The sequence below is a fragment of the Rhodopirellula sp. SH410 genome, assembly GCF_055811895.1.
Map to the genome: position 1 here is coordinate 4,609,464 of NZ_CM147949.1, position 56,651 is coordinate 4,666,114.

Annotated in this window: 57 protein-coding genes and 4 pseudogenes (2 of these 61 cut by a window edge); 26 read left to right on the forward strand and 35 right to left on the reverse strand. The window is 54.5% G+C overall.

Translation table 11 applies throughout. The features are described 5' to 3' along the window. From SH410x_RS16765 to SH410x_RS16800, 8 genes are all read right to left on the reverse strand, one after another. A protein-coding gene (locus tag SH410x_RS16765; RefSeq protein WP_473669082.1) for a DUF1573 domain-containing protein crosses the window boundary here: on the reverse strand, window positions 1–581 show its 5' portion. The gene continues 574 nt to the left of window position 1, outside the view; only the first 581 of its 1,155 coding nucleotides appear in the window; its start codon is at window positions 579–581; its stop codon lies off the left edge, out of view. 230 nt (window positions 582–811) lie between these two features. Beyond that, on the reverse strand, window positions 812–1,954 hold the full coding sequence (locus tag SH410x_RS16770; protein ID WP_473669084.1) for a hypothetical protein: 1,143 nt from the start codon (window positions 1,952–1,954) through the stop codon (window positions 812–814). Between the two features lie 901 nt (window positions 1,955–2,855). After that, entirely contained in the window at window positions 2,856–3,308 is a 453-nt protein-coding gene (locus SH410x_RS16775; protein ID WP_473669086.1) for a transposase, read from the reverse strand. 462 nt (window positions 3,309–3,770) lie between these two features. Continuing rightward, window positions 3,771–4,625: a hypothetical protein gene (locus SH410x_RS16780; RefSeq protein WP_473669088.1), complete on the reverse strand. Its 855-nt coding sequence runs from the start codon at window positions 4,623–4,625 to the stop codon at window positions 3,771–3,773. A 482-nt stretch (window positions 4,626–5,107) separates the two neighbouring features. Beyond that, a complete protein-coding gene (locus SH410x_RS16785) occupies window positions 5,108–6,610 on the reverse strand; it encodes an outer membrane protein assembly factor BamB family protein (RefSeq protein ID WP_473669090.1) in 1,503 nt (500 codons plus the stop codon). Between the two features lie 86 nt (window positions 6,611–6,696). Next, window positions 6,697–8,562 carry a YHYH protein gene (locus SH410x_RS16790; RefSeq protein WP_473669092.1) on the reverse strand — a complete coding sequence of 622 codons (1,866 nt, stop codon included), beginning with the start codon at window positions 8,560–8,562 and terminating at the stop codon, window positions 6,697–6,699. Beyond that, the gene (locus SH410x_RS16795) at window positions 8,559–9,293 is read right to left on the reverse strand and encodes a hypothetical protein (protein ID WP_473669094.1); all 735 of its coding nucleotides are present in this window, start codon (window positions 9,291–9,293) and stop codon (window positions 8,559–8,561) included. Before SH410x_RS16795 ends, SH410x_RS16790 begins: the two co-directional genes overlap by 4 nt. Before the next feature lie 6 nt (window positions 9,294–9,299). Next, window positions 9,300–10,292, reverse strand: coding sequence for an anti-sigma factor family protein (locus SH410x_RS16800; RefSeq protein WP_473669096.1), 993 nt, complete (start codon window positions 10,290–10,292; stop codon window positions 9,300–9,302). An 864-nt stretch (window positions 10,293–11,156) separates the two neighbouring features. On the opposite strand from SH410x_RS16800, the gene SH410x_RS16805 reads away from it, so the two are divergent. Then, entirely contained in the window at window positions 11,157–11,897 is a 741-nt protein-coding gene (locus SH410x_RS16805) for an SDR family oxidoreductase (RefSeq protein ID WP_473669098.1), read from the forward strand. Window positions 11,898–12,086: 189 nt separating this feature from the next. Here SH410x_RS16805 and SH410x_RS16810 read toward each other — a convergent pair whose 3' ends face one another. After that, window positions 12,087–12,257 carry a hypothetical protein gene (locus tag SH410x_RS16810; RefSeq protein WP_473669100.1) on the reverse strand — a complete coding sequence of 57 codons (171 nt, stop codon included), beginning with the start codon at window positions 12,255–12,257 and terminating at the stop codon, window positions 12,087–12,089. 59 nt (window positions 12,258–12,316) lie between these two features. On the opposite strand from SH410x_RS16810, the gene SH410x_RS16815 reads away from it, so the two are divergent. Further along, window positions 12,317–12,616, forward strand: a complete 300-nt coding sequence (locus SH410x_RS16815; RefSeq protein WP_473669102.1) for an MTH1187 family thiamine-binding protein — start codon at window positions 12,317–12,319, stop codon at window positions 12,614–12,616. 393 nt (window positions 12,617–13,009) lie between these two features. Here the strand turns inward: SH410x_RS16815 and SH410x_RS16820 are convergent, their stop codons facing one another. From SH410x_RS16820 to SH410x_RS16845, 6 genes are all read right to left on the reverse strand, one after another. Next, entirely contained in the window at window positions 13,010–14,434 is a 1,425-nt protein-coding gene (locus tag SH410x_RS16820; RefSeq protein ID WP_473669104.1) for a sulfatase, read from the reverse strand. A gap of 141 nt (window positions 14,435–14,575) precedes the next feature. Continuing rightward, window positions 14,576–14,791, reverse strand: coding sequence for a hypothetical protein (locus SH410x_RS16825; RefSeq protein ID WP_473669106.1), 216 nt, complete (start codon window positions 14,789–14,791; stop codon window positions 14,576–14,578). A 367-nt stretch (window positions 14,792–15,158) separates the two neighbouring features. Further along, window positions 15,159–15,965, reverse strand: a complete 807-nt coding sequence (locus SH410x_RS16830; protein ID WP_473669108.1) for a TIGR02452 family protein — start codon at window positions 15,963–15,965, stop codon at window positions 15,159–15,161. A gap of 49 nt (window positions 15,966–16,014) precedes the next feature. Continuing rightward, window positions 16,015–16,398 carry a hypothetical protein gene (locus SH410x_RS16835; RefSeq protein WP_473669110.1) on the reverse strand — a complete coding sequence of 128 codons (384 nt, stop codon included), beginning with the start codon at window positions 16,396–16,398 and terminating at the stop codon, window positions 16,015–16,017. Then, on the reverse strand, window positions 16,398–17,372 hold the full coding sequence (locus SH410x_RS16840) for a metal-dependent hydrolase (RefSeq protein WP_473669112.1): 975 nt from the start codon (window positions 17,370–17,372) through the stop codon (window positions 16,398–16,400). The genes SH410x_RS16835 and SH410x_RS16840 overlap by 1 nt, the downstream gene beginning before the upstream one ends. Before the next feature lie 339 nt (window positions 17,373–17,711). Then, on the reverse strand, window positions 17,712–18,269 hold the full coding sequence (locus SH410x_RS16845) for a transposase (protein ID WP_473669114.1): 558 nt from the start codon (window positions 18,267–18,269) through the stop codon (window positions 17,712–17,714). Between the two features lie 86 nt (window positions 18,270–18,355). Here SH410x_RS16845 and SH410x_RS16850 point away from each other — a divergent pair. Together SH410x_RS16850 and SH410x_RS16855 are read left to right on the forward strand one after the other, a co-directional pair. Beyond that, window positions 18,356–18,499: pseudogene (locus tag SH410x_RS16850) on the forward strand (DNA polymerase beta superfamily protein); the annotation flags it as partial. A 287-nt stretch (window positions 18,500–18,786) separates the two neighbouring features. Further along, window positions 18,787–18,948 carry a 4Fe-4S dicluster domain-containing protein gene (locus SH410x_RS16855; RefSeq protein ID WP_473669116.1) on the forward strand — a complete coding sequence of 54 codons (162 nt, stop codon included), beginning with the start codon at window positions 18,787–18,789 and terminating at the stop codon, window positions 18,946–18,948. 31 nt (window positions 18,949–18,979) lie between these two features. Here the strand turns inward: SH410x_RS16855 and SH410x_RS16860 are convergent, their stop codons facing one another. The 9 genes and pseudogenes from SH410x_RS16860 to SH410x_RS16900 form a co-directional block, all read right to left on the reverse strand. Beyond that, complete coding sequence (locus SH410x_RS16860; protein WP_473669118.1) at window positions 18,980–19,891, reverse strand: STM4011 family radical SAM protein; 912 nt, start codon at window positions 19,889–19,891, stop codon at window positions 18,980–18,982. Beyond that, window positions 19,888–21,225 (reverse strand): STM4012 family radical SAM protein, encoded by a 1,338-nt coding sequence (locus tag SH410x_RS16865; protein WP_473669120.1) that lies wholly within the window; start codon window positions 21,223–21,225, stop codon window positions 19,888–19,890. Before SH410x_RS16865 ends, SH410x_RS16860 begins: the two co-directional genes overlap by 4 nt. Beyond that, window positions 21,206–22,000, reverse strand: a complete 795-nt coding sequence (locus SH410x_RS16870; RefSeq protein ID WP_473669122.1) for an STM4013/SEN3800 family hydrolase — start codon at window positions 21,998–22,000, stop codon at window positions 21,206–21,208. Before SH410x_RS16870 ends, SH410x_RS16865 begins: the two co-directional genes overlap by 20 nt. Continuing rightward, window positions 21,994–22,605: an HAD family hydrolase gene (locus tag SH410x_RS16875; protein ID WP_473669124.1), complete on the reverse strand. Its 612-nt coding sequence runs from the start codon at window positions 22,603–22,605 to the stop codon at window positions 21,994–21,996. The genes SH410x_RS16870 and SH410x_RS16875 overlap by 7 nt, the downstream gene beginning before the upstream one ends. After that, window positions 22,602–23,714: an STM4014 family protein gene (locus SH410x_RS16880; RefSeq protein ID WP_473669126.1), complete on the reverse strand. Its 1,113-nt coding sequence runs from the start codon at window positions 23,712–23,714 to the stop codon at window positions 22,602–22,604. Before SH410x_RS16880 ends, SH410x_RS16875 begins: the two co-directional genes overlap by 4 nt. A 4-nt stretch (window positions 23,715–23,718) precedes the next feature. Continuing rightward, a complete protein-coding gene (locus tag SH410x_RS16885; RefSeq protein ID WP_473669128.1) occupies window positions 23,719–24,921 on the reverse strand; it encodes an STM4015 family protein in 1,203 nt (400 codons plus the stop codon). Between the two features lie 201 nt (window positions 24,922–25,122). Further along, window positions 25,123–26,070, reverse strand: coding sequence for a DUF6745 domain-containing protein (locus SH410x_RS16890; RefSeq protein ID WP_473669130.1), 948 nt, complete (start codon window positions 26,068–26,070; stop codon window positions 25,123–25,125). A 4-nt stretch (window positions 26,071–26,074) separates the two neighbouring features. Next, window positions 26,075–26,377: a hypothetical protein gene (locus tag SH410x_RS16895; RefSeq protein WP_473669132.1), complete on the reverse strand. Its 303-nt coding sequence runs from the start codon at window positions 26,375–26,377 to the stop codon at window positions 26,075–26,077. Window positions 26,378–26,468: 91 nt separating this feature from the next. Continuing rightward, window positions 26,469–26,695, reverse strand: a pseudogene (locus SH410x_RS16900) (peptidase M28); the annotation flags it as partial. A gap of 120 nt (window positions 26,696–26,815) precedes the next feature. Here SH410x_RS16900 and SH410x_RS16905 point away from each other — a divergent pair. From SH410x_RS16905 to SH410x_RS16920, 4 genes are all read left to right on the forward strand, one after another. Next, window positions 26,816–27,211, forward strand: coding sequence for a TspO/MBR family protein (locus SH410x_RS16905; protein ID WP_473669134.1), 396 nt, complete (start codon window positions 26,816–26,818; stop codon window positions 27,209–27,211). A 145-nt stretch (window positions 27,212–27,356) separates the two neighbouring features. Continuing rightward, on the forward strand, window positions 27,357–28,292 hold the full coding sequence (locus tag SH410x_RS16910) for a 2-hydroxyacid dehydrogenase (RefSeq protein WP_473669136.1): 936 nt from the start codon (window positions 27,357–27,359) through the stop codon (window positions 28,290–28,292). Window positions 28,293–28,505: 213 nt separating this feature from the next. Further along, window positions 28,506–29,513, forward strand: a complete 1,008-nt coding sequence (locus SH410x_RS16915; RefSeq protein WP_473669138.1) for a zinc-binding alcohol dehydrogenase family protein — start codon at window positions 28,506–28,508, stop codon at window positions 29,511–29,513. Between the two features lie 211 nt (window positions 29,514–29,724). Further along, window positions 29,725–30,015, forward strand: a complete 291-nt coding sequence (locus SH410x_RS16920) for a putative quinol monooxygenase (protein ID WP_473669140.1) — start codon at window positions 29,725–29,727, stop codon at window positions 30,013–30,015. Window positions 30,016–30,253: 238 nt separating this feature from the next. Here the strand turns inward: SH410x_RS16920 and SH410x_RS16925 are convergent, their stop codons facing one another. Next, on the reverse strand, window positions 30,254–30,445 hold the full coding sequence (locus tag SH410x_RS16925; protein WP_473669142.1) for a hypothetical protein: 192 nt from the start codon (window positions 30,443–30,445) through the stop codon (window positions 30,254–30,256). A gap of 249 nt (window positions 30,446–30,694) precedes the next feature. Between SH410x_RS16925 and SH410x_RS16930 the strand changes: the two genes are divergently transcribed. Next, window positions 30,695–31,240 carry a thioredoxin family protein gene (locus SH410x_RS16930; RefSeq protein ID WP_473669144.1) on the forward strand — a complete coding sequence of 182 codons (546 nt, stop codon included), beginning with the start codon at window positions 30,695–30,697 and terminating at the stop codon, window positions 31,238–31,240. A 105-nt stretch (window positions 31,241–31,345) separates the two neighbouring features. Here SH410x_RS16930 and SH410x_RS16935 read toward each other — a convergent pair whose 3' ends face one another. Further along, window positions 31,346–32,086, reverse strand: a complete 741-nt coding sequence (locus SH410x_RS16935; protein ID WP_473669146.1) for a DUF3179 domain-containing protein — start codon at window positions 32,084–32,086, stop codon at window positions 31,346–31,348. 210 nt (window positions 32,087–32,296) lie between these two features. On the opposite strand from SH410x_RS16935, the gene SH410x_RS16940 reads away from it, so the two are divergent. From SH410x_RS16940 to SH410x_RS16995, 12 genes and pseudogenes are all read left to right on the forward strand, one after another. Continuing rightward, the gene (locus tag SH410x_RS16940) at window positions 32,297–33,751 is read left to right on the forward strand and encodes an IS701 family transposase (protein WP_473669018.1); all 1,455 of its coding nucleotides are present in this window, start codon (window positions 32,297–32,299) and stop codon (window positions 33,749–33,751) included. Between the two features lie 718 nt (window positions 33,752–34,469). After that, window positions 34,470–34,724: a hypothetical protein gene (locus SH410x_RS16945; RefSeq protein ID WP_473669148.1), complete on the forward strand. Its 255-nt coding sequence runs from the start codon at window positions 34,470–34,472 to the stop codon at window positions 34,722–34,724. A 104-nt stretch (window positions 34,725–34,828) separates the two neighbouring features. Beyond that, window positions 34,829–35,290 (forward strand): hypothetical protein, encoded by a 462-nt coding sequence (locus SH410x_RS16950; protein ID WP_473669150.1) that lies wholly within the window; start codon window positions 34,829–34,831, stop codon window positions 35,288–35,290. Beyond that, window positions 35,280–35,726, forward strand: coding sequence for a MarR family winged helix-turn-helix transcriptional regulator (locus SH410x_RS16955; protein WP_473669152.1), 447 nt, complete (start codon window positions 35,280–35,282; stop codon window positions 35,724–35,726). Before SH410x_RS16950 ends, SH410x_RS16955 begins: the two co-directional genes overlap by 11 nt. Before the next feature lie 10 nt (window positions 35,727–35,736). Then, the gene (locus SH410x_RS16960) at window positions 35,737–37,137 is read left to right on the forward strand and encodes an alkyl sulfatase dimerization domain-containing protein (protein WP_473669154.1); all 1,401 of its coding nucleotides are present in this window, start codon (window positions 35,737–35,739) and stop codon (window positions 37,135–37,137) included. Between the two features lie 156 nt (window positions 37,138–37,293). Next, window positions 37,294–38,166, forward strand: coding sequence for an SDR family oxidoreductase (locus SH410x_RS16965; protein WP_473669156.1), 873 nt, complete (start codon window positions 37,294–37,296; stop codon window positions 38,164–38,166). 136 nt (window positions 38,167–38,302) lie between these two features. Next, window positions 38,303–39,196, forward strand: coding sequence for an L-histidine N(alpha)-methyltransferase (gene egtD / locus SH410x_RS16970; RefSeq protein WP_473677331.1), 894 nt, complete (start codon window positions 38,303–38,305; stop codon window positions 39,194–39,196). Continuing rightward, complete coding sequence (egtB, locus tag SH410x_RS16975; RefSeq protein ID WP_473669158.1) at window positions 39,180–40,439, forward strand: ergothioneine biosynthesis protein EgtB; 1,260 nt, start codon at window positions 39,180–39,182, stop codon at window positions 40,437–40,439. Before egtD ends, egtB begins: the two co-directional genes overlap by 17 nt. A gap of 234 nt (window positions 40,440–40,673) precedes the next feature. Beyond that, the gene (locus SH410x_RS16980) at window positions 40,674–40,913 is read left to right on the forward strand and encodes a hypothetical protein (RefSeq protein ID WP_473669160.1); all 240 of its coding nucleotides are present in this window, start codon (window positions 40,674–40,676) and stop codon (window positions 40,911–40,913) included. After that, window positions 40,897–41,142, forward strand: a pseudogene (locus tag SH410x_RS16985) (hypothetical protein); the annotation flags it as partial. The gene SH410x_RS16980 and the pseudogene SH410x_RS16985, both read left to right, overlap by 17 nt. 40 nt (window positions 41,143–41,182) lie before the next feature. Further along, on the forward strand, window positions 41,183–41,593 hold the full coding sequence (locus SH410x_RS16990) for an ACT domain-containing protein (protein WP_473669162.1): 411 nt from the start codon (window positions 41,183–41,185) through the stop codon (window positions 41,591–41,593). A gap of 342 nt (window positions 41,594–41,935) precedes the next feature. Beyond that, window positions 41,936–42,733 carry a type 1 glutamine amidotransferase domain-containing protein gene (locus SH410x_RS16995; RefSeq protein ID WP_473669164.1) on the forward strand — a complete coding sequence of 266 codons (798 nt, stop codon included), beginning with the start codon at window positions 41,936–41,938 and terminating at the stop codon, window positions 42,731–42,733. Window positions 42,734–42,748: 15 nt separating this feature from the next. Here SH410x_RS16995 and SH410x_RS17000 read toward each other — a convergent pair. From SH410x_RS17000 to SH410x_RS17020, 5 genes and pseudogenes are all read right to left on the reverse strand, one after another. After that, window positions 42,749–43,321 (reverse strand): annotated as a pseudogene (locus SH410x_RS17000) (DUF1569 domain-containing protein). A 4-nt stretch (window positions 43,322–43,325) separates the two neighbouring features. Next, window positions 43,326–43,748 (reverse strand): YqjF family protein, encoded by a 423-nt coding sequence (locus tag SH410x_RS17005; protein WP_473669166.1) that lies wholly within the window; start codon window positions 43,746–43,748, stop codon window positions 43,326–43,328. Then, complete coding sequence (locus SH410x_RS17010) at window positions 43,735–43,818, reverse strand: DUF1731 domain-containing protein (protein ID WP_473677332.1); 84 nt, start codon at window positions 43,816–43,818, stop codon at window positions 43,735–43,737. The genes SH410x_RS17005 and SH410x_RS17010 overlap by 14 nt, the downstream gene beginning before the upstream one ends. A gap of 69 nt (window positions 43,819–43,887) precedes the next feature. Further along, the gene (locus SH410x_RS17015; RefSeq protein WP_473669168.1) at window positions 43,888–44,379 is read right to left on the reverse strand and encodes a rhodanese-like domain-containing protein; all 492 of its coding nucleotides are present in this window, start codon (window positions 44,377–44,379) and stop codon (window positions 43,888–43,890) included. Window positions 44,380–44,599: 220 nt separating this feature from the next. Then, window positions 44,600–45,619 (reverse strand): nuclease-related domain-containing protein, encoded by a 1,020-nt coding sequence (locus SH410x_RS17020; RefSeq protein WP_473669170.1) that lies wholly within the window; start codon window positions 45,617–45,619, stop codon window positions 44,600–44,602. Between the two features lie 477 nt (window positions 45,620–46,096). On the opposite strand from SH410x_RS17020, the gene SH410x_RS17025 reads away from it, so the two are divergent. From SH410x_RS17025 to SH410x_RS17035, 3 genes are all read left to right on the forward strand, one after another. After that, complete coding sequence (locus SH410x_RS17025) at window positions 46,097–46,282, forward strand: hypothetical protein (protein ID WP_473669172.1); 186 nt, start codon at window positions 46,097–46,099, stop codon at window positions 46,280–46,282. 207 nt (window positions 46,283–46,489) lie between these two features. After that, a complete protein-coding gene (locus tag SH410x_RS17030; RefSeq protein WP_473669174.1) occupies window positions 46,490–47,002 on the forward strand; it encodes an AraC family ligand binding domain-containing protein in 513 nt (170 codons plus the stop codon). A 44-nt stretch (window positions 47,003–47,046) separates the two neighbouring features. Then, window positions 47,047–47,835 (forward strand): SDR family NAD(P)-dependent oxidoreductase, encoded by a 789-nt coding sequence (locus SH410x_RS17035; RefSeq protein ID WP_473669177.1) that lies wholly within the window; start codon window positions 47,047–47,049, stop codon window positions 47,833–47,835. Here SH410x_RS17035 and SH410x_RS17040 read toward each other — a convergent pair. Then, on the reverse strand, window positions 47,816–47,986 hold the full coding sequence (locus SH410x_RS17040) for a hypothetical protein (RefSeq protein ID WP_473669179.1): 171 nt from the start codon (window positions 47,984–47,986) through the stop codon (window positions 47,816–47,818). The two genes, SH410x_RS17035 and SH410x_RS17040, sit on opposite strands and share 20 nt — an antisense overlap. A 186-nt stretch (window positions 47,987–48,172) precedes the next feature. On the opposite strand from SH410x_RS17040, the gene SH410x_RS17045 reads away from it, so the two are divergent. Then, window positions 48,173–49,225 carry a DUF6807 domain-containing protein gene (locus SH410x_RS17045; protein WP_473669181.1) on the forward strand — a complete coding sequence of 351 codons (1,053 nt, stop codon included), beginning with the start codon at window positions 48,173–48,175 and terminating at the stop codon, window positions 49,223–49,225. A gap of 302 nt (window positions 49,226–49,527) precedes the next feature. On the opposite strand, the gene SH410x_RS17050 is transcribed toward SH410x_RS17045, so the two are convergent. Continuing rightward, window positions 49,528–51,144, reverse strand: a complete 1,617-nt coding sequence (locus SH410x_RS17050; protein ID WP_473669183.1) for a transposase — start codon at window positions 51,142–51,144, stop codon at window positions 49,528–49,530. Between the two features lie 268 nt (window positions 51,145–51,412). On the opposite strand from SH410x_RS17050, the gene SH410x_RS17055 reads away from it, so the two are divergent. Beyond that, the gene (locus SH410x_RS17055) at window positions 51,413–52,534 is read left to right on the forward strand and encodes a transposase (RefSeq protein WP_473669185.1); all 1,122 of its coding nucleotides are present in this window, start codon (window positions 51,413–51,415) and stop codon (window positions 52,532–52,534) included. A gap of 261 nt (window positions 52,535–52,795) precedes the next feature. On the opposite strand, the gene brxL is transcribed toward SH410x_RS17055, so the two are convergent. Both brxL and SH410x_RS17065 read right to left on the reverse strand, forming a co-directional pair. Further along, a complete protein-coding gene (gene brxL / locus SH410x_RS17060) occupies window positions 52,796–54,820 on the reverse strand; it encodes a protease Lon-related BREX system protein BrxL (protein ID WP_246146905.1) in 2,025 nt (674 codons plus the stop codon). Window positions 54,821–54,836: 16 nt separating this feature from the next. Then, window positions 54,837–56,651, reverse strand: the 3' portion of a protein-coding gene (locus SH410x_RS17065; RefSeq protein WP_473669187.1) for a PglZ domain-containing protein. 723 nt of this gene lie beyond the right edge of the window; the window shows 1,815 of its 2,538 coding nt (coding positions 724–2,538); the start codon falls outside the window, past its right edge; it ends in the stop codon at window positions 54,837–54,839.

The window sequence follows — 56,651 nt, forward strand, 5'->3', positions numbered from 1 at the left end:
TCATCGCCCTGAAAAACGATCGGTTGACCCGGAGAAGCGACAACGTGCGATTTTGAAAAGTTTTTGCGCTGAGTCAATGCGTAGCCCGCCACACATACGCCTCCGAGCAACACGACTATTAGTCCGCGTCGAGCAAAACTCAACGCGGAGAAAAGATGCAATTCACGACGGTTATTGATCAGTTTCGATTCACTTTGTCTGAATGATAAGGCTATTAAGACACATGCCAGCAGAATAAACGGTGATGTCACGCCGTTTTGAACACTGGATGCCAGGATCTCACCATACCCAAGATGTTGAACTTCGATCGGCGAACTACTGACCAGCAACAAATACGCAGCTTGATTGTCTGCCAACTCGCGACGATGCACCTGTCCGTCTTGTCCGTCAAAGCAGACGAGTTGATCTTCGGAAATCCCTGTCAGCGTCATAAAATGCCCTATTGACTCTCCAGTTTGAATCCAGGTTGCTGCGTTACCGCGATCCCAGATCACAGCAGCCACATTCGCTGGTTTCCGATTTAAAATCGACCGCAACTCTGGCAAATCGTCGCGTTTCGCTGGATAGGGCAGAGCATGCAAATCAAGGGACTCGATTGCTGCCTGGATCTCATTGAAACGGCAGATCGGCATGTCCTCGAGCGCACGTACCTCAGCCGTCTGCCGCCAGCGGAGTCCCAGATGCCCGACGCAAGCCTTGGCGGCAATGGATCCACAAAACGCGTCCTCAGGCACGGTGTCTTCCGTCGCACACATGGCCTCACATGAGAAAAAGAGGGAGACACAGCATGCCACTGCTAAACGCATTATCATCATTCAGCCCGAATGCTCTTATAGACCTTGAAACCGATCAAACTCACCAAAATGATTAGTAGCAGGGAGTTCACCCACGTCCAGAGCGACCAGCCTATCGCTGGCAACCCCAATTTCTGGGTGGTCAAGATGTAATCTTGAATCACATTCATCTCGTCAGAACTGAACGGGATGCGAAGGATCTTGTCCCGGGTTTTGTCTGTGACCGACGTGCCACGCGGCCAGTCAGGGAACCAATCTGCTGCGCGGGCGGGTGTATCGAAATCTTCGACCGAAATCAGTTCATACTCCCAGGTGCACCCGCGATCCTGCCGACTGCCCTTCGCCGGAAATCGGTGCTGGTTGAATGTCGCAATTTCGGTGATCGGCCGATAAACTTGGCTATCACTCGAAGCGAAAATCGTCAAGTATTCAGGAGCATCTAAGGTAATATTGGTCAGGGTGCCATCGCTCTCGTCCAACGCCTTCGCCCGCGACTCAACGCAAGCTCCATAGGGAGGGTAGTCGATTTCTCGCGAATCAATCTCATCAAACGAGTACGGGAGGTTAGGAGCTAAAGCTCCTGAGCATCGATGTCGACTCAAGCCGGTCAAGAATCCAAAAAAAGGGTCGAACGTAAGTAAGCGGGCTGAGTTTTGGGCACTGACAACACCGTCATGGTGCAAGCCCTGACTGTGCTCGTCGAATAAGTTGTTCTCCCAACTCCGGCTTTCCTTTCCGTTGAAGGCGTACCACTTCCAAATGACTTGATCGTCTTCATAGATTGGGATTCCTGGATTCTCAATCTTGTGGGCAATGTACAGGGGAAAGATGTTACTGCCGGAATACGGCTTGCCAATGATCAGTTCGCGTTCCGTGTCCGCCAGCAAGTCTGCTCGTGTCCCTTGCAGGTGAATTGGCGGCGATCCGCCCGAATCAAAGATGCAACGGACTCGGTAACGGTATCGCTTGCCGGCAAACCAGTCCTGATGGGTCATCGCATCGTATCGGGCTGCTTTCTCTTCGGTCGTCAACGGACGTCCATTGTCGAAGTCCGTTGCGTTAACCGTTGAGAAAGCAAACACGCATCCGAAGATTGCCAAGGCAAACACGGCACAGAGCCGTCCCCAACGCAAGATGTCCCGTAGTGTGCCGTTGGCCATAATGTCACCCTTAGATAATAAATTTCTTAAGAACCGCAGCGGGTCACTTGGCCGCATCCCGGTGATCCAGCTCCGGAGGGTGCCCATTTCAGATGGTAGTTATAAGGATCTTGAGTGCAAACTACGTCAACTGATGGGCAGATTGAGTAGCCGGCCATAACACAATTAGCAAGAAACTGCACTGTGCATGAACGGGGCTCTGGATTGTCCTTAGGATGCCATGAACAATAAGTGACGGGTTTACTGTAGTGGATCTTGTTAAAGATCCTGTTCTGGATGGATCTTTAACAAGATCCACTACGCCAGCTATTGATCCCGCGTTCCTTACAATGCACCGCTGTTTGTCCAATTGTGTTGCATTTCTGTCCTTGCTCGTAGCTGTCATTATTAATGGGGATATTGCACGTTTCCCCCAACGACTTTTCACAACTATGTCCATTCTAGCCTCCACGCAGATTGGACATGGGCGAAATGCGTTCGGTGAAATGAGAGGCAGCGATGCCAGCGACAAGCAGAGCCACAACAGAAATAGTGGTTTTCATCTGTTTCAGTCATCCTCGTAAATGTGATTCGAGAGTTGAACATCCAATACGACGGGCGCATTCTACCCCCCCCCAAGAATGCGATATCAACAAAAGTCTTTCAGAATTTCCCAGAAAAAAAAGAGGGCCACCAAAAAGAGGGCAAAAAGAACAAAAAGAGGGCCACCCAATTTTCAGTCCGGGCTGCGGCTTGTCTTTCGGCCGATTTAACTACGATCCGGTCCTCGCTGAATGCCGCCACCGAGCATCGGGCTGATTCTGATCCGATTCTCCGATATCGGCGCAGCAGCGACCCCGGATGGAATCAAAGTGGAAGGTTTTCCGAAGACGGTCAGGCCGAAGACAACCCGAGCGGATTGTCACCGGCGCAAAGCCAACCTTGACCGCGACGGCTGGCTTCCTCGGCGAGGTGTTCTGGGCTGCCCGCTGCTCGCTTGAACACCCGCCCAAATCGGCTCACGACGTCGCACCAGGCATGGGTATCCAAGCCGATGCGTGTGCGGATCGGCTGCAAGTGCGAGGGGATCGCGGCTTCTTAAAACGAGGTGCAGGTGATTGCTCATGATCGAAAACGTCAGGCAATCGATCGCGAACACGGAGGCGAGGAACTCCATTCGGTCGCGGATCCAGCCCCTGCGGTGCTCGAAACAATCTCCTGTAACGGGATCGGTCCCACAGAGCCACGCCTTGCGGACACACCTCTCGATACAGTGGAGGATCTGAACCTCATTCGGATCGATCACTTCCCCACGAGCTTGCCTGGGCATCTTCATCACCTCCGTCAGCGTCACGGTTTTGAGCAGCGAAACCATCGGAAATGGTACGCAAGCCGCGATCGAAGGCAACTATTCATTGCCTGTCCCTATCCTATTAATCCGCTTCTAATGCGTCTGGTCCATCACTGGTGTCAGACTCGGGTTTCGGGATTGATTCCAGGTCGCGCGCGTTGGCCGTAACTCGTGTGACTAATACTCGATGAGCGACACGTTAGCTCCGGCCACGTTATAGCAGATCTGGCGCCGCTGTAAGGTGAAAGCTGACAAGGCGTCGTCATTGTCCAACGCTGACGCGCATTGTCCTCAGTGCGCACCGGTGGCCGACGCCGGAGCGTCAGTTTCGATCTTCCAATCGCTGCATCTGAAGCACGCAAGCATCATCACATCGTTTGATCGCATGATTGATGCGGAGGATGAATCCACCGCCCCGACTGCGCGCAAATCAGTGGCAGGTCCTGAGCGCTAACGGATACCATTCCCCTGCCCTTCTAAACAAACTTAATAACTCAGTGCTTCGAGTTTCCGCACCAATTGCTCCAGGCGAAACTTCGCATCAGACAAACTACTTTGCAAGTCGATGCGATTCAATTTGAGAGTGAGCAATTGAGACTCAACGTCGGCGCGTTTCATTCCCAATTCGCTCCGGTGCTGGGAATCCTCCGTCATGCTCATCGCATCATTGATCCCGTTGATTTTCTCTTGCTTGGCAGCGATCTTTTCATTCAGTCGGTTGAGACGAGTTCTCTTTTCACTGACGGATTGCTTTTGACTGCTGATCTCGCTTCTCAATTTCTCAATTTTTCGCCTCTTCTCAGCTGCGACTTTATCCTTCCGTTCCTGCTCTCTTCGCTCTCGCTCTTCCTCGAGCCGCATTTTGGATTCTCTTGCGGCCTTCTCCGCGTCCTTGCCTGATTCGATTGAACGCGATGCAGACTTCCCCCCACTTAAACTTTTCCTGCTGCCATAGTTGCCAAAGCCTGATCCCCTGACCTTCGGCCTAGGTTCTTCTGGAGAACCCCAGCCAAGAAACCCTCGCCCCGCCGATCGACTTGACGTGCCGCGGTCAGGATTGACGTTCTCGATTGGTGTTGCAACCTTTCGATTTCTTCCCAATATTTCGTCGACAATTTCATCCATTTCCTCATCATCCAATGGATTCTTCTCATCATCGGGGCTATTCCCCAAGATTTCATTGACAAGCCGCTGCGCCTCTTCGTCGATGACAGGGGCCTGATCATCTTTCGGATCGATCGAGACGAATGCATCCGAAGACTCCTTCATCTTCTCGAGTCGACTTCTCCGAAGAGGCTGGGCTTCACTTTCGTTGTCGCCGGGTTCCGTTGAAGAACTCATTGCATGTTCCTTTTTGTTCCACGAGCAGAAACGAGTGCCCTCTTCGTACTCGTGAAGCTGATGGGAATGAAAACCAACTGGGCATCAAAGAAATCCCAATATACCGTCGTGGACTGACCGAGTGGTCAAACTCGAAACTCCGGCAACGGCAAGACCATCGACTGGCCTGAGTTGACGCTGGATGCTTTTGGGGTTTAAAGGGATAGAAAACAAACAGATTCGAACTCGATTTCCACACTGTCCCTTTTGTGACCCGATCGGATTGCATCCACTCGTTGCTCAGCAGGTTCGCAGTCTTAACTGGACTTCTGGCTGATGAGGAGCGAGCGGAGAATTGCTGTCTGAAATTGTGGTCGAACGCTCCGACCGCGTAGCGTTCGGCCACATCGCCTTCCCAATGCGAACCGGACCGCCGGCAAAGCTCGAAGACTCGCCGTACTCTTCGCCAGTGCTGTCTCCGCCCCGAAAACGGAGCACGTCACTCACTTGATTGCGGATCCGATGCAGTACAGGTGAGTGTTGGAACGTAGGAATAGTTTGCCGTCACTGATCGCGGGCGTTCCACCAAACCCACTTGAATCGAAGGTCATATCGTTGGACGCTATCAACTTGAACTCCGGCTTCGCCTCAATGACGTGAACGAATCCCGCGTTTGTCACGATGTAAATTTTCCCCGCCGCGACCACGGGCGATGCAATATCATCACCTCCGCCACCGCGACCGCGACCGCCGCGTCCGCCACCACGCGGTGGGCCGCCACGTTCTCGACCCTCACGTTCTCGACCCTCACGTTCTCGACCCTCACGCTCACGACCCTCACGCTCACGACCCTCACGTTCTCGGCCGTCACGTTCTCGATCAGGGCCGCCGCCCAACTCGCCTCGGTCCGGCGGCTGGGGCGCCGATTCGTTGGTCGTGTTCGAATGACTTGCGGTGATCCGTTCCTGAAATACTTGTTCGCCTGTCTTGGCATCGAGGCACTCAAGCACCGAACCGCTGATGGAGAACAGATGGTCGTCCACCAGGACGGGCGTCGCGAAGCGTGGTCTCGATCGACCTTCCCAGAGAGTATTCGTTTTCGTGACATCACCGGTGCCGCCGACTCGGATGGCGACCGCTTCTTCTCCGATTGCATAGACAATTCCATTTTCACCAGAGAGCACACTGACTTGTGCGTTTCGCGCACTGACGCCGTCTGCGTACCACGACAGATTCGCAGTTTCACGGTCCAGCCCCCAGACTTCGCCGATCACGGAAATCACCACGTCCTCCTGATCACCATTTTTCATCAGAACCGGTGTGGTCCAACATTCGCCGAGTCCATCGGATCGGTACCGATGCTTCTCCTCGCCAGTCGACTTGTCCAGCCACACGATTGAGAGCGACTCGTCGGCGGCATTGACGATGACATAGTCCCCGGCAACGATTGGACTCGCGGCCGACCCAAATCCCTTCTCACTGGGTTCTGCACCAACGGATTGATTCCAGATTTCATTTCCCTCCAGATCGTACGCATAGACACCCGACTTGCCAAAGAACGCGTAGACGAGCGTGCCATCACTCGCGGGCGTATGGCTGGCGTAACCGTGTGTGGTCACACCGGGCGACCGATACGGGTCTTCAGGCATCTTCACGTTCACCGTCCGAACCCAAAGTTGCCGGCCCGAGTTCTGGTCAACACAGACAAGATGCCGCTTCAGGTCCTCCAGTTCTCCTTCGCCGTCCCCCATCCCATAACCGGAATAACAGGTTACCAAGACGCGGTCACCGACGACGATTGGACTGGAGACACCGCGGCCGGGAAGCTCCCGTTTCCAACTCAGGTTTTTGTCCTCACCGAATTCGACGGGAGCGTCGGAGGTAGTGATCCCGGTCCCATTGGGTCCACGAAACCGGTCCCAGTCCGCAAAAGCGTTGGTGCCGCAAGCGGCCAAGGAAACTGCAAAGATACCCATGCAAATCTGCATGCGTGAATTGGGCGTCATGAAAAGTCTTTCAGAAAAGTGATGAATCGTCGTGAGAACGCAGTCCCCCCGACTTCGAATCGGGGGCGCGTGGGGCAAAGTACTCTCTACCGTTCGTACAGAACATCCAAAGTCGATTCGCCAAGCAGGCTGTTCTTCATTGCCTTGCGCAGGTTGGCTCTTGTTGCCTCGCGGGGAGGTACGTCGATTCTTGATGACAGTGCAAAGACTGTGATGTGATATTTCTTCAACCCGGGGCCTTTGGAGCACATCGGATCGTAGTTGGTGTCTCCTCGATCGTTCGCTCCAACGCTGCCGACGCCTCGGGAGTTTTGCTTCAGCGATGAAACGCTCGCGGGAATGTTGTACACAACCCAGTAGGATTTCTCCTGGTCGGGAGCCGTGTGCCAAATGCTCACCGCGAAGAACTTCGTTCCCTCGGGAGCCTCATTCCAAGCGACCGCTGGCGATTCTGCAGCACCGTCGCAGGTGCAGTCGACGGACAAAAAGTGTTTCTTATCGACCGAAGTGCTACTGACCACGAAGCCGGGGACACTCGTTCGCGACATGGAGGAGAGATCGACCGGCGGATCGACTCTGCCGGGGCCACCGGGCGGTGGGGGCGCGTCTCTGCCGCCACGCGGCGGCGGGGCCATGCCGTCACGCGGTGGAGGTGGTTGCCGTGGGTCACCGCCTCGCGGGCGATCGTCGCGTGGCGGTGGCGGACCGTCGCGTCGGGGATCACGTGGCGAGTACTTCTCCGATGTTTGGCGGCCGTTGGGATCGACGAACGTGAACTCTGCGGAACCGTCTTTTGCCAGCGTGTAAGAAACGGATCCCTGCTTACCACGAACGTCGTAGACGAGGCGATAACTTCCCGGCTTCGGTTGAGTGAACTCGGTGATCTTCGCATCTCGCAACGGAGTCAAGTCCGGTCGAACCGGTTCAGCTCGAGGTTGCGGATCGACCTGACCATCACGCTTCGTCACTTCACCATAAAATCCGCCGTTGATGTAAGGGTAAGTCTTGGTGGCGTGATAGTGATACTTGCCGCCCGCGTCTTTGTGGCCACCCAATGAATCGAGCGGCGCAAAATCGCTGGCCGTTTCGTCTTGGTATCCGAAAATCGGATAGCCGTCCAAGGCGTAAGCAATCGGCTGGTCTTTCCCGACCGTCTTCTCGAGATGCATCGGGGCGATGTGGTAGTGATAATCGTCTGCACGCCCACAGTGACCACCGTACTCGTCCAATTCGCCAAACAAGAGAGCGTCGTCGCCACGGTTGTTCAGTGGATTGAAGATCGGAATACCGTTCACGGCAAGCGCGATCGCTCCACGCAGAAAGTCGTCCTTCGTCGTCATGGGTTGCTTCGCGGGAACCGGGTGCAACGGAATTCGCCAAGCGTAATCACCAAAGTACTTTTGAGGAATCGGAACCTGTTGTTGCCAGGAACGAATTCCAATCATCATCGGGTGGTCTGGCATCCCATTGGAACCCACATAGAAGTAGTCGTCGTCCCAACGCAGTTTCAACGTGCTCGAAAACGGTTGAAAGTGTTCGCGGATCAATGGCATGGGATTGGCCTTCTCCTTTGTTTGAATGCCATCACGGTTTGTCGGATTCTGCATAACAAACCGTAGCTGACGCTGCCGATTGAGGGTGTCAATGGTTTCGAGCCGCTTCGCGATCCACTCACGGTCCGATGCGACCAGGCGTTCGATCTTCAGGCTGACCAGCCGGTTGTCGTCACAACGGATTTGAACGTCGTCACCGGACGCGGCTACGAAGGTGCCATGCAAGTGGGCGCCTTCATCACCGAGGGTCCATGTTCTTGATGCCTTGACCGCTTCTGAATCGCCATGATGGGGGCCATCGTGGGCCAAGACAGCGTTGGAGACCGTCAGCATCATCGCAATCGCAAGCACTGAACGGAGAGATCCGTGGGTGATCCCATGAATGCTTCTTAAATTCATCGTTTTGGCTTTCTCGGTGGGGAGTCGGGAACAATGTTGTTCAGGTTAGAAAAGTCCGGTCGAGACACTCCATCGGGCGAATCGGCGACGTGATGGCGGAAGATGACGGTGTTGTCGAGTTCGATGTCATCGGTCCAAATGAAACTCGCCCCGCTGAAGTCATGCTCAAAGAACGGTTCCTTCGGGCCAACTTGCTGTTGCGAATACTCCTTGGCGAACGCCCAGGATGTGTCATCGAAGTCGATCTGGTACCAGTTTTCTGGTATCGGCAGATTCTCAACTTTGGGGTTCTTGGTGTCATGGTTGATCGGGCCATGAGAAAACGACTTGGCTTTCCAGCTTGCATCGGTCACCGTGCCGTCGCCAAACTTCAGGATGAAGCCTGCATCACCGATACTGGTATTGGCGTATTCCATGCCGGTTTTTGAATCGGCATTGTCTTTTGCCATGACAGCGATCGTCATCGGATACGCTGGCAAAATATCAACACTGACCACGTTGTGTGGCATGAACTTGATCGAGTCGACCGCAACATGCTCGCCGTTGATATACAGGGTGAACCAGTTGTCGGCGTACACATTCGCTTTCACTGTGTCACTAATTCTGGGTTTGCCCACTCGTTTGGTAGGTGGGCGTTGATGGGTCGGAGGCTGCGCAAAAACTTGCAACGCGACGTGCGTGGTGCCCAAGCATGCTGCGAAACCGATCGCAATCCAAAGGAAACGTTTCATATCTCTTTACTCGAATTCCACGACCCGTTCGGGGCCGTGATGGTGTGAATGGTCGAAATAGTCGTCGGGGAGTGATTCTTCTTCGATAGCGGTCATCGTCAACGTGATTTGTTGGGGGCCGTAAGACATCTGAACGAACCGCAGCTCGTAAATCTGGCCGCTTGATTCGGCGTAACGGATTTCCACCCTCGTTGCCCCGCGGAAACCAGGTTTCTTGACAGCAATCATCCGGCGATAGGTTTCACCATCTCGCTCGGCTGTCGGGTCGGCGTCCTCCTCAGGCAGCATTTCCAAGTCATAGGCGGTTCGCAACGCTTCCAGTCCGTCGTGCAGATTATTGATTGGCAATCCGTCTTCATGGCCCGGAAGGTCTCGAGCGAATCGGAACAGATCATTGCTATAGCGAACCGGCCCATCGGGTCGCACGGCCCAGCTGGTCGTTCCATTACTCCCCGTGACGAACGATTCCCCTTGCCCTGTCTGGCGTTTGAGAACGAACTGGTCCGGACCACGAACATCGAGCACCGCGCCGTCAAGGGGAGGCTTGGGCGGACGCTGACGCTCAGGTGAATGACGATCTTGATGTTTCGGTGGGATGACTGCGTCGAGAACTGAAATCAAAAACGTACGATCCATGGGCAGATCGCTCGCCTCGATGATCCGATTCAATTCAACGATCGCGGCCGAAGCCGAAGGTGTGTCCACGGCTTGCCACAGCAGCGAAACGGCCAGCAGCACAGCACAGGCGGTCGACGCCAGGGCAAACGGCCAGCGTCCCCACGCTCCGGATTGCGACCTGTTGGGCAACACCACTTTCGCTGCATCCTCGGCGGCGGTGGTCAATTCGCTACGCAGTCGATCATGCAGCATCACGCTGGATGCGAACTGCCTCGCGTTCTTTGGATCCGACTTGATCCACTCGTTCAACTGAGCCTGCTGTTCACTTGACAGTGAATCGTCGAGGTGTCGATGAATCAGTTCTTGATAATCAGGATTCATTACGCGCGGGCCTCCTGTGACCTGCGTTCGGTGTACTCGCTGAGCTGAACTCGAATTCGCTGCAACACTGTCGCGCCCGAATTCGGTGTCATGTCAATTGGCGAGACCACTGGCTGGGCCAAAGTCCATTGTCGGGTCGCGTGACGGATTCTCTCGTCCAAAAATATCTCCTCAGAAAGATTGGCTTACGTAGTTACTTATCCGCGTGACCTCGTTTATGACCAACCTTCTGCATATTTTGAGAAAATTTCCCGTTCTACGCTAGAATGACCACCTCAAGTGAGGTCGCCAGCCATGTTCCCCCCGCAGAGATCGCAGTCGGAGTGAAATAAATCGGGAGGCAACCGGGAGCTGAGGAGGACCCGGCCAGCAAATCAGCACGCCAAGCCGGAACCACCGCCATCGACGCCGCTAGCGGCATCGTCGTCCTACTGAGAATCGAACCGGGGGATCGTCACGTCAGTGCACAGATTCTCGCTCCGCTGGCCGTTATTCAGAATCGACAACGCCAGGGAATTGGCGGGCGTTTGATTCAAGCGGGGTTACGTTCACCACAACGTGGATTCCACCGTCTGGCGACGGTCGCTACATTTGATTCGACGCGCCATATTGTCTCGCTGTCGCTTGGCAGGCTGCTGATCCGGGAAAAATCCGCCCGGCAATGGTGAGCTGAAGCCGTCAGGCAGCGGGTAACGCGAGCCACCCGGCCGCTCACGCGACGCGACTCAAGATCAACACGCGGTGGGCAGTGAGCAGTGGGCAAGGCAACGAATACCGCTTTCGGACTCGGCGATTCAATGGTCCGAGCGATTGCGAACCGCAGGAAAACCACGCACCCTACGAAGATAAAGAAACAGGTATCGCATGAACGAAACGACAAACAAGACCGCAATCGTGACTGGTTCGTCACGCGGGATCGGCGCAGCCATCGCACAGCGTCTTGCCAGCGATGGGCTGAACGTCATCGTCAATTATGCTGGGAGCGAAGATGCTGCGACGGAAGTCGTGAGCAAGATCGAAGCCGAGGGAGGCCGCGCCATCGCGGTCCAGGCGGACGTCTCTGATTCCGCGGCCGTCAAACGGATGTTCGACAGTGCCGAGACGGCTTTCGGTGGCGTCGATGTCTTGGTGAACAACGCGGGCATCTTGAAATTAGCCGCGATCGCGGACTGCGACGACGCGGTCTTCGATGCTCAGGTCGCGGTGAACTTTCGCGGCACGTTCAACTGCCTGCGCGAGGCTGGAAAACGCCTGCGTGATGGCGGGCGGATCGTCAACTTCTCGACCACCGTGGTGGGGATGAAATTTGAGACATACGGCGTGTATGCGGGCATCAAGGCGGCGATCGAAACGATGACCGCGATCATGGCCAAGGAGATGCGTGGACGAAACATCACGGTAAACGCGGTCGCTCCCGGACCGACGGGCACCGCATTGTTCCTCGACGGCAAGTCCGCGGAACTGGTCGAGAAATTGTCGAAAATGTCACCGTTAGAACGGCTGGGCACGCCCGAAGATATTGCCAATGTTGTGGCGTTTCTCGTCGGGCCAGATGGAGCGTGGGTCAATGGTCAGACGCTGCGTGCCAATGGAGGCATGGTCTAGCGGGGCTGCTGATTGATTGAGCCGAGTCGCATAGGCGGCTGGGTGGCTCGCGGTAGACGATGAGGTGGTCCACCTGCATCCACTCGTTGCTCAGCACGTTCGCGGTCTGAACTGGACTCCCGGCTGATAACCACCCTCCGCCGACACCGTTGACGTTAAGGTCAGCGATGACGTAGACCGTCGGTTTCGTCACCGTGAAGCATTCGCTGCAAATTTTGAATCGTCATCCTGTCCTCGTAATTTCGTTCGCACCTCAACGAGCAATCGTCCGAGCATATTTTTGCCACGTCCGTCGACACCGTCTGCCCAGTAGTCGTCGTTGACGGTGGCTGAGCTGCGCCACTGCATTTGTTGTCGCATAAGCTTAGACTTTGGTGCAGAAGTCCATACCTGGCCGAGAAACGAGGGGATCTGTTGAGATGAATGTCATTGTCGATTTATGTGTCGTCCCGATGGGAGTCGGTGTCTCCGTAGGCAAGTACGTCTCTGAGTGTCAAAATGTATTGCGGGAAGCTGGGCTAAACCACCAGGCTCACGCATACGGCACCAATATCGAGGGTGACTGGGACGAAGTGTTTGCCGCGATCAAGCGTTGCCATGAACGTGTTCACGCGATGGGCGCACCGCGAATCACCACCAGTATCAAAGTCGGAACTCGCACGGATCGCGAGCAATCCATGCAGGACAAAATTGACAGCGTTGTTGACAAGAATACTTAAAATTTGCTTCGGACGTGCACGGGAACGTCCGTCAAAATCGAAGACAGCCAAGCCACCGACGGCCGATCGGTACGCTCTAGTTTGCGAGATGGAACCCGGCTCCATCGGCAAACCGTTTCACGTCAGACGCATTGTCCGTATTCTGCCACGACGTCGATGATTCGCCCCTGCTAACCTTGCCCTATTTGCCATGGGCGGCAGCATGCCGTTGGGCAGCTATTGGATTGATGGCTCTGAGAACGCCCGTCCAATGGGTGCGATGCTTCTCCACCGGCTTCGAGGAAGCCGTTCTCGTTACGGGGCGCGTCGCCTCGCTCGGCCTCGTCCCACTGCTCGATGTCACCGCCGTGATGCCGACCGATGTCGAAATGCGTGATGAAACAGAACGGAGTCTTACTGGCGAACTATTTCAAGCAGTAGCGCATCGAGTCGTTCCACGGTGCCTTCATTCTCGGGTAGCTGTGCAACGTTTCTCGTTGCGATGTCAGACTGTGAATGGTCGTACAGCTCTCGAGCACCGACCTTGCCGTCCTTTCGTTGCCATCGCGTGTAACGCCAATTGCCGCTGCGAATCGAGTATCCCATTCCTCCACGAGGGTACTGGCTCAATGCCGCTTGCTTCCCCGGCAGTGCTGGATCACCGAAGAGCGGTAACAGACTCTCACCTTCGCATGTTTGCGGAATCGTCAGTCCGCACCACTGAGCCAGGGTTGGGTAGATGTCGATGTATTCAACCAATGCCGCTGATCGCTCTCCGCTTGGGACCCCCGAGCCGCTAAAAATCAGCGGAACGTGGGTGTCCAATTCAAAGTTGGTGTGCTTGCACCAGTCACCGTATTCGCCAAGCTTCCAGCCGTGATCGCTCCAGAATACGATGAGCGTGCTTTCCCGTAGTCCCTGCCGGTCGAGTTCTTCCAGCACACGGCCAATCTGGGCGTCGACGTACGACACGCAAGCCCGGTAGGCGTGGATCATCAACCGCGTCTGTGCGTCAGAGAGATCCCCCTTGGCGGGAATGCCGGTGTACGATCGCAGTTCACCCCAACTCGTGGTGGCTTGTTCGGCAACGCCAATGGGTGATTCTCGTGAGGGGATTTCAATCTCGGCCGGATCGTACAGGTCCCAGTACTTCTTCGGCGCGACCAACGGCAGATGTGGCTTCTTGAAACCAACCGCCAGAAAGAACGGGCGATCGTCCTTCTGACGCAGTTGCTCGATCGCGGTGTCAGCGATCACGCCATCCGTGTAAGTGCTGTCGGATACATCACCGTTCTCATAAGCGGGCCCCTTGATGAATTGCCTGAATTCGTTGCCCTTCAACTTTTTCGCCTTCGCTCGCTTCGCTTGCTGCTCGATGGATGCCAAAGTTTCGGGGGCCGCATATGCAGGCCGTGAGCAAGCATCGAGTACATCCCAGAATGCTTGGTCGTCTTTGCCGTGGTGGTAGATTTTGCCCAGCGAAACGGTGCGATAGCCATTCTGTTTGAAGAATCGCGGCATCGACATCGCGTCGGGCAATGTCTTGTTCAATGGATGATTCAGGTCATAGACCCCCGTCGTATCGGGACGCATTCCCGTCATCAGACTGATCCGTGACGCCGCACAGATCGCCTGCTGGCAGTACGCATGTTCGAACAACAGCCCCTGCCGCGCAAGTGCATCAATGTTCGGCGTCTTCATGTAGTCGTCGCCGTAGCAACCGAGATCCAGTCGCAAATCATCGACGCCGATGAAGAGAATGTTCTTCTGGGGTGATTGAGCGGATGCTACCGAGCCCAATAGCAGCAGGGCGGTTGTGACAAGTAGATAAGGTTTCATGTTCGCCAATCAAAAAGAAAAAGGGGAGGCTCGCCGTGGATCGCTCCGTCGATCCAACGCTGAATCGGCGGAGCGTTCCACGACTGTATGCACTCCGGCAGTCCTCGCAAAGATCCGTTTGAAAGTGAGATACGGTCTGCCCTAATTAAAATACTGCAAATGCACTTCAACGTGCTCGCGTTTCAAACGCATTTTTCCCATTTCTTGATCAGACCGCGTTCGAGAGGGATCAGCTTGAAACGAATCGCAACCGCCCACATCTTTGCGGGCAACACGATCCAACACGGCTTCGATCATCGCCTTCTCACTCCGCTGATCGCTGGTGAGTGCGAGGAAGCCGGCAATCGGTGAGAACAAAGCCGGTCCAACTTTTCACCAATCCAATGTCCCTGTGGTCGACGTGAAACGATCGGTTTCGATCCCAGCGTTTTGCAACATCGTGACCAAGACATTACTCAGTGCGCTATCGCCCTCGTTTACTACCGCGACGTAGCGCCCGTGTTCGAATCCGCCACCCGCGAGGATGATTGCTAGGGGCGTGGGCGTCCACCTTGCTCACTGACGCACCCTGGTGAAGTGAATTCACACATCAAAGATGTCCTCAGCCAGAACTCGCGAGATTGAGCGAAAAGATGCCCCCCGATGAGAAGACGAATCATACGACACCAATCAGTGTCAAATGGTTGCGTGCCATGACATTCCTTTCGCATGCTGTTGGAAAACGTCAAGCGAACACATCGCGAAACGCATCCAAATTTGCTTTGCTCTGGCGTCCCTTGCTGGGGATCGCGAATACGATCTCGTCGATGCCGCCGCCGTCGGTGCCGATTGCGGCCTTGGCGGTCCGTGCGGCCATGGCCGGATCGCCACCGAACGCACCGCAGCCCCAAGCCCCGAGTAGAAGACGCGTGACGCTCTGATCCCTTGCGATGCGGAGCACGTTTCGCCAGCGTCGACGAAACGTGTTTTCCAGTTCGTCGGTCGCGGTTGGGTTGGATCGCAGGAACGGGCCACTGTTGGGTGCCGGTGCCGTGATGACAGAAACGACAAACGGCTCGGCCAGCAGGTCACCGGTGCCGCGAGTCTTGAAGAACGGAACCGACGGGCTGAAGATCGCGTGATCCGTGTACAGCAACGATGACTGATTGCGATTGGCGTCATAATATTGCGAGCAGGGAACCAAGCAGGGATACAATCCGCTGCACCGACACAGGTCTTCCTCCTGAGCCTTGGCACCGTTCAGGAAACCACCGCCCGGATTGCGAGCTGAGGCAAAGTTCAGCAGGGCAACATGACCATCTTTGGCCAGGGACTGAGCCACGACCTGCGTCGTTCCATCGACGACGCAAATCGTGGGCGATCCATCGACCGCGGTCGCTTCGATCGAATCAAACTCATCGGCGCAGTAGACGCGGGTCTGGCTCACCGCAACTGCCTGCGCAGCAGCGAACGAGACCGTCTGATCACCGACCTCGTAGGCGCCCGCCTCAATCAGGTCGAGCGTGTCCTTCGCCAATTGCTTCAATGCCATCGCAGGTTCTCCGCACAATAGATACTCTATGCTGAAACAAGAGAAGAAATCAGTTCACAAGGTTCGCTTCGTCTTCATTCGGCCTCTTTGATCCGATGCCGTGATACGTCGGCAGTCGAATCGAATAGATTAGTACGGCTGTCGTGATTGGCAAGACGAGCCACAACGAGTGAAGAATCGATACATCGGCGATCAAACAGCCGGTGGTAAGAACCAGAAACGCTCCCGCCCACACGAGCTCCGGCTTGCGTGGGACACGGAAGATGTTGCAGAACAGAAAGAAGTGTCCGAGGACAAATGGAAACAACCACGCCACTTCTCCCAGTTCACGAAGACCCCAGATGGTCGAAGCAATGCAAACGACAATCGCGAAACCATCGGTGAGCGAAAACCGAAATCCGTGCGTCGGATGATGCTTCCAATTCATGTTCATCAAACGTCCCAGGTCTTTCGCTGAATCACGCCGTGATTGCCGAGTTCACACGTCAGCGTGCCGAACTTGGTTCGGAAATTTCGGATCCGCAGATCTCGGCATGTGTAGGTCACACTGTCGGCATCACAGTCGATTCCGACGCAAAAGTAGAACGCAGAAAGAGATCGCATCACCTGCCATTCCCGGCATTGGGTAATGGTTTCGGGAACGCTTTCGTCCAAGATCGCAATGAGTTCCCTTTCCGTTTTAAGGCCAGACCTCGCATCAAGTGTGAATGTGTCAGCCAGGCCATCTCGTTGATGACAAATCAAGAAGCGAAACGGCGACCACGTTGTCGGTATGATTGACGTTGGCCTCAGTTGAATGCTCGCCGAATTTAACAATCTCATCGCTCGGCCCGCGATGACGCTCCGCAGTCCGACATACGACACCAACGTCATTACAAAAATGATTGATAGCCATCCTAGAACTTTCTGGTCGGTCTGAAATAGGAACTGTGCAACGAGCGTCACCACGCACAAGCCAACGACGGTCGCGTCGATGAAGAAGATCCAGTCCAGTGCAAACCGTTTTTGTGAGAACGGCCACAGGCACTTCACACCATACGAGTTGGTGAGGTCGAGTCCGACATGCATCGCCATGCCGACGACCAATCCGATCGCCAGTTCTCCCCAAACCGGGATGCCTGCCATCCATAAACCGGCGCCGACAACCAACACGGTGGCAACGGCTCCGACGGAATGCGTATATGTTTGGTGAAAACGCAAAAAAGCGTGCTTGCCGGCAACACGAGACAACGCATCCAAATCCGGAGCGACGTTGCCCAGCACGAGACCAACAGCCAACGCCGGTTGCGTTTGAAACAGACCGGCCGCGGTTGCTGTTCCGATCAGAGCATGCGTCGCGATATCCATCCCGTTATGATAGCAAACACGCGAACTCCCGTAGTGGATCTTGTGAAAGATCCAAAGCACTCGATTTCAAACCAGACGGATCTTTAACAAGATCCACTACCGAAACAACCCTTCCTTTCGCAAAAAGGAGACCGTCCGATCAAACTGGCCCCAAAGACTCGCAGCAAACGCGAGAACTCCCGTAGTGGATCTTGTGAAAGATCCAAAGCACTCGATTTCAAACCAGACGGATCTTTAACAAGATCCACTACCGAAACAAACCCTTCCTTTCGCAAATAGGAGACCGTCCGATCACACTGGCCCCAAAGACTCGGAGCAAACGCGCGAACTCCCGTAGTGGATCTTGTTAAAGATCCAAAGCACTCGATTTCCAACCAGACGGATCTTTAACAAGATCCACTACCGAAACAAACCTTCCTTTCGCAAATAGGAGACCGTCCGGTCAAACTGGTCCCAGAAGGTTGCGTCGAACGGCCGAAGCTGTGGATAGCCAGGAACGACTGATCCAGTGAAACGATATTTTTCATACCCATCCATAGGAACCAAGCCTGCTCGCTCTGGATTGCGCGCGATGTATTCACAGACACCGCGAAACGCAGACTCCTGGCGTTGCGTCTCCGTGAGGACATGATCGTACGCTTGATCCTGCAACTCATAGTCAATGCGTTTCAGCGATTCATTGATCGACTTCCTAAAGTGCTTCATCGCTTTGAGTTGATCGGTGCCATCAAATAGTCCCATCCAGAACAGATGAAAATGATCCGGCATCAAGCAGAAGATGGGGCACACCAGGCCATACCGAAAACATGTGTGTGTGAGCAATTCCCGAAAGCGATAGAAGAATGCGACCGTCAGCCAATCCGACTTGCGTTCACGAATCGTCAGTGACCAGTGAACGATCGCTAACCCGCGATAGTAATCGGTTGGCAATCGTTTCAGGTGATCTCGTTTTTTCATCGCGACTCCCGTATTGGATCTTGTCAAAGATCCTCTGAATCTATCAAAATCCCGAACACGAGGGATCTTTGACAAGATTCACTACGATGCATATCGACTACGACAAGATGATGCAGCACGTCGACACGCATCCGTATCCGCTGCTGTTCGCTGGCCTCAGCGGAGCGCACCTGTACGGATTCCCGTCGGCCGATTCGGACTTCGATCTGCGTGGCGTGCAACCAAGGCCACAAATCGGATGGCGTATCGGTCAAACAGAACATCGACGGCTCGCTCGTCGCCAGATGTCCACTCACGCACCAACAAACCAACCGGCCGGTCCGTGATCGATTCGGCAATTTCCAATTCATTTTCTTGGCCGGTGTCCGGTTCCAAACTTGCTTCCGCACCTCCAGGGTAGTGGATCTTGTTAAAGATCCTGTTCTGGATGGATCTTTAACAAGATCCACTACGCCAGTAATTGATCCCACGTTGCTTACCGGTTTGGCCGGCTGAATATTTTCACGAAGACGAGTCCATGGTCTACATCGCCCCCGATCAATGTATCGACTGCGGGGCTTGCGTCCCGGAATGCCCCGCAGAAGCGATCTTCTACAAAGACGACGTGCCGGACCAATGGAAAAGCGACATCGAACTGGGGCGTACCAAGTCTGCCGAGTGTCCGTCGGCTCATGAATAAAACGCGTCGGATGCGAAATCACAGGCTGACATTACGTCAGCACGGGAAGACTTCTGAGTGAAGGCGGCTTCGACATCTCGAGGTTGATCTCGGGCCAATTTGCGGGGATGCGTTCAAGCAGATTGTCTCCGTAGATTCGGTCGAGTGCGAAGTCGTCTCGGTGGACGTAGCCAATGTGGCATCCACACGTCGAGTTCGGGCACACGGCCGGCCGCAGACGTTCCCAAATGTTGTCGCGATAGATATTTCCGATGGGAGCATCCACAAAGTGACAGCGGCGGGCGTCACCCTGGCTATCGACGGTGAACGACGTCATCCCCGTTTGACAGGGCTTTCCACGACTCGGCCAACGCTGTGCGTTCCAACGAAAGTACGGGTCGATGAAACTTAGAAACTGGATGTCGGCATCCGAGTATTGCACTCCGCTGCTCTTGGGCACATTCACCCATAGATAAACATCAGCCGATAAACGATTTCGCAAGTCGGCGATGACCTGGAAATGCTCCTGGAAGCCGACCACACCGACACTGAACCGAACCCCCAAATCCTGCAAGGTTTTGCAACGCTTTAAAAAACGCGTTGCATCGGTTTCGCCGGGATGGAACGTTGCCCAGACCGCTAGCCGATCTGCCTGCGCATCTTTGAAATCGCCCAGATGCCCGCTCAAGTTCGTCTGGATAGCAACCCGCCGCACATGGTCCATCCAAGAAAGGCGAATCATGGCTTCGCGATAATATCGGTGGATGATTGCCTCGCCCCACGGTGTGAAAAACACACCGGTTGGATTTCTGTGTATAGCGACCCAATCAACAAATCGATCAAGCTCATTGCGGTCACGAGCGAGTTCCTCACGCGTGTTGGTCGTCTTGCCAAATGGGCAGTAACCGCAGGCGTAGTTGCAGCTAGACAGAGAACCACGGTACAGAATGCGAGTGATATTCATTTCAGCTCAAACTGCTCCATCCGTGCTCGTACCGCATCGGAATACAACCAAGGGCCAATGACGTCACTGTGAGCAAGACCATCAGCACTGAGTCGCAATCGCTGGTCCACCCAAACGGCATATTCATGCTCGACCAGTTCATCGACTTGAGGAAGCAAGCTACGCACGTCGCCTCCGTATCGGTTCTGAAAAGCAAGTCGATCCAGACCGTCAGTTTGCAGCAGCGAACGGATCAAATATCGACGGCACTGTTCTTCGTGAGTGAGCCGTACGCCATAGTCGGCAACCGCGAAGTCTCGCTCGTCACGCCCGCAGAAATCAGCGATGATTTTTCGGACGCCGCCGCCGCTGACCGCGTAGTCGCTGCTGTAGTGCAGGCCAGACGTGTAGCTACGAGCGCCCGGTCCGAGGCCGATCATGCCGTCTTCCTGGCAACAATGCTGGGTGGAATAGTCGACGTCGCTGCGGCGAAACATGCGCATCGAGATCTGCTGATAGCCGGCTTTCAACAGCATATCGCGACCGAGCTCGTAGAGATGTCGACGATTTTCCGCAGGGCTCCGTCCCGTTCGCCCAAGGCCAGTCAATTGACGAACATAGAGCGGATACAGAAACATCTCTTCGGGTCTGTACATCAGTCCTCGCTCGACTGTTCGCATCCAATCCGCTTCGCTTTGATCGTGGTTGCCGTAGATCAAATCCAGGTTGAATATCTCGACGCCACACTCGCGAATCAAGTCAATCGCTCTTTCGACTTGCTCGTTTTTCTGCGGGCGTCCCAAACTGCTGAGGTCACGCTGCACAAAACTCTGGACGCCCATGCTGATCCGTCGCACACCATATTCGACCATCACACGGAGTTTCGTCGCATCCACGGTCGCCGGTGAAGTTTCCATTGAGAACGGCACGCTGCCGATGGAAACGGGCCAATCCCGCTCGATCATTTCGAAGACACGCTTCAGTTCGGTAGTATCGAGGTAGGTTGGCGTGCCGCCGCCGATTGCGATTTGCGCGATGGATTGCGGGCCCACGGACTCGAACACCATTCTCGATTGAATTGAAATCGCCTGCAGCGTTCGATCAACCAGTTCGCTGGGAGGCTGGGAAGCGGTGAACAGATTGCAGAAGCCACATCGCATCTCGCAGAACGGCAAATGCAAGTAGAGATAGAGTGCCGTCCGATCTTCCTCCGACCAAACGCTGGACAGGTCGACGGGCGGATCGAGTCGGCGATAAGACGTCTTATGGGGATAGGCATAAGCGTAACCCGCGTACTGATCACTCGCGATCGCCGCCGCTAAACCACTCGTTCGATTACCACTCGAAGTCGGCATAAGGTACCTCCCATACGACCGGATGCGCCAAACGATGCCCCCAATGCCCCTCTTCTCCGTATGCGGTCCCATGATCGGAGCAAATAATCGCAAACAGCCCACCGCGATCGTGAAAACACTTCCACAACTGAGGAAGCTGGCGGTCAATTTCAATCAACGCTGCTGCATGACTAGCAAGCGTGTCACGACCATCGGCAGGTTGCACGTCCGAGGCGAAAAACCAATTGGGCTGGTGGATCGCCGAAAAGTTGATGAAGCAAAACACATGTTTTTCGCGTTGACGCTCGATCGCGGCGACCGCACACTGGACCTGGTTGAATGCTGAGTCTCGATCAACAACGCTCATCGACGTCGACCAATGAGATTCGTCAAATAGTCCCGGCAGAACGCTCCCCAACGCGTTTTCAGGGTTGAAGAATCCAGTGCCACCGACACAAATCGTGTGGTAGCCGATCCTCGAGAGCGCTTGCGGAAGGGTCGCTTCGGGGAACACAAACGTTTGTTCCGATGTCGTCTCGCTGCCCACAAACTCCGCTGCAAACAAACGTGGGTGCAGGCCAGGGGAAATCGGTGTGGGCAAGAACCCCGCAAAAATCGCATGGTGTGCCGCGTAGGTAAATGTGGCAGGAGAGTGTCGACGATCCCAACCGACATCCGGCAGATACCGGGCAAGATTGGGAAGTCGTCCCCTCTCAAAAAGGGACTGCGCCACGTCGTAACGAAGCGTGTCCAAGGTAATCAGCAGGACGTCGCTGCGTCCGATATGATTCAGCACGGCACACCCTCCGCGAGTTCTCGCAAGTGCATCATCAACTCGGAGGGTCCACGAACATGGCGAGCCTCCCATCCAGCGGCTCTCGCACCGATGATGTCGCTCTCGATGGAATCACCAAAGTAAAGACACTCGCGGGGCTGCAATCCGAGGGCATTCGCAACGAAATCGAATGCTCGCGGATCAGGTTTCTCAAAACCGATGGCTTCCGATACGAACGTACGATTTTGAGGAAATACTTCACTGAGTGACAAACAACGGATCTTAGTGCCCTGCGTCCAAACGCCACCGTTGGTCAAAATCGCGATCGAGTAGATTGACCGGAGGTGTTCCAAGCAACGAATCAGTGATCGGTCCGGCTTGAGGAATCGCACCAGCGAACGGACAAAATCATGGTGGTCAATCTCATTGCCGGTCGTTAACCGGGCCTGCGCAAAAAAGGTCTCGCGATCTCCGTAACCATTTTGGTCGAGCGAACGCAATCGTGCTTGATCGCCGCTTCTCAAAGGCTCACCGCCACGACTCTGACTCGCAATCCAGTCGTCCATCGCACTTTGACGATCAAACAGCGTCTGGTCGAGATCAAACACAAGAGCCGCGGGATTCAAACCAAAGCCTCCCGATTGCAGCCACTGGATTTTAGAATGGCTTCGTAAACCGTTTGGCCGGCCGCGATCAGATTAGGCAGGAAATCTCCAAAAGCGTTGACTTCACAAACCAGAGGTGCCCCCGACCGCGGCAACAGAATGTCGACGCCGCAGTATCGAGTTCCCGGAAAACACCTTGCCGCGTGCAATGCCAAATGCCGACATGCCTGCAATCGCTCAGAACCAACAGCCTCGATGACGCTCTCAAGCGAAGCTCGCGCGTTGCCCAGATGCAGATTGGTGATCGGCGAAGAACTTTGTCTTGCAACGACATGGTCGGCTCGCCCGCCAACAACGACGATACGCAAGTCGAACCGATCACCATCGACGCGTGCTTTGTTGACCGCGACTTCCGCGATCATGCCTTGAGGTCCCAGTACACTGAAGATGTCTTGGATGTCGCGTGGGCAAGTGTACGAGCGAACTCGAAGCGAATTGAACAGTCCAACGCGTCCCGAATCACGAACAATTTCAATGGGTGCAATCAACTGCTGGCGATGGTTGCAGACGCGGTAGCAGCAAACACCCGATGCCGATGACGCATATCGAGGTTTCACGAAAACACGTCCACCACAGTCTTCAACAAACGCAGCCAGAGTCTCGACAAACCGAGTGGGTTCGATTGGCAACAGCGTTGTCTTGGGACGGTGCGGTAGCATCAGCCCGTGGGTTGCCCATTTGTCGAACATCACTTCGATGTCATTTGGCTGCTGATCAAGCTCAATGTCGGGGCGTCTGATGGACCAGTCATTCACACATCGCAGGACTCGGCAAATGCCCCTGTATTGGTGATCGAGTGACAGAATTTGGCCGATTTGCGGAAATTCGCCCCCGCCGCCATGGCGGATCAGCGACGCGATCACATCCGGGCGCTGGCCAAATGAGTCAATTCGCAGCCGAGATCCACTGGCGATCGGATCCAAAGCATCGGCAGCCTCGCTAACAACATCGGACCAGCCAACGCAACGAGGCTGTGGCAAACCACATCGCCTAGCATCAGCGATATAGTCAGCAACGCGGCGACCACGCGGATCGCCAAGGATCCAATGAGCTTGCTCCCGAGAGACCATGGAGCTATTCGCCTACTGCCACGAATCGCCACTCGTCGTCATCGTCCATGTGACTCGGCTTCGACAGATCCATTTTGATGGGCAGCTTTTTAAGCAGTTTGGTAACCTCGCTGGTTAAATAGTTGAAATGAAGACTGACGTGCTGGAGGCCCCCGCCGGTCGGAAGCGACAGGAGTGCCCGTCCACCCTCATCCGTCAGGACGCCCAGCGAGAGGTCCAGTGTTTCAATTCGCTGGACCAGCGGGCTGTTGACGATGACCGCAGCGATGTCATCGACATACTCGCAGTTCCGCAAGCCGAGGTACTTCAATTTTGGAAACAGCTCACCACTCAGTATCGGCTGCAAATCCTCGACGGAACTGTCCCCTCCGTACTCCTCGGTCCCCAACCAAAGTTCCAGATGCTCAAGGGCGGGAAAGTCCGATCGCCCAATCGAGCGAACCACTTCGGCCGACAATCCGCCTGACTCGCAGATCAGACCACGGAGCTTCGCATGCTTGGGCTTGTTGATTGCAAGGTCATTTCCACCGCGCGTTCGTAACAGCTCAAGGTCGGGGAACGCTTCGAGCAAGGGCGTCATGTCAGCTTGGTGAATCCACGACATTTCGTTTTCTTCCGAAATGATGTCACCAACGTAAATGGCCTTCAGGCTGCTGAGCCGATCGCAATTTTTGCACAGCAGTTCGATCACACCACGTGGATCGCTGTCGCTGTCATCTCCAGCCCAATTGCCGATCACAATCCCGATGGCTTCGGCAGCGGCATCGGTCTCAAGAAAATGCGTCAAATGAGGAATGCAATTCGCCTCGTCGTAGTCACTACGAAAACGATAAACCGTTTTCCCTCCGCGTGCGGCCTTCTTGTCAGGATTGTAATCGGCCACGCGCCGGCCGATGAAAGTCTTGGCATTGTGGCCAATATCGTCCTCTTTCAAAATCGAACGAAAAGCGAGCACCGGTAAACCGTCGGCATCGTCGCCCGTCGAGGCCGTCGCGCTATCGGCATCGACATAACCCTTCTTCATTTTTGCCGCGACGAGTTTCTCGAAATCCTTCTTGGCAGCTTCCTGATCCGCAAACGACTTCGTTTTCGTTTGGCCATCCGTACCCGCTCGCCCATACGTGACGGTGTGGCTGTTCCCGGAAAGCTCTATATTCCAAAACTTGTTGGATGCCGAATCCATGAAAACCAGTTCGCGTCGATCCATGGGGTACTCCTGATGATGAGAAGGTGCGAATGCCGAGTGAGAACCAGTAATTTAGCAAATTCAAACAAGCGGGGTGTGGCCAGCAAGCTGTTGACGTCGTCGACATTCGACCGCCGATCGTCCGCCCAATGCCGTGAGGCATCGGGTAACGCGAGCCACCCGGCCCGCTCACGCAATTCGGCTCATGAAATCGACTCGCCCTTAGGTTTCGATCACCGGTTCATAGAGTGCCGGATCATCAAACCCCGCCATCCACGCAGCGGCTTGGTGGCACGTTTCCATGCTTGGCGGCACCCGCAAAAAATATTGCCGAGCCGTTGATGGACATCGGCATGCCAACCCAACGAGCGGTTCATCCTCCTCGATGTCAATCTTCAATAGCTGCCGTTTCCCACCGGCATCCGTATCTTGATCGAGCTCTTTCGCACCGACTTCCTGGGAAAATTTCAGGTACCCCATGCGCTCAATCATGACACGACGAAGCTCGGCATTTTTCTCCGCCAAGACTTGTTTTGACGTGATTTTCTCCGCCTCGAAGGCGATTCGATGCGTCACCGGGACACTTCGCCATCGCAGCGGCGCGGCTTGAAGTGAATTCGGCAGCGATGAAATGCTCGAACCACCAATGTCGATCCACCCGGACACGCGCAGACCGTCGGGCACGTCATGCAAATTCACACATCCCGCCAAGTCCAGTTGCCCCAACGGTCCCATCCAATCGGGAAGCGAACGGATTTCCAGACAATTTCTTAACTGCACATTGCCATTGCAGATCGACGCCTCCTTTGGCCAATCCGATAACCGTGGACAATCGCTCGCATTCAAGAACCAAGTCGTCAGACGTTCTGGCAAGCGTTCCAAAAACGTGCAGCCACGCAGGCTGAGAGATCCGCATGAGAGTCCAGCAGGCAAGCGTTCGAGTTCCTTGCAATCGTCCAGATTCAATCGTGAACGCACTTTCACTCTGGACGGAAGGGCCTGGATGGATGTGCCACTGAGATTCAGGTCGTTGCAAACAATCGAACATGGGATCGCTCTCAGGTCGGTGCCGCTCAAGTCGATACTACCGTCGACTCGAACGGACTTCGTTTCGCCCGCCACGATGTGATCGCGAGCTTGGTTGGGTGTCATGGTTGATGCTTTCGACATGGCTTCAATCCCGGATGGTGCGGATTTCTTCGGGAGAGTATTCGCGTTGTCGCCACACGCGGTAAAAACCTGAATCGAGCTTGATCGCATCGTGCTCATCATGCACCAGCGTCGCTGCCTTCGCCGTGACGTGCAGAAACATGCCGTCTGGAGTGTCGTACAAGTCCGCAACACCCCGCTCGGCAATTCGATGACAGTGTCCCGTCAATTCACCGTGAGCCAGAATCGTGTGCTGAGCCTTACGGCGAACTTCCGGGAGCATCGCGACTTCCTCGACCATCACGTCCCCGTGACGAAATTGAGACATGGTATCCCTCTTGAGTTGGTGTGTGAGATTCCTGATCTCTGCCAATATATGCGGTCACTGGACACGTTTGGTCACTCGCCACCAACCATTTTCACTTCAGCAACCGGTTCATTGCCGCAGCCACCCCCAGCGTGACGTCCGTCATGCGGGGTAATCGAGTGTGTCGGGGGTGTCGAGTGTGTCGGGGGTGTCGGGGGCTTGGTGGTAGTTCGGATTGCGCAGGCAGCTGGTGTCGGTCAACATCAAGGCGGGATAGCCCTGGCCCCAGAACGAACGGTTGTCGCTGAGCCGAATCTCGTTGATCGTCTCAGGCAGGCATCCTGCTGGTAAATCGCCTGGACGCTGAAGAATCGACAATCCGCTAGAATACGACAGCGTCCTACAACGCAACAGACTCCACCTTTCAACAATTCACCTCTCACTCTTCGAGCTTCCACCATGACTTGGCGAGACTGGTACGACGCCCTCGACAAACCGGCCTGGACGCCTGAGCCATCGACGATCGGCCTGATCTGGCAGATCCTCTACCCCATCATCCTGATCACGTTCGCATACGTCTTCTACCGAGTCGCCCGCAAACAGATCCCTTGGCCCGTCGCGATCCCGTTTGCCATTAACCTAGTCGCCAACATCGCCTTCACGCCGATCCAATTCGGGCTACGAAACCTCCCCCTCGCCGCGGTCGACATCGCGATCGTGTGGATCACAATCCTGTGGGCCATGAAAGCCATCTGGCCCCACCACCGCGGGATCGCCCTCGCCCAGATCCCGTATCTCATCTGGGTCACGATCGCGAGCGTGTTGCAGTTCACGATCACCTGGAACAACGGGTGACTTGAGCATGGTCCTCAGCCTGCACATCAGGTTGTGTCGCCGAGGGATGAATCATAGAGTGACTTTTCCCCACGAGCGGCGGCCTCTATTCAGAGATCGTCGAAATCGAACCTTCATTACCTTTCCAACCTGAGCAAGAACTTCTGTGAGTTTGCCACGAGTCGTAGCCGATGGTCCGCTTTCGCCAGCTTTGGACGCGATGCTTCACGGACATGTTGAACTGCTGCCCTGGTCGGCGATCGATGCGGGCTGCGACGATTCGATCGACGGGGTTTACACCTACGGGCATCCGACCGTTGATGGGCAAATGATGGATCGATTGCCCAGTTTACGGGTGATCAGCAACAACGGCGTCGGCGTCGATCACATCGATCTGGAAGCGGCCAGGCAGCGGAAGATTGCTGTCGGAAATACGCCGGGAGTCGTGGACGGAGCGACCGCCGATATGGCGATCGCGTTGATGCTGGCCGTCGGCCGGCGAGTGGTGGAGAGTGACCAACTCGCTCGCGCTGCGGATTTTGACCAGCAGCGACCGCAATTGCTGATGGCTCATGAGGTCCACGGGACGACGATCGGTATCGTCGGATTGGGACGCATTGGCCGCCAGGTTGCGAAGCGGGCCGCTGGATTTGATATGCGAATCCTCTACCACAACCGCCGCGAACAAGTCGGCGACGGCGTGGACGCAACGTATGTGTCGTTTGACCAGCTGTTGGCTGATTCGGATTTTGTCGTTTTGACGGTTCCGTTGTCGCCCAGCACCAAGGGCATGATTGGGACACGCGAAATCAATTTGATGAAGTCAACAGCAGTCCTCGTCAACATCGCGCGCGGGCCCGTCGTCGATACCGCAGCGTTGACACAAGCGTTACAGGAGCAAAGGATTCGAGGTGCCGGTTTGGACGTGACGGACCCAGAACCTTTGCCACGAGACCATCCGCTGCTTCGCCAATCCAATGTCGTGATCACACCCCATCTCGGCAGCGCCACCTTCGAGACGCGGCAGAAAATGGCAGAGCTTTCCGTTAAAAATCTGCTTGCCGGACTTCGCGGCGACACGTTAACCCAACAAGTCGTCTGAAGATCGCATTCCAGAGCAACGTTCGCGGATAGTAGTGGCTCAAACAGGACGCTGAGGGAGAGAGGACGCTGAAGGACAGGGACGCTGGTGTCGTGTTGATGTTGCTCGTCCCGTTTGCCTGGGCACAACAGCCGGCAAACGAACATGTCGGACACACGACATTCAAAATAACTGATAAAAAACACTCAATATCCCCGAACCAAGGAATAGACGATGAAAGCGATAGGCTACAAGAAATCCGGTCCGATTACGGATCCCGAAGCACTGATCGAATTTGATGCGGAGACACCGGAGTTGCAACCGCATGATTTGCTGGTCGAAGTGCACGGCATTTCAGTCAATCCCGTCGACGTGAAAGTGCGAGCCGGAATGGCCCCTGAGAGCGGCATCAAGATCATCGGGTACGACGCGGCCGGGGTTGTTAAACAAGTTGGCAGCGACGTCAGCAAGTTCAAAGTTGGCGACGAAGTTTTCTACGCGGGCGACCTCACGCGGCCCGGAACGAACTCGGAACTGCATGCCGTTGACGAGCGGATTGTCGGGAAGAAACCGAAGTCGCTGGGCTTCGCGGAAGCCGCTGGCTTTCCGCTGACGTCGATTACTGCTTGGGAACTTCTTTTTGATTCGCTGGGCGTCAAAGAGGGCGACGGCCAAACCGATAGCCTGCTGGTGATTGGTGGCGCGGGCGGTGTCGGGTCGATTCTAATTCAGCTTGCCAAAAAGCTCACCGGGCTAACCGTCATTGCCACCGCGTCACGCCCCGAAACAGTCGATTGGGTCAAGAAGATGGGTGCCGATCATGTCATCAATCATCGTGAATCGCTGGTCGATCAACTGAAAGCTCTCTCGATCGAACCACGGTACGTCGCTGCCCTGACAGGAACCGATGGACATCTCCCGGCCATCATCGAACTGATTCAACCGCGCGGTCATGTCGCGTTCATTGATGACCCTGAAGTCCTGGATATCAAGCCTGGCAAACCCAAAGCCCTTAGCTTTAGCTGGGAATTCATGTTTGCTCGGTCCATGTTCCAAACGGATGACATCGAAAAGCAGCATGAATTGCTCAATCGCGTATCGGAAATGATTGACGATGGCATGCTGATTTCCACCGTGAACAACAACCTCGGAAAGCTCAGCGTGGAAACGCTCAGGGCAGCCCATGCCGAACAAGAGAGCGGACGTGCGATCGGCAAAAACGTACTTGACGGATTCCAGTAACCGACAGCGAGATAACAGAACGCGTCGAATCGAACGTCGCGACCATCGCCAGACAGTGGAATCCACGTTCTGGCGAACGTAGTTACTGGGGGTGATTCATTCGCGGTCGCTAAACAATTTCCCACTCAGCCAACGAAGTCAGTGAGTTGCTGACGCCCAGGCTCAATTTTAATTTTCCATTTCAAAACCCAACTCTGGCGAGAATCAAAACATGTCTCATCTAACCATCGTCGCAAACATCACAGCCAAGGCCGACAAAGTAGAAGTGGTCAAAGCTGAATTATTGAAGCTGATCGCTCCCACACACGCCGAAGAGGGATGCGTGCAATACGACCTTCACCAAGACAACGAGAACCCGGCTCACTTCGTGTTCTATGAAAACTGGCAGTCGCGCCAACTATGGCAATCCCACTCGGCAAACGAACACTTGAAGGACTACTTGGCGGCAACCGACGGTATGGTCGAAGAGTTCACGGTTAGCGAATTGACGAAAATTTCCTAGCGAGATGCTGTCAAGCGACTGGCGAACACCGTTCGTTCCGAGCTTCCAATGTGAGTTAGGAACGAGCGGGAAATAAGGACACCAGAAACAATAAGTGACGGGTGTACCGTAGTGGATCTTGTTAAAGATCCTGTTCTGGATGGATCTTTAACAAGATCCACTACGCCAGTTATTGATCACGCGTTGCTACGGATCGCCAGACCGACGCGTTCACCTCAGCTCAAGACGAAATCGACGGTCAACAAGCCAACGCGTCGATCGCCGACTGGCCCCTCGTTCCCGAATCCCTGTCGAGCATCACACCGATACTCTGAAAATCACCGGCGACATCGATGATTTTTTCAGCCGCGGCGACATGAACCGGTTGTGTTTGATTCGAGATCCCTTCGTCGCCGCATCCATGCAAGCTTGCTTCTGTGAGTTCACTCACATTCGCGGGCGGAGTTCTTTCCCCCAACCGTGTGTCGTCTCACGAAGTTGCGCGATACTGCTGGACGATGGGAGTCGCAAGGATCCATTGCGAGCTTTATGAGGAATCGTCGGTGTTCTCAGTTGACCGGCTTTCAATTTCTCAAATCGGTTTCGTCACTCACGGCGGAAAGAGGCGGGCAATCGCAATTACTCAGACAGCAACCTCCGTCACCAACACTCTCCATCAACAGAACCAACAGGTCGTCCAATGAAACTCACTTCCCTTGCTACCTTCGCAGTGTTGCCATTTGCATTCGTGTTGCTTGCCGGATGTACGGATGGGGGCGCAATGGCATTTCGCAAGACGTCCTCTAGCGAGATAGATGCTCTCGTGCCTGAGGAACTCGTAATGCAGCCTTCAGAAGCAGGTGACCCGGAGGTGATTCAGCGACAGGAAACGCTCGTCAGCACCGCGTCCGCAGCAATGCCACACGCTCCATCGCTTGTTACCCTTGCACCAGGCGAAGATTTGATAGCAAAGGTCAACAACGCTCACGGACCCGTACTGCTCGATTTCTACGCCGACTGGTGCGGTCCCTGCAAAACACAGGGAAAGATTCTCCACGAAATGGAGCAAGAAGCGGCAACGAGCGGAACTCTGATGATCAAAATCAACATTGACGACCACCCACAGATCGCTGAACAACTACAAGTCGAAGGAATCCCGACGCTGATGATGATCAAGGAAGGTCAGGTCGTGAATCGACAGTCAGGTGTTGCCGACAAACGCAAATTGACACAGTGGATGCAGTAATCAGGTCAAATCAATCGACATTCAACGCCAGCAACGACCTGAGCGGTTGAAAACGTTATCCGCGATATGACGAACGGATCTGGGTGAGCAATGTGGAGGACAACATCAGCGGCTCGCAATCTCGGTTTCAGGTCGAAACGCATACCATGCGAACCAAAACGTATTCATCCAGTGAATTCCGGGATCCGCCTTGACGACTCGAATCGTTTGATCTTCGACGTCGAAGGCAACCGTGAACCTTTTGCTACCGAGCGACTTCTCGATCTGCATCGACTTGCCTCGAAACGCAGAAACGGGAATCGCCAACGCGGCGGCATCATCCCAGACTCCGATCACGCTCTCCTTCAGCGGCAACGCCTTGCTAATTGGCTTTGCCGGAAACATCAGATTGGGCTGTTTGAAGTAACGAGCGTATGGGCTGGCATTGTAATTTCGTCGGTGGCCGGTATCGGATGAAACCACGGTCGTGTTTGGATGACGTTCTTGCCATGCAGCCCACGTGGTAAGCTCCATTGGCAGAACGGTTAACTTCATTCCGGCGCCGGGCCCAGAGACGCCTTCTCCCTTGACCTGCGACCAGAGACTTTCCGTATTGGATCGGTCAAACATCAACACGTTGCTGTTGTAAAGCAAACCGGAGACGCCGAACTCCCGCTCACCAAGCGGAGTCCGGCGATCAAACACGACTGCCGAATCACACAGCGGACAGTAGGTGACCGCAATCGGCACCTCCCCGACTCGATCATTGATAATCTCATGGTAATTCAAAATCGCTAGCGGATAGGGCCCCCATTTACGCCACTTTTGGCTGCCGTCCCGGTCCTCCGCTAAGGATACCAGGAACAATAAGTGACGGGTTTACCGTAGTGGATCTTGTTAAAGATCCTGTTCTGGATGGATCTTTAACAAGATCCACTACGCCAGTTATTGATCCCGCGTTGCTAAGTTCCAGTTTTGCACTTTTTGCTAACTGATATTGGCACGAAAAAGGCGGCCCGTTCCAATGAGATTTGAACCTTCAAACTTTCAAATCCTTTGGCACGGAAGCCGCCCACCATGGAACTTACCAGTTCGTTCGAGACTCTGCTACGCACGTTCTCCCCAGCTTTCACCGCTCCCAGCTTCCAAACGTTTCGCCTGTTGATGACCGGCTGGATTCTGTCAGCCCGACATCGCTATGTCACCGATCTGATTATTTCCAGCGACTCCGTTGGCAACGGGCATTTCTCTGATTACCACCGCTTCTTCTCGCAAGCGGCTTGGGACATCGATCATCTCTGGAAACTGTTGGCCCAGTTGATCCTGAACAACTTGATCGGTGCCGATGCCACGATCGTGCTTTCGGGGGATGACACCCTCTGTCGTAAACGCGGCCTGGGGATCTTTGGTGCTGGAATGCACCACGATGCGTTGAGTTCGTCGAAGTCCAAGAAAATTTGTCACTGGGGGCACGATTGGGTGGACCTGTGCATCGTGATTGCTCATCCATGGTGGGCACCGACGAAAGTCTTTTCTCTGCCGATTTGCATGAGGCTCTATCGCAATCGCCAGGGGCTCGCCAAAGGGAAAGGCAAACGCAAGAAGAATCCCACCGCCGCGCAGGTGCGTGCCGCATCCAAGCAGGCCAAGCAAGCCGCAGCAGCTAAGAAGAAGGCAGCTGAGAACGCCAAGAAGAAAAACAAACCCGATCCAAAAGCCCATAAAACACGGCCTGAACTGATGGCTGAGATGGTGGCCATGGTTGCTGCATGGTTCCCAGATCGCCAGTTCATTCTCGTCGTCGACAGTCTTTACAGCGGCAAGAGCGTGCTGTCGAAGTTGCCTGAGAACTTTGAGTTGATTGGCCCAGTTCATGCCAAGGCGGCGCTCTACTCACCGGCCCCTCAAGAAACAACCGTCCGTCGTGGGCCTCGCCGTAAGAAAGGTGAGCGGTTGAAAGATGCCGCTGCTTGGGAGCAGGACAGTTCACGTTGGCAAACGCTCCACTACGATCAATACGGGCTGCACGGATCGCTGCGGGTGAAAACTCGCACGGGACTGTACTACAAAGCCGGCAACGACCGACTGCTTCGCCTGGTGCTCTCGCAAGACACCGTGGGTCAGCGGCCGACACGAATCTTTTACTGCACCGACGTGTCGATGAAGCCCCAGGAAATTCTTTCGATCTTCTCGCAACGTTGGTCGATTGAAGTGACGCACTTCGATTGCAAGCAACATCTCGGACTAGAAGATCCGGCGAACCGCACTCCCAAAGCGGTCGAACGAACCGCTCCGATGGCGATGTTCCTGTACAGCCTGTCGATCCTGTGGTTCGCGACCGAAGGCCACGAGGAACTCCAGTTTCCGAATCGACCTTGGTACCACTGGAAGTCTGAACCGAGCTTCGCGGACATGCTCACGACGCTACGCCGCAAATCCTGGGAAGAGAAATTATCGGGGGTGTCGCTCGCTGCGACACCCGACGATAATTCCAGACGTCTGCTCACGTTCCTGGCGACGCTCGCCGGATAGCATGCGGAAAGTGCAAAACTGGAACTAAGCGTTGCTTCTCATGATTCATGGTGATCTACCATTTATTTGTTTCGGAACGAGTGGAGTGTATGAATAAGGCACGTGGACGCGTTTCCTTACAAAGTTTTCGCTGGACCACCCACGACGGAATGGGTGAGCGGTGTATCAGTCGATCGACGGCAATCACGTGACGAACGCAGTGCACAACGAAAGTCCAGAAGGAACTGCGGCGAAGGCTATCGAGCAGCCTACGTTCGTGTTCAAACGAACAAACGTGAATCACGCTTCAGGCCTGGCCTATCGCGAATAATCGACGTCAAGATTCGGGTACTTGTGCACGATCTGCTGGAACACGTTCAGCGTGGCACAACGCCCTTACCAGTCGCCTCACTTCGGCGTCCATTGGCGAAGGCATTCACGATAGATCTTGCGAATTCCGGTCGCAACTGGGCATCGTTCCGTAAGGAGTCTCAGCCTCCAACGGCCTCTCCGCGGTTTCCGGTTTGAATGAATAAGATCGCATACCAAAAAGCTTCTTCTCGGAACTTAGAACCGGCGGAAAGTGACTATCGAAAATGGTGGCCGAACGCTCCGCGGTCGATCATTCCGACCGCGGAGCGTTCGGCCACTTATTTTCCACTCGTTCCTAAATTCCGTGAAGAACCACTCAAAATGCCACAGACGATTGCATGTGGATTGAACAATGCGAAGCAACGGGATGCTTCATGCAGCGGCCTTGAGCGTACTGAGGTTTCTCGGCTTTGAGCAGGCCTTCAAGAAACGTCTCGCTGGAATCTTGCCCGGCAAGGGATTGACCTTCGGTGGCGGTCTCGTCAGCACCGAGGCCACCGCGTACGGATGCGCCGAATTCCGGGAGAACAGGTTCAATCACATCGACAAGAGCCCCAAGAAAGACCATCCGAAACTCTGGCGTGTGCCAGCCGGCACCAGTTTTTTTCGCCGCAAGCATTGACTCGCCGACCGTTAGCTGTAACATACAGGTACAACGCTCGCGAGTTTTCACCCCGCGAGTCAGGTGAACAAACGTGCTACCTCAACTCGCATGAGCCGAGTGATATGCCTTCATTAGAAAAACGTCGCGTTCGACTTCCCCGTCTCGCCTTCGTCGTGCGGATACTCTTCGCATTGTTCCTCGTCGGCACGGGGATCATGACGATGGGCTTTGGCGTGAATGGGTATCCCGTTGGCGACCCGCCAAGTGAACTCGATCAATTCATGCTCGCACTTCAGAAAACGGGCTATCTGATCTTTTGGGTTGGCTTCCTCAAGACGGTCGCGGGCGGGCTGATGTTCTTCCCACGGACAACGCCACTCGCGATCCTGATGGCGCTGCCCTATGCGTTCAACATTCTGCTGTACGTGATCTTCTTTGCTCATCAATACCTTGTCGTCGGGCTTCCCGATTTCGCAGCGTGCGTGCTACTGATTTACTGCTACTTTGATTGGTATCGTCCGATCTTTGCTGAGCCGACAACCGCCGCGATACACGATCCTTCCGGAGGGGAACATGCACTTTGACTCAGAATCCTCGCCCGGATTCGCAATCGGGCGTGTCGCCTACCTGATTCGTTCGGGAATGGCTGCGGTGCTCAAGAGTGCTGGTTGGCCGTTTTCGCCAGAGGAAACGCAGACACTGATCACTTTGCTGGATGCCGATAAACGGCTCAGCATGAACGAGTTGGCGTCACTGATGATTCGTGATCCAACGACGGTGAAACGGCAGCTCGATCGACTCGTTGAACGGAAGTTTGTCGAGCGAACCGTATCGAGTGAAGACGCTCGGATCGTGATGGTCGGATTGACTCGCCGCGGCGAGCAGAAACTTCAAACCGTCTTGCCCCTGCTGGACGATTTACGAAAAACCACGCTCAAGGGCATCTCGACCTCAGAGCTGGAAGTGACGCAACACGTTCTGCGAAAGATGCAGAAGAACTTAACCAAACACGTTTCTTAGGAATAGTCACATGAACAAGACCTTCTCTTCTCTCTGCTTCCCTACAAGCTCGCAAACAGTCGGTCTGCTTTGCATTCTTGCACTGACTGCCGGATCTGCCAGCGGACAAACGCAGGTCGCGCCCGACACGGCACTTCGGATGCTCAATGCTCAGCAGCAACAGTTCCACAAGGGTGTAGTCAAAGTTGCGGACAACGTGTTCACCGCGGTTGGATTTCACGGCGCGAACACCTCGATGATCGTCGGGACGGACGGTGTCATCATCGTCGATACTCTCTTCGGTCCGGCCAGTGCGGCCAGCGCCGCGGAAGCTTTCCGGCAATACAGTGACAAGCCGGTCAAGGCGATCATCTACACGCACAGCCATGGCGATCACATCGGCGGAGCCAGTGCCTTTGCTGGTGATGAGAAACCGGATATCTACGCCACCGAAACGTTTGGCTCCGCCGAAGGCGTCAATCAAGCGGTTGATCCGGAAAAGCAGAAGCGAAATATTCGTCAGTTCGGTCGGCAGCTCTCGCCGTCGGAGATTACCAACCGCGGTGTTGCACCAGCGGGCACCGAGGACAGCGACCGCGGCAAAGGATTCCTTCCACCGACCGTCACCGTTCCCAGCAGCGGACTCAAAACGACGATCGCGGGTGTCGACATCGAATTCCACACCGGCCCTGGGGAAACCGACGATGCAATGTATATCTGGCTGCCCAAGGAGAAAGTGCTGTTCGCGGGCGACAACTTTTACAGTTCCTTTCCAAACCTGTATGCGATTCGGGGCACCGCCTATCGCGACGTGCTGGATTGGTCCGAAAGCGTTGCGAAGATGGCCGCACTGAAACCACACGTTGTCGTTCCTGGCCATACGATGCCCATCCAAGGACAGGAAGCGGCGACGACGGCACTGACAGACTACAGCGACGCGATTCGCAGTGTGTACGACCAAACCGTGCGAGGCATTAACGCCGGAAAAGGTCCTGATCAACTCGCTCACGAAGTCAAACTGCCGGAACACCTGAAAGAAAAACCGTATCTGATTCAGTTCTACGGCACGGTACCCCATGCCGTCCGAGCAATCTATTCAGGCCTCTTGGGCTGGTACGACGGAAACCCGACGACCCTGAGTCCGATGGAACCCAAGTTGAAAGCGCACAAGATTGCCGAACTCGCCGGCGGCACACAAAAATTGACCGAGCAAATGAATGCAGCCTTGGCAGCGCAAGACTACCAATGGGCATTGGAGTTGTCGGATCATGTGAAATGGCTGGACGACGGCGACAGCAAATTGGCCCGTAAAGTGAAGATTCAGGCACTCAGAGGGCTGGCTGCACGAGAGTACAACGCGCCAAACCGGAACTATTACCTCAGCTATGCCAACGAACTCGAATCCGGCAAGTTGAGCGAGCTGTGGTTCTAGTGACCACTCATGGGAACATCCGTCCGTCTCAGCAACCCATGGGAACATAAGTGTCGAAGTTGGTAGTGGACGAGGCGACGAGTCCGGAGGCTGAGGACTCGTCGCCTCGTCCACTACGACAGAAATGAATCGTCCGTTGCCTATTTTGAGAAACCAATGTCAGACAAACTCACGATCGGAGTCACTGCCGCCAACGGCCAGCTCGGCTCAGCAACCGTCCACGCCGCTGTCGAGTGCGTCGGCAAGGAAAATGTCGTTGGGCTTGCTCGGACTCCGAGCAAGGCTGAATCGCTAGGCGTGGAGGTCCGACCAGGTGACTATACAGCGAGTGATGAGCTGACAAAGTCATTACAAGGCATTGATAGCCTGCTGCTGGTTTCTGGAATGGACGCGCCAGACAAACGGATTGGTCAACATCGCAACGTCATCGAAGCTGCCAAGGAGGCAGGTGTTTGCAAGATCGTCTACACCAGCATCCAGGGCGCGGAAGAAGGCACTGGGTTTTCACCTATTGTCCAAAGTAATCGTCAGACGGAACAAGACGTTCGCGACAGCGGGCTTGAGTGGGTGATCGGCCGCAATGGTATCTATATTGAACCAGATGTCGATTATATCGAGACCTACAAACAACGTGGTGAGATTGCAAACTGCGCTGGTGACGCAAAGTGCGGCTACACAACTCGCGGCGAACTGGCCTTTGCCTACGCCCGCATGTTGACGGAATCGAAGCATGACGGCCAGACGTACAATCTGCACGGCGAAGCGATCACGCAGCAAAAGTTGGCCGATTACTTGAACGACGCGTTTGGCACGGAACTGAAATATCGCACCATGACAGTTGATGAGTATCGCGAAGACCGAATTGCAGAACTTGGCGAGTTCCTCGGCACGGTAATTGCAGGCATCTATGAAGGCATCCGCAACGGAGCAGCGAACAGCGAAAGCCACTTTTCCCTTGCTACAGGTCGCGAGCATCAAGGTTGGCAAGCATACTTCGACCGGCTCAAGGGTAACTTGGCACAGGCGTAGGACCGTCGCTGCCTCTGTACCTTCTCGTCAACATTGATTCAACAGGACCGACACCATCAATACGCTCGAACAACAGCAGACCAGCGAGAACTTCCTTGCCGATGTCATCGAAGGACTTCAGAAACCGAAGAAAACGCTGCCTTGCAAATACTTCTATGATGGTGCCGGCTCGAGACTGTTTGATGAAATATGCGAACTCGATGAGTACTATCTGACTCGAACGGAACTCGCCATCACGAGTGAAAACGCAGACGCCATCGCACAACAAATGGATCGGCGTGTCATGCTGGTCGAATTCGGCAGCGGCAGCTCGATCAAGACTCGAATTCTGCTGGATGCACTGATCGATCCGGTGGCCTACGTGCCGATCGATGTTTCAGAAGAACATCTTGTGATGACAGCTGACGACTTGCGTTCACGCTATCCTGAAATCGAGATTTGTCCAGTGGTGGCTGACTTTACGAAACCGTTTTCGCTGCCGACAACCAAGGCCCCCTATTCGCACGTGGCCCTCTATTTTCCGGGATCAACGATTGGCAACTACACGCCGGAAGAGGCAGCAGGACTTCTCGCATCGATCGCCAAATTGCTTGGCCCCCAAGGCGGGTTGCTGATTGGCATCGATCTTCAAAAAGATGTGTCCACCATTGTCGCTGCCTACGATGATTCTCAAGGCGTTACCAAACAATTCAATCTAAATCTATTGGTGCGTATCAACCGTGAGCTGGAAGGTGATTTCGTATTGTCCAACTTTCAACACAAAGCGATCTACAACTCGACTGATCATCGCATCGAAATTTCGATTGTCAGTCTTGTGGATCAAAACGTGACGGTCGGAAACACAGTCGTTCATTTTGGGAAAGGCGAGGAGATTCAGACCGAGTATTCGCACAAGTACAGCATTGAGGGTTTCGCCGAACTGGCCAGGCCGCATGGTTTTAGCTTGCACCAACAGTGGACGGACAGCGATCGCCTGTTCGGCTTGCTGCATCTTGTGCTAGATGGAGCGACAGATGAATATGAACGCTGAGAACCCGACTTTGAGCGAACAGTTCGAGAGTGTTCGGCGATTTTCCGATCGCATCACGGCGTCGCTTTCGCCGGAAGATTGCATGGTGCAGTCGATGGAGGATGCGAGCCCAGTGCGTTGGCATCTCGCACATGCGACATGGTTCTTTGAAACGTTTGTACTGAAACAGGAAGCGGATTACACGGTATTTGACGAACACTTCTCCTATCTGTTCAACTCCTATTACAACGCGATTGGCGAGCAATTCCCCCGACCCAACCGGGGAACCATCTCGCGGCCTGGACTCGATTGCGTTCGGGAGTATCGCCGTTACGTTGATCGGGAGTTGCTCAGCAGATTGCAATCGCCCGACTTCGCCGCTCGACATGCTGAAACGATCACCGTAGGCTTGAACCACGAGCAACAGCATCAGGAATTGATCCTGACGGACATCAAGAATGCGTTGGCGTCCAATCCGATGTTGCCCGTGTACGAAGACCGCGAATTTGCGTCGTCAAATGGAACGACGGATTCGTGGGCAGAGATCACCGATGGCAAATACGACGTCGGACACGATGGAGATGGGTTTTGTTTCGACAATGAATTGCCTCGTCACACGGTATTTCTTCCGGCATTTCGTGTCTCGTTGAATTTGACGACCTGTGGACAGTTCATTGAGTTCATCAACGATGGGGGATACGAACGACCGGAGTTATGGCTCTCACTCGGCTGGAACGCGGTCAAGGAACGGAGTTGGAACGCACCGCTCTACTGGATGCGCCGAGATGGTCGATGGATGCAATTCACGTTGGCAGGGCTTACGCCGGTCGATCCCAATTGGCCCATTTGTCATGTCAGCTATTTTGAGGCGGATGCGTTCGCACGATGGGCTGGCAAACGACTCCCAACCGAATTTGAATGGGAGGTAGCATGCCGAAGTACTAACAGCACTTGCAGTGACGCTGACTCAGGCCAATTCGCTGACGAGTTGTTTGCTAACAACGTTCCTATTCATCCGACGTTGTCGTCGGGTGGATTTCTTGGTTCGGTTTGGCAGTGGACGGCGAGTAGCTATCATGCCTATCCCGGTTACCACCCGCCGCCCGGTGCGATTGGCGAATACAACGGAAAGTTCATGTGTAATCAATACGTCCTGCGTGGAGGAAGCGTGGCGACGTCGCGTTCGCATATTCGCGACTCCTACCGCAACTTTTTCCCAGCGGATGCACGCTGGCAGTTTTCGGGCTTTCGATTGGCCGAATAACCGGAGGTCGTCGATCCACAATTTCCACGACACGTTTCAAACCTCAACGGAGAGAACCAATATGAACCGAGCCTACTTTCCATTGATCCTGCTGCTCGTAGCGGCCCCCGTTTTTGCACAAGACAATGCTGCGACCCGAAAGCTGACGCAACAATCAAAACAGCTTGAAGAACATTCGTCAAAGTCGCTGACAAAGTCCACGTCGCAGTCGGCCTCAGCCCCGCGAATGTTTCGATGCTCGTTGGTGAGGATGGCGTTGTCATTGTCGATACGGGAATGACGCGAGACGACGCGGATCGTATCGTGGCGGAGGTTCGCAAGATCACCGACGAACCGGTCAAGGCGATCATCTTTCGCAACGCGAGATCAATAACTGGCGTAGTGGATCTTGTTAAAGATCCATCCAGAACAGGATCTTTAACAAGATCCACTACGTTAAACCCGCCACTTATTCCTTACGCACTCACATGGTGACCATACCGGCGACGTGACTTCGTTTCTTGGAGCAGAGCGACCGCAAATCTGGGCTCACCACAACTTCCGCAGCGAATACCGTCCATTGACGGATGCTGGTGTTACGTTTCAATCAGTACGAGCAGCAAGGCAAGCTGGATTCAAGTTGCCACCGGAGCAACGGATCAACATGGTCAACGCAACCGCTCGCAACGACTACCTCACCGTCGCCCGCGAGCTACGGGAATGAATTCGGCTTTAAGCGATGCACAAACACGACGAAAAAACCAATGAACGGCGAAGCGAATCTACAGACATTGCTGCAAACCATGCGTCCCGAACTCCAAGATGGCGAGTTCGTGTTTTGCTCATTGGAACCAGCGGTCGTGTCCAAACTTTCCCTTTCCCCCATCGGTCAGTTTCTCGAAGACGAGGGCTTGACGTTGATTCTTGCGAAGGACGAAGCGGAAGCGAACCATCTCGACTTCACGTTTCCTTGCAGGAAGATCACTCTCAAAGTGCACTCCAGCCTGGAGGCAATTGGTTTCCTTGCCGTCGTCACTGAAAAACTCGCTGAACAAGGCATCAGCGTCAACGCAATCTCGGCCTACTTCCATGACCACCTGTTTGTCCCGTCCGAAAAAGCCAAAGAAGCGATGCGTGTATTGAGCGATGTGGTCGAGCAATCGTGTCGCTCGTAGTTCGAGTCCGAGACGTTGTCTCGAAAATCAGTGCCGACACGATGATCACCTTTTTACCTTCGCGTGATGACTGCTCCCCTCTCAGCGGCGAAGCACCTACGAATCAGTGATGGGATACCCTCCCCGAAATTTGCCGATGGAAGCTGGCCCCGGTAACCGCGTGAAACGCGAAGCGTTTCGAGAACCGAGGTCAGCGTCCCACGGCCAGTTCAACACGGAACCCTCTGCATCGGCGTTCAGCCGGGATCGCGGGGAACTTCCTTTCCAACACACTAAACTGCAGCCACCCACGAAACCACGTATTCACCCCATTCTCAAAACCATCCAAAGATGACAAGCAATATGAAAACTGGAACACTACTACTGCTCGCGACATGCACCTTGCTCTTCGCAGGCTGCAAGAATGACTCAAGTGAGGCACTCACAAAAGCAGAGCCTCCAAAAGGTGGCGAAAAGAAAATACTATTTGTGGTTACTAGCCATGACGAAAAAGGAGACACTGGAGAAAAGACTGGCTACTACCTAGGAGAAGTATCTCACCCATGGGAAGTATTGCATTCCGCTGGTTACGAAATTGACTTCGTAAGCCCGAAAGGCGGAAAAGCACCCGTGGATGCGTTTGACATGAGTGACCCGATTAACAAGAAATTCTGGGACAATGATGTCTATCGCAACAAAATTGAAAACACAAAGCAACCCAGCAAAGTCAACCCAGACGACTATGTGGCGATTCATTATGCAGGAGGACATGGAGCCATGTGGGACTTCGCTGACAACAATGCCATTGCCGAGATCGCACGAAAGATCTATGAAAACAATGGTGTCGTGAGTGCCGTCTGTCACGGACCGGCTGGTCTTGTAAACATCCGATTGAGCGATGGAACGTATCTGGTCGATGGAAAACAAGTGAATGCCTTCACCAACGAAGAAGAAGTCAAGGTAGAACTCGAGGAAGTCGTTCCGTTTCTGTTGGAAGACAAATTAATTGAGCGTGGGGCGATTTTTGAAAAATCGGAACCCTTTAAAGAACACGTAGCGGTCGACCAAAGATTGATAACTGGCCAGAATCCCCAATCGGCCAAGAATGTTGGCATGGCGACCTTGAAGGAGCTGCAAACGTTGAAAGAAGCGTCCGAGTAGCACGCGAAAACAGAATCAGTCGCGGGGTGCTAGGAAACGCAAGTGGTGAGCGGCATGTGCAGTGTGAATTTCCTCAATCCGCTCACGCGGTAATCGCCCAAACGCGGGATGCGGAGCATAGTCACCAAGGTGAGCGTAGAACCGAACCACGCTCGCAGCAAAAGCCTCTACTTCTCGAACGTCATCCAGTTCCGCTGGCGGAACAAACATCGACGCCGTACGAATTCCGCGAGGTGAATCGCCGCTAAGAACTTTCGGCAAGAGAATCCGTCGCATTACAGGACGCAAACACGCAAACAGCGACATCCACTTCGGATAAGGAACGCGGGATCAATAACTGGCGTAGTGGATCTTGTCAAAGATCCATCCAGACCAGGATCTTTAACAAGATCCACTACGGTAAACCCGTCACTTATTGTTCATGGTATCCTAACCATCCACACTCGGATCTTGCACGAGTGCCAGATGGCGGCAAATTTGCCCGAGTGACCAGTTGCCATTCCGGTTGTATCCGCTCTTCAGTAACGACCGAGCCTCGTCGATCGCTGCGTTCAGATCGTCGAAGCGAAGTTCACGTAGTTGTTCCATGCGGTTAGTCTAACGCGATCGAGTCGTGCTGCAACGACATCGTCGCATCCATGTACGGCAGATTGAACGTTGCCCTCGCCACGCGAACAGCAACTTTACTCTCGGCGTCGAGCGAAAAGAACCACACGCCCGGCTTGCCATCGACGCTCACGTACGTCCGCACGTTCAGTTCCAAAAAACGACTCAGCCCCGGAATCAGCGGAACCCAACGTGGTGCGATGTTCGACATCAAAAACGGCACCACGCCGACCCACGCTTTCCCATCCAGGGTGTCCAACGTCACTCCGTCCGGCAGATGCTTGACGACCAACTCCGGCTCGACCGGCCAATGAGCGAACAACAAATCCGACCAAGTCATCCGCATCACCCAAGGCTGCTTCGGCAGCGGCCACGTTCGATCGGTTTGCCTTTCGTCACGCACCGCCATCACACAAATCCTTGATCGCCGTTTCCAGTTCGGGAAAACGAAACGCGAAGCCCTCATCCGCCAATCGCATCCGTCACCGGGACCGGGGTCGGCCAGTTCGTCCCAGCGTGATTCAAGTAAATCGGTTCATCCATGCTTTCTATTCACCTTGCTCATTGAAACGACCGGTCTTCACTTCGTACTGGTCGGGGACATGAAAGATCCGCCAGTACGGATGCACGGCAGTGGTCACTTCTTTGTTGGGAGACTCCAGCGGCAACCCTTCGCGGCACCAACCCAGAATCCCGTCGCGATAGTTCGTCGCGTCCACACCGGCGGCAACCAGCTTCCGAGCGTACAGATAGCTGCGTCCGCCGACAGTGCAATAAACCACGACCCTCCGGCCGGCCAACTCACCCGCGTCAGCCTCGTATTCCTGCTGCGTCATTGCCCCAGGGATTCGAGACACCGCAAGTTCCGAATCGCTGCGAACATCAACCAGCACCACAGGCGATTTATCAAGACTCAACGCCGAGCGAAGATCCGACGTCGTGGTCGTTCCCACCTCCGGCCGTCCCATCAACCGCCGCACCATCTCGATGGCTCCGAAGCCGCCATTGCAAAGTCGAATGGTCAGGTCACCCAGTGGCATCACGATTCACCTGGTCGCTATCCGCGACCACCCTCGCAGCACGTCTCGCAAATCCGATGGCATTTCGTGCATTGCAACTTGCCACGAATGTCAATCAAGCCGCCACCGCAGACCGGACAAGCCGGGTCACAGGACGACGCCCGAGTCTCTTTGGGCGGCTGTTCTTCGGAATCGTTCTGCATCGTCTTATGTTCTCCTTCTCGCGTGATGGTGAGTTATCTTAGCTGCTTGCCGAGGGTGTCGGGTTGGTGTGTAGCAGATTCGGAGTGCCACACGTTTCGCAATCACGATAGAAGCAGCTGCCTTTCTTGCGAAGTTTGGCTTTGCTTCCACAAACCTCACATTTTTGTGGAACCGTTTTCTTGGCATCGCATTTTCGACAATGAACATAGTAGCCGTAGCGGCCATACAAGATCTCGACTTCAGCATCAGAGCACGCGTCGCATTTCACAGGAAAAGCAACCGTTTCCAAATTCTTGTCTTTTGAAACTGCTTCCGGAGTCGCCCTGACGCTGGCTTTCGGCGACGGCCTATTTCGGCGCGGCGGGACAACGGTCGCAACTTGGTCTATCAGGAAATTCTTGATCGACTCCATTTCTTGGTCCGTAAAGGGACCGACATGGTGATCTTCTAGCCGCTTCCCATCATCGCTTCCAGCCGTGAGATATCTTACAAAACCTTTCACTCCTTGTGTCTTTTGATAGAGCTCGGTTTTCCCAAGAACCTCCCTGACGACTCGTTCCGCCTTCATCAGTTCGGGTGGATTCGATCCATTGCGTTCAATCACACCTTTGTCCGAGATCGCGACAAAAACCTGAAAGCGTTCATCTCCGAACTCAGGCTGCAACTTGCCGAGTAGCTTTTTCGGCCGCAGCGATGCCTTAGTATCGTTGAGCAAATTCTGCAGCAACTGAGCCTGCAAGCGTGCCTGTTCGACGGGAGACCTCATGCCAGACCGTTTGCCACCGTATCTCCGAACAAACTCATGATGTTCATTGACTTCCACGGTTCCGGTGACCGATTTGCTCTCCACGATTATGAAACCGAAGCGATGAACAACCAGATGATCGATCTGTGCCCGCTCGCCACCTCGTTCTAGAGTGACGTCATTCAAAATGAAAACGTCGAGACTCTCGCCAAACGCACGTCGCAGAAAAAAGGCCATCTGCTTTTCCGCCTCATAACCCGCGTTTCCCATTGGATCCGTCGGCCGGGCAGATTCCTTTTCTTTTACGATCATAAGTTACTCACAGAAGGGAAATAGTTCTCAAGGAGGAAAACGCTGTGCATGTCAGAAAAATAATATTTGGCTGTGGATATGGGAACGTGTCGATCAAGCAAACGAATTCACCGATCACTCGCAATTCTTCCGCCATATCAGCAGCCACCTCGATCGGATTATATTCGTTGTTGAGTAGTAGAATAGGGACAGGCAATGAATCGTTGCCTTCGATCGCGGCTCGCGTACCATTTCCGATGGTTTCGCTGCTCAAAACCGTGACGCTGACGGAGGTGACCCGCTCGGAAAACCTCCCACTTTGATTCCATCCGGGGGCGCTGCTGCGCCGAAATTGGAGAATCGGATCAGAACCAGCCCGATGCTCGGTGGCGGCATTCTGCGGGGACCGGATCGTAGTTAAATCGGCCGAAAAACAAACCGCAGCCCGGACCGAAAAATGGGTGGCTCTCCTCTCTCTCGCTCTTTCCTGCTCTTCCGGTGATCAACTTCGTCTGGACGTGCGACCTGTCCGAGTCCGAAATAAACGCGATGACGAAATACTACGGCGTCGAACTACCGGCGTTTGCCGAATATCTCGGGACGCTGGGACTTCGCGATAACGACGGAAAGAACAAGCCAGTCTGGAAACGCGTGCGAGAAAACGTGGCAAATCGAGCAGACTGAAACGCGTTTACAATGCCACCCTTGCCATCGGTGCGACAACGGCATTCTTCGACGTAGTCATTGCCTAGCCGAACGAGGCCGATTTTCGATAACCAGTGGAGGGACTCGCCGCCTCGTCCACTACGCCAGCGTTTGGTTGCTCGCGCCAACTGTGCGACGTAAACTGTCTGTCAGCTTTCAAGTTGTTTAATCGCCAGCGAGGATAGGATGGCTTCCGAATTCAAGGTGAAGCATTTCAAAGTTCACGGTTCTGCTGACGACGAAATTACGATCCATCAGTGGGAGTCGGTCAAACACACTTGGCCGCGTCACTCACACCCCGAATACAAACTGGGCGTCTCCGAAGGCGGGACGGGCACGTTCTTCTATCGGGGCGAGCGATACCACACCGGACCGGGAAAGCTACTTGCCATCCACCCCAACGAGGTACACACCTGCACAGCGACAGGGGCATGGCGGTATCTCTATGCTGCCCCAAGTGTCATCGCGAGCATCGTAAAAACGTTTGACCGCAATGGTGATATCGAACCCTTGTTGCTGCCTCCGGTCATCGACGATGCTCAACTTGCAGAACTCGTTTTGCAGGCTCACCGGGCGATGGACGACGGAGCTTCGCAATTGGACCAGGAATCTGCGTTCTATGAAGCAATCTGTGAAGTCCTGGTTCGACACGCATCATTGCCCGACCTACCGAAGCAGGAAGAGCGTGCGAACATCTGACCATCAAATAATCTCATTACAGACACAAACAGGACAAATATCCGATGGACCTACAACTAAACAACCAAACAGCCTTGGTCACTGCATCGACGGGTGGCATTGGCCTGGCGATCGGGACTCGCTTGGCTGCCGAAGGGGCAACCACCATCATCAACGGTCGCAGCAATTCGAGCGTTGACAAAGCGATTAACACAATTCGCCAAAGCAATCCGAAGGCCGACCTGGTCGGACTGGTGTCCGACAACGGGACCGTCGAAGGTGTCGCTCAAACGATCGCCGAACATCCACAACTCGATATCCTCGTCAACAACCTGGGCATTTTTGAGGCGGTCGATTTCTTCGATCTGACGGACGAAGCCTGGCAACACATTTTCGACATCAACGTGATGAGTGGCGTGCGTCTTGCCCGGCATTACCTCAAGCAAATGCTGGAGCAAAACACTGGACGCATCATTTTCATCAGCAGCGAATCCGGCGTCGTGCCGGCTCCTGAAATGCCACACTACGCGATGACCAAAACAGCGCAGCTTGCCGTCTCACGTAGTCTGGCTCAGTTGACCAAAGGAACCGCTGTTACCGTGAACACCGTGATGCCGGGTTCGACGTTGACCCCAGGCGTAAAGGAATTCGTCAGCAATCTGTTTCCGGATGAGCCATATGAATCGGCCGAAAAACGATTCATGGCAGACAACCGGCCGACCTCGCTGATTCAGAGATTGATCGAACCAGAAGAGATTGCCAACATGGTTGCGTTTGTTGCCAGCCCACTCGCATCGGCGATCAACGGAGCACCAATACGAGTCGACGGTGGCATCATTCCAACGATTGCGTGAAGCGAGCTACCGCGACACCGGTCAACCCAGCGCGGCCCCAGTGCGGGATCTGCACGCGACCGACCTGCATCTTCTCGGCATCGACCATGAAGGATTCCGTTTCCGCTTTCAGGGCCTGGACCACAAACTGACCGGTGTCGAAGAGTTCCATCTCGTCACCGATATCCTCCGATGAATTTTTTTGCCCACTTCCTCTCGCCTGAATTCCCGAACACGCGGGCCGAAGTGGCGGGAATCATCTTCTTGCCTCTTTCGCTTTGAAGAGACGGAGGCGTTCAGACCCGGTAAACTGATGGTGATTTGCTTCTCCGGTCGCTCTTTTCTTTGCGAACTCTCCATGAAAATGCTTAATATCGATTGCTGGGCCGTATCCATTTTGCTGCCGTTGTCCTGCTTGCTCTGGGCTGGCTCTGTGGCCTTTGCTCAGCAACCCCACCCCCCGCATGGCACCCGTTCGGTCGCGCGCTGTCAAGTCATTCCTCAAGTAGGACATCAGGTTTCCATGCAAATCGATGGAGTTGAAAAATTGCGATGGAATTTCAGCGAGACATATGCGCGACCGTTCTTCTTTCCGCTCAACGGTCCCTCAGGAACCTCGCTGACGAGGATCGGCCATCCAGGTGCCCCGGACCATGACCATCATCTCAGCGTTTGGTTTGCGCATCACGACGTGGACGGTCATAGCTTTTGGAATAACAACGCTCGAACGAAGGTCGTTCAGAAGGAATGGTTGGCTTACCAGGATGGTGAGGACGCGGCCACGATCGCGGTCGCCAATCAGTGGTGGGATGAGGAAGGGACGCTGCGGCTGGAACAACAGGTGATCGCTTCTCTAATTCCGATCGCCCAAGGCGAGTCGCTATTGGAACTACAGACCACGTTGTCAGCTCCCCCGAACGTTGCGTCGGTGACGCTGGGTAAAACAAACTTCGGATTACTTGCGGTTCGTGTTGCCAAAGATTTGTCGGTCGATTTCGGCGACGGGCAACTGACCAGCAGTGAGGGGAGAACGGGTGAACCAGCAAATTTTCAACTGTCTGCTCGCTGGATGGACTACAGCGGTTCGGTTGGATCCGGTAGCGGCGATGAGCGAAAGATTATTCGTGAAGGCATCACCTACCACGATCATCCGAGCAACCCCGGGTACCCGAGCGGATGGCATGTTCGCGCCGATGGCTGGATGGCAGCCTCCCTCACGATGCGAGAACCGATTCAGATCCAACAGGGGAAACCGCTGACGGTCCGTTATTTGTTGCACACACATGCGGCCGATCTGGCTAGCGAGAGGGCCAACATCATTCATTCCGCGTTCGCATCTCGTCCTGGCTGGGAACTAAAAAAAGCTCCTCGTGCGAATACCGCTTGGGAAGTGGTTCGCCAAGGCTTGTAGCGAATTCAGTGTTGACCACGCCACCGGCAAATCATACGGACAAAGTGACGGTCGATCGAATCGCCCATCATGTAGTGAATGTCGGAAGAAGAGATCAGGATACCAGGAACAATAAGTGACGGGTTTACCGTAGTGGATCTTGTTAAGACGGAACCGACATTAGGTGGCTTTGCTGCGGGCGACTTTTTTTGGTGGTGCAAAATTTTTTAGCCGGGGCCTCTCTGGAGGCCCTGGTTTGACTGTCGAGGAGTCGCAGGCTCTACATGAACCGTCGTCCTAGTCGCCTATTGCCCCTGTTCCTCCTAGTTGATGGCCAATTGGAGCGAATTCTTTCGCTGGCGGCGCATTGCCACCGCTCGAAGCAGATTCCAACCGGCCAGCTTCAGTAGGATCGAAAGCTTCACCGCATTGTGGCCGCGAACGCGGAGCCGACCCAAGCCCATCATTCGCTTGAGGCAACCGTTGGTCCCTTCGATACCCGACCGCCAACGGTAGCGATCGCGGAACTCGTCGCTCTGCTCGTGGCGACGACGCGCGTCGGCTCGAACCGCACTGCCGGTAAATTGAATGCGGCCGGTCGGCTGCGCGGTGTCCCGATTGCGTTGAACGCGGCAGTGTGCAAGCAGCGGACAGTGCTGGCACTTCTCGGGATCCATCTGTGCGAAAGTGTAGTCGCCTTTGGCGTTGTAGTTGGTCGACTCGGGAGCGTGACCAGCCGGGCAAGACTCCAGTTCACCGGCGCAGTTGAGCTTGAATTGGTCGTAGCCGATTTCATCAGCATCGTACTTCTTCGAGCCTGGCACCGGAGCGACCAATTCGACGCCTTCTTGCTTAGCCGACTCGACGTTGGCGTCGCCACCGTAAGCGGTATCAGCCAGCAGTTCGTCTGGCATGGCGTCCCGCTTTTTCAAGTCCTCCAACACCGGCGAGACCGCATCGGCGTCGTTGTCCGCAGCGGTTTCGACTTTGGCCGAAGTAATCAAGTTCGGCTCGCCGTCTTCGTTGAACGTCTCGGCGATTTGAACCTGGTATCCGGCTCCTTTGTGACCGCTGTAGGTCGCGTCGGGATCCGACGGATTGACGATCACATGGCCGCCGGTTTTCTTGCGAACTTCGACGAATTCTTCCCGAAGTTCGCACTGCTGGTTAAAGATCGTTTGCAGTTGTTTGAAGGAGTCCCAGTCGCAGATCGGTTTGGTTTCGGTTAATTCATTGAGGATTAAGCAGAGGTCTTCGGCGGCTTGCTGCAACGCAATTTTCCGCTGTTCGGTAGTGCGTGCGTCGCCAAAGATTCGGCTGTCGGATTGCTTGCGGTAGCGGGCCAAAAGCTCGTCGTCAAATCGGTCGATCAGCCTAGCCGAACCCGACTGAGCGTCGTGCTTTTCGACTTTCTTGAAGAACCGCCGCAGGGCCACGCCGATCATTTGGGCGCGTCCCAGGGTGGCCATGTCGCTGAGCACATGGGTGGAATCGAGACGCTGCTTTTTGACTTTGACTTCCATGCTTTGCAGCAGGGTGTCGGTAACGCCTGCGAAGATCTCCTCACTGATCTTCTCGTTGCTTTGCATTCGAGCGATGTAGCGTTCAATGGTTCGCTGAGTGACTTCGGTGCTTGGCTCCAGGTTCAGTGCGTACTGGATGTCGGTTCGGAACAGCAGTGCTTCGTGGGCCTGGGGGACAGTCCAACCTTGAAAGTCACGGATCCAAAGGAGCGCGATGATCGCGTGCAACTCAAAGGTTGGTCGTCCTTGATCGTCACTGAGATGCTCACCGACGAGGCCGATGGGCATCTGCTCCAAGAGCACGTCGCGAAGGAGGCCCTGCCATCCGTTGTCGATCATCTTTCGCCCCATGGGGCCGATGACGCCCTCGAACGGGTCGAAAAGTCTTTGCTGCGTAGGTAGTTCGATGGTTTTCACTGACTAACCGACCACTCGAAGAAAAAAGCTAAATCCAGACAGCAAAAGGTAACGCATCTCGCCCACGAAAGATGCTGGTAGCATGAGACTTTTGTCGGGCGCGTCTGTTAAAGATCCTGTTCTGGATGGATCTTTAACAAGATCCACTACGCCAACTATTGATCACGCGTTGCTTAGGCAAGAGATATAAAGAGATTAGGAAGAGAAGAAGAGAATAGGGACAGGCAATGAATAGTTGCCTTCGATCGCGGCTTGCGTACCATTACCAATGGTTTCGCTGCTCAAAACCGTGACGCTGATGGAGGTGATGAAGATGCCCAGGCAAGCTCGTGGGGAAGTGATCGATCCGAATGAGATTCAGATCCTCCACTGTATCGAGAGGTGCGTCCGCAAGGCGTGGCTCTGCGGAACCGATCCCGCTACTGGAGAGTGTTTTGAGCACCGCAGGGGCTGGATCCGCGACCGAATGGAATTCCTCGCCTCCGTGTTCGCGATCGATTGTCTGACGTTTTCGATCATGAGTAATCACCTACACCTCGTTTTAAGAAGTCGCCCGGACGTCGTCGCGGCGTGGTCGGACGAAGAGGTCGCCCAGCGTTGGCTGCGGCTGTTCCCCGAACGTCGTAACCCTGACGGCAGCCCTGCCGTGCCGGCGAGACCGGAACTGAACATGATCCTAAATCAGCCGGCGGTTCTTGCCTCACGGCGTCAGCGACTGTCGGACGTGAGTTGGTATATGCGCTGTCTCGCCGAGCATATTGCTCGCCGCAGCAACGCCGAGGACAAAGCTCGCGGCCACTTTTGGGAAGGTCGTTTTCGGGCACAGGTACTCCTCGATGAAGCGAGTTTATTGGCGTGTGCAGCCTACGTTGATCTCAACCCGATTCGTGCCGCCATGGCGGAAACGCCTGAATCGAGCAAGTACACCGGCGCCAAGGACCGGATTGACGACTTGACTCAATGCTCCGATCGGACCCGCCAAAGCACCCATGACTGGGAGCGAAGCCGCGGTCGCCAGCACAGTGGCTGGATGAGTCCGATCGAAATTGACGAGCAGAGCGATCCCGTCGGGCCGCACCTGGATCATTCGGGCAGACGAGGCAGCCTGAAAGGTTTCCTAAGTGTCTCGTTGGCGAGCTATCTGGAATTGCTCGACTGGACGGGCCGTCAACTCCGCAGTGACAAGGTCGGTGCGATCCCCTCGCACTTGCAGCCGATCCTCACACGTATGGGCTTGGATACCCATGCCTGGTGCGACGTCGTGAGCCGATTTGGGCGGGTGTTCAAGCGGGCAGCGGGTAGCCCAGAACACCTCGCCGAGGAAGCGGCCCGTCGCGGTCAAGGTTGGCTCTGCGCCCGTGACAACCCACTCGGGATATCGTCGGCCTGACCGTCTTCGGAAAACCATCCACTTTGATTCCCTCCGGGGTCGCTGCTGCGCCGATATTCGAGAATCGGATCAGAATCAGCCCAATGCTCGGTGGTGGCACTCTGCGGGGACCGGATCGTAGTTAAATCGGCCAAAAAACAAGCCGCAGCCTGAGCTGAAAAGTGGGTGGCCTCTTTCTTTCGCTGGATGAAACGTGAGTGCTCAAAGTCGTTCGCTGCGAATCTCGGACGTTAGACAAAGATTGTGGTGACCAACCAGTTCTCAGTTTGCCAGAGCCCGACGCAATGCTCGGTCAGGATCGCCGTAGAAGACCAGTTCGAGGTTTTCTACGACTTCCTCTGGTAACGCTGCGAACTGATTTTTATTGGCGATTGGAACCAATGCTCTGGTCGCTCCGTTGTCTACCGCGACTTGAAGTGGTTCGAGGATGGAACTGAGCCCTTTGATGTTCCCTTGGATTGTGAGATCTCCAAGGATCACCATGCTGGTATCGACGGGACGATCATGGATGGCCGACATCATGGCGATAAAGAACGGAATACCACAGCCGGCTTCAACTCTTCCGCCCGTAAGCTCGACAGCTTCAATCATCAGGTCTTTCTGGGCGATCGATGTCGTTAGGCCCATTTTGTCTTGATTGACCTGCAGGTAGGAAAACGCGCGTTGAAGTGACTCCTTCAACGTCTTCTCCATGCTGGCCGGTGATTTCAGTTTCCCAGTGCCCGGCAAGCAATTGACTTCGATCCGGTACAGACCAACATTGGCTTCCAAGTCGATCACACCGGCATAGACAGAACCTGCCGGCAATGGATCTTGGCTGATGGAACCAGTTCCACTTTGTTCGGGAACAGCGACCACAACTTCGTGATTGGTTTCATTGTCGATGTACGAAAAGCTGGTCTTGTGAAATTCCGTGAAGTGTCGCTTCTTCAGCTGTTCTTTCACGCGACGGCGACCTTCTAGCGCCAACTCAACGTACTCTCGCACCTCTTCCTTCTCGTACTTTCCGTCTGGATGTAACAGCTTCACGAAGCCGCTCACCGTTCGTCGGACAGCTCTGGCATCTCGGCCCTCGACGTGATTGCCCAGCCGGTAGAACTTCTCTGTTGTGTCTGTCTGGTTGCTCTTTGCCAGATGGCGAAAAGCTTCAGCCAGATAGTCTGTCACGAATCCGTAATGCTTAGTCAGGATGTCCGTTGAATTCTTCGGCACTTCCCAGCCGGGCAGGTAAAAGTGCAATCGGTCGATCAATGCCAAGTCGAATTCTTTGGGCAATGGCTGGAACAGGTCGGTAGCGGAATTTGCGACCAAAGATTCCACCGGCTGATTAAGGTTGCCGACGAAAACCAGCGATGCCTCGGCGGTAATCTGAGCCACGCCCCGACTGAATCGTCCATTTGCCGCATAATCCTTCATGATCTGCATCACATCAGGATCACTGACCTTCATGCCGCCCACTTCGTCAAACGCAACAACATCCCAGTAGCCAACTAACCCGACTTTCCGCCGAGCATTGTTGTAGAACAGGTTTGCACTGCTGGCTTTGCCACCTGAAATAAGAATGCAGTACGGGGAGAACTCACTGTATGCGTATGACTTGCCTGTGCCGCGCGGCCCGAGTTCAATAAAGTTGTAGTTGTGTTCGACGAATGGGATCAGACGCGACAACAACAGGAGCTTTAGCCGACGATCAAACGTCTGCGGTTCCAAGCCGACGCTACGAATCAGGATGTCAATCCATTCATCGGTGCTGAACTCTGAACGAAGCTGGGCATATTCCTCGAAGTCGAATCGAGCAAGCTGGACGGGTTTGATTGCCGCGATGTGAAAAGGACTGCCTTTTGGTCCGTCGTCATTTGCGTGGTATTCGACATCTGTGATTGCCCAGATGCCACCTTCAAGCAAGCGCTCATAGCGGCGGTAGTATTCCTGTGCGACGTGGATACGGTTGAATCCAAAGTTGTCCATCGAAGCCCAATACTTCGATTCGCTTGCCAAGAATCGAACGTCGATGCGATCGATAAAGCGATACTTCCCTTTCTGCTCGACAAGCGACTGCGCCTTGTTGGCTTCGTCGTGGCGGAAGTAGTTCCGAGTCAGCGTATCCTTGACGGCCTCGATTCCAAGTTTGATTTCCTGCTCGTCATCGGACGCGCAATATTTTCCGAGCAGGTACTCAAGCACGTACGAAGGAACGTTCTCTCCACCTTTGAGTTGATGTAGCAGATCCTTACGCACGACTTTGCCGGCGAATATGCGAGTAACTTTTTGATCAAGTGCGTCCATCGACACGGTATTTTCCCTACATCAACATTTTGTTTTTCAGTGTTTTTCTTGCCAGAACGACACCCGGTCCATCGGCGGCGATCACACGCACTTCAATTTGCTTTCCTTCAAAGTCATCATCAACTCGCAGAGGAACCTGAGTCTCGCCTTTGCCCAGCGTAATCAAACCTGTATTCGGGTCACGTGCGTCACAGTCGGCTGCTTCACCAATGGAATTGGCCTTCGCACCGGTCCCATCATACGCTTCGAGTCGAATAAGCAACGCCTCATCAAACAAACTGTTGTGAAACAACTTCAGTCCGATGATCGGACTGGTGAAGCTGTCGGTTCGGTAGCGGATCTGTATGTCCGTCGAACTTGATGTTTCTTGTTTGGCCTTGGTTGATGTCAAAACAACGATCGGAAGAACGCACTCCTGCAGTGATATCCCTTCATGGAAGTATCCGGCACCTGCTTTGAAGACGCGGAAACCCGATGCGACGGCCATTTCTGGAACAGGGACATCAATGCCCAACTTTTCTGTCTTGATGATCGTCACCCCGCTGGCCGGCCCGGTACTGTGACCGAGCAGGCAACGTCGCTTCTCAAGTTTCCATTCTCCCGGAGGTTTCTTGATTGCGTCACCAGCAGCGATCTCGGGAAGAAGTACATGACCGTGATCCGCCACGTACACGAAGTGCGTGTAACCCAGCTTCGCTAGGCGGTTGGTTGCAGTCACCAATTCACCAAGAATACCACTCATGTGCTTACGAGCCTGATACAGCGGCATCACTTCACCGTAGGCATCCATCTCCTGAGTACGAACAACGACCAAATCTGCATTGGCAATCTGTTTTGGAGGCCGCTTGTCTTTGATCGTAAGCACGCTCTCCAGTGTGGCATCAGCAAAACGGTCACCGAATCGACTTTTGAGCAGTGACTTTCTCTCTGTCACTCCCGGCATCACATCATCGCCAAGGGCAGGCAGCAGGTCGTTCTTCTTTTCGATGATCTTCCACGCGGCTTCAGCACCGGGCATGAGTGCGGACATTCCGAATGGCGTCACCGTAGGCAGAATGCTGACTGAGGACTCCACGCGGACGTTACCGTGACCTTCCAAGCTGGCTCCCAGATCATGACCCATTTCGTAACGCATAGAGTCAACAAGGAAGTAGGCGACTCGTCCGCCTTCTGCCAGAAGAGGTGCAACATGCTTATCAAATGTTTGCGTGTGCCGGCTCGTTGCTTCAGGGGGCCATCCGTCGCGGGCGACAGCTTCCAAGAACGAGTCCTGTGCCTTGCCGGCGATCGCGAAATACTCTTTGCGACACAAATCCACCAACGGTTCGATTTCCTCGTCTTCCGAACAACTCGCTGAGCCATGTTCTACTAATCGCTGGTGTTGGTCGATCAACCACAGCCCGTTATCGCGACTGACATAATTCTCGACGTGCTGTTTGGGACTTTGCGATGGTGGCAGGATCTTCTTGGCACATACCTTGGCTATTCGCAGGAAATCGACACACCTCTCTGCGACCTTCCACAACAGGGCCCGTTCCCCCAGAGATGACCAAACCGAACTGCGTCTTGCGTTGATTATATTGGCAGCAGCATCCAAGTCACCTGACTTGACCAGTTCCGGCAGACGCTTCAGGAACCTTTGTTCCTCGAAAGGGAACGTGTCACGAACTCCAAGTTGGTCGCAGTCTTCAAACGATTCACGAAGCTTCAATTCGTCTTCCAACCGCTGAGCCAAACTAATGTAGCCCTCACGGAAATCATCGTTTCTTCGCATTCGATCGCAGACTGCAAAGATTCGGTCTCGGTGAGCAGTGTCGGCAACGGTTAGGTC

What these genes read in the sequence shown, in the direction of transcription:
- SH410x_RS16770 (WP_473669084.1), bottom strand. Translation starts at nt 1,954, where the DNA reads ATGGCCAACGGCACACTACGGGACATCTTGCGTTGGGGACGGCTCTGT.
- SH410x_RS16775 (WP_473669086.1), bottom strand. Translation starts at nt 3,308, where the DNA reads ATGGTTTCGCTGCTCAAAACCGTGACGCTGACGGAGGTGATGAAGATG.
- SH410x_RS16780 (WP_473669088.1), bottom strand. Translation starts at nt 4,625, where the DNA reads ATGAGTTCTTCAACGGAACCCGGCGACAACGAAAGTGAAGCCCAGCCT.
- SH410x_RS16785 (WP_473669090.1), bottom strand. Translation starts at nt 6,610, where the DNA reads ATGACGCCCAATTCACGCATGCAGATTTGCATGGGTATCTTTGCAGTT.
- SH410x_RS16790 (WP_473669092.1), bottom strand. Translation starts at nt 8,562, where the DNA reads ATGAATTTAAGAAGCATTCATGGGATCACCCACGGATCTCTCCGTTCA.
- SH410x_RS16795 (WP_473669094.1), bottom strand. Translation starts at nt 9,293, where the DNA reads ATGAAACGTTTCCTTTGGATTGCGATCGGTTTCGCAGCATGCTTGGGC.
- SH410x_RS16800 (WP_473669096.1), bottom strand. Translation starts at nt 10,292, where the DNA reads ATGAATCCTGATTATCAAGAACTGATTCATCGACACCTCGACGATTCA.
- SH410x_RS16805 (WP_473669098.1), top strand. Translation starts at nt 11,157, where the DNA reads ATGAACGAAACGACAAACAAGACCGCAATCGTGACTGGTTCGTCACGC.
- SH410x_RS16810 (WP_473669100.1), bottom strand. Translation starts at nt 12,257, where the DNA reads ATGCGACAACAAATGCAGTGGCGCAGCTCAGCCACCGTCAACGACGAC.
- SH410x_RS16815 (WP_473669102.1), top strand. Translation starts at nt 12,317, where the DNA reads ATGAATGTCATTGTCGATTTATGTGTCGTCCCGATGGGAGTCGGTGTC.
- SH410x_RS16820 (WP_473669104.1), bottom strand. Translation starts at nt 14,434, where the DNA reads ATGAAACCTTATCTACTTGTCACAACCGCCCTGCTGCTATTGGGCTCG.
- SH410x_RS16830 (WP_473669108.1), bottom strand. Translation starts at nt 15,965, where the DNA reads ATGGCATTGAAGCAATTGGCGAAGGACACGCTCGACCTGATTGAGGCG.
- SH410x_RS16835 (WP_473669110.1), bottom strand. Translation starts at nt 16,398, where the DNA reads ATGAACATGAATTGGAAGCATCATCCGACGCACGGATTTCGGTTTTCG.
- SH410x_RS16845 (WP_473669114.1), bottom strand. Translation starts at nt 18,269, where the DNA reads ATGAAAAAACGAGATCACCTGAAACGATTGCCAACCGATTACTATCGC.
- SH410x_RS16855 (WP_473669116.1), top strand. Translation starts at nt 18,787, where the DNA reads ATGGTCTACATCGCCCCCGATCAATGTATCGACTGCGGGGCTTGCGTC.
- SH410x_RS16860 (WP_473669118.1), bottom strand. Translation starts at nt 19,891, where the DNA reads ATGAATATCACTCGCATTCTGTACCGTGGTTCTCTGTCTAGCTGCAAC.
- SH410x_RS16865 (WP_473669120.1), bottom strand. Translation starts at nt 21,225, where the DNA reads ATGCCGACTTCGAGTGGTAATCGAACGAGTGGTTTAGCGGCGGCGATC.
- SH410x_RS16880 (WP_473669126.1), bottom strand. Translation starts at nt 23,714, where the DNA reads ATGGTCTCTCGGGAGCAAGCTCATTGGATCCTTGGCGATCCGCGTGGT.
- SH410x_RS16885 (WP_473669128.1), bottom strand. Translation starts at nt 24,921, where the DNA reads ATGGATCGACGCGAACTGGTTTTCATGGATTCGGCATCCAACAAGTTT.
- SH410x_RS16890 (WP_473669130.1), bottom strand. Translation starts at nt 26,070, where the DNA reads ATGTCGAAAGCATCAACCATGACACCCAACCAAGCTCGCGATCACATC.
- SH410x_RS16895 (WP_473669132.1), bottom strand. Translation starts at nt 26,377, where the DNA reads ATGTCTCAATTTCGTCACGGGGACGTGATGGTCGAGGAAGTCGCGATG.
- SH410x_RS16905 (WP_473669134.1), top strand. Translation starts at nt 26,816, where the DNA reads ATGACTTGGCGAGACTGGTACGACGCCCTCGACAAACCGGCCTGGACG.
- SH410x_RS16915 (WP_473669138.1), top strand. Translation starts at nt 28,506, where the DNA reads ATGAAAGCGATAGGCTACAAGAAATCCGGTCCGATTACGGATCCCGAA.
- SH410x_RS16920 (WP_473669140.1), top strand. Translation starts at nt 29,725, where the DNA reads ATGTCTCATCTAACCATCGTCGCAAACATCACAGCCAAGGCCGACAAA.
- SH410x_RS16930 (WP_473669144.1), top strand. Translation starts at nt 30,695, where the DNA reads ATGAAACTCACTTCCCTTGCTACCTTCGCAGTGTTGCCATTTGCATTC.
- SH410x_RS16940 (WP_473669018.1), top strand. Translation starts at nt 32,297, where the DNA reads ATGGAACTTACCAGTTCGTTCGAGACTCTGCTACGCACGTTCTCCCCA.
- SH410x_RS16945 (WP_473669148.1), top strand. Translation starts at nt 34,470, where the DNA reads ATGCTTCATGCAGCGGCCTTGAGCGTACTGAGGTTTCTCGGCTTTGAG.
- SH410x_RS16950 (WP_473669150.1), top strand. Translation starts at nt 34,829, where the DNA reads ATGCCTTCATTAGAAAAACGTCGCGTTCGACTTCCCCGTCTCGCCTTC.
- SH410x_RS16955 (WP_473669152.1), top strand. Translation starts at nt 35,280, where the DNA reads ATGCACTTTGACTCAGAATCCTCGCCCGGATTCGCAATCGGGCGTGTC.
- SH410x_RS16960 (WP_473669154.1), top strand. Translation starts at nt 35,737, where the DNA reads ATGAACAAGACCTTCTCTTCTCTCTGCTTCCCTACAAGCTCGCAAACA.
- SH410x_RS16965 (WP_473669156.1), top strand. Translation starts at nt 37,294, where the DNA reads ATGTCAGACAAACTCACGATCGGAGTCACTGCCGCCAACGGCCAGCTC.
- egtB (WP_473669158.1), top strand. Translation starts at nt 39,180, where the DNA reads ATGAATATGAACGCTGAGAACCCGACTTTGAGCGAACAGTTCGAGAGT.
- SH410x_RS16980 (WP_473669160.1), top strand. Translation starts at nt 40,674, where the DNA reads ATGCTCGTTGGTGAGGATGGCGTTGTCATTGTCGATACGGGAATGACG.
- SH410x_RS16990 (WP_473669162.1), top strand. Translation starts at nt 41,183, where the DNA reads ATGAACGGCGAAGCGAATCTACAGACATTGCTGCAAACCATGCGTCCC.
- SH410x_RS16995 (WP_473669164.1), top strand. Translation starts at nt 41,936, where the DNA reads ATGAAAACTGGAACACTACTACTGCTCGCGACATGCACCTTGCTCTTC.
- SH410x_RS17005 (WP_473669166.1), bottom strand. Translation starts at nt 43,748, where the DNA reads ATGGCGGTGCGTGACGAAAGGCAAACCGATCGAACGTGGCCGCTGCCG.
- SH410x_RS17010 (WP_473677332.1), bottom strand. Translation starts at nt 43,818, where the DNA reads ATGCGATTGGCGGATGAGGGCTTCGCGTTTCGTTTTCCCGAACTGGAA.
- SH410x_RS17015 (WP_473669168.1), bottom strand. Translation starts at nt 44,379, where the DNA reads ATGCCACTGGGTGACCTGACCATTCGACTTTGCAATGGCGGCTTCGGA.
- SH410x_RS17020 (WP_473669170.1), bottom strand. Translation starts at nt 45,619, where the DNA reads ATGATCGTAAAAGAAAAGGAATCTGCCCGGCCGACGGATCCAATGGGA.
- SH410x_RS17030 (WP_473669174.1), top strand. Translation starts at nt 46,490, where the DNA reads ATGGCTTCCGAATTCAAGGTGAAGCATTTCAAAGTTCACGGTTCTGCT.
- SH410x_RS17035 (WP_473669177.1), top strand. Translation starts at nt 47,047, where the DNA reads ATGGACCTACAACTAAACAACCAAACAGCCTTGGTCACTGCATCGACG.
- SH410x_RS17040 (WP_473669179.1), bottom strand. Translation starts at nt 47,986, where the DNA reads ATGGAACTCTTCGACACCGGTCAGTTTGTGGTCCAGGCCCTGAAAGCG.
- SH410x_RS17045 (WP_473669181.1), top strand. Translation starts at nt 48,173, where the DNA reads ATGAAAATGCTTAATATCGATTGCTGGGCCGTATCCATTTTGCTGCCG.
- SH410x_RS17055 (WP_473669185.1), top strand. Translation starts at nt 51,413, where the DNA reads ATGGTTTCGCTGCTCAAAACCGTGACGCTGATGGAGGTGATGAAGATG.
- brxL (WP_246146905.1), bottom strand. Translation starts at nt 54,820, where the DNA reads ATGGACGCACTTGATCAAAAAGTTACTCGCATATTCGCCGGCAAAGTC.